Origin of the sequence: Carnobacterium mobile DSM 4848 (assembly GCF_000744825.1) — a bacterium.
Classification (GTDB): Bacteria; Bacillota; Bacilli; order Lactobacillales; family Carnobacteriaceae; genus Carnobacterium_A; species Carnobacterium_A mobile.
In genome coordinates, this window is the sequence record NZ_JQMR01000001.1 from 2,462,574 (window position 1) to 2,520,244 (window position 57,671).

Annotated in this window: 51 protein-coding genes and 1 riboswitch (2 of these 52 cut by a window edge); of the genes, 43 read left to right on the forward strand and 8 right to left on the reverse strand. The window is 37.9% G+C overall.

Going from position 1 to position 57,671, the window contains the following annotated elements; genetic code table 11:
* A protein-coding gene (locus tag BR87_RS11625) for an FtsX-like permease family protein (RefSeq protein WP_035032427.1) crosses the window boundary here: on the forward strand, window positions 1-232 show its end. Its footprint begins 3,347 nt before the window's first position; only the last 232 of its 3,579 coding nucleotides appear in the window; the start codon falls outside the window, past its left edge; the stop codon is at window positions 230-232.
* Window positions 233-1,027: 795 nt separating this feature from the next.
* Here the strand turns inward: BR87_RS11625 and BR87_RS11630 are convergent.
* On the reverse strand, window positions 1,028-1,879 hold the full coding sequence (locus tag BR87_RS11630; RefSeq protein WP_035032430.1) for an AraC family transcriptional regulator: 852 nt from the start codon (window positions 1,877-1,879) through the stop codon (window positions 1,028-1,030).
* A gap of 165 nt (window positions 1,880-2,044) precedes the next feature.
* Between BR87_RS11630 and BR87_RS11635 the strand changes: the two genes are divergently transcribed.
* Entirely contained in the window at window positions 2,045-3,487 is a 1,443-nt protein-coding gene (locus BR87_RS11635) for an amino acid permease (RefSeq protein ID WP_035032433.1), read from the forward strand.
* 12 nt (window positions 3,488-3,499) lie between these two features.
* Entirely contained in the window at window positions 3,500-6,550 is a 3,051-nt protein-coding gene (ebgA, locus tag BR87_RS11640) for a beta-galactosidase subunit alpha (protein ID WP_035032436.1), read from the forward strand.
* A gap of 132 nt (window positions 6,551-6,682) precedes the next feature.
* Here ebgA and BR87_RS11645 read toward each other — a convergent pair whose 3' ends face one another.
* Together BR87_RS11645 and BR87_RS11650 are read right to left on the reverse strand one after the other, a co-directional pair.
* Window positions 6,683-7,216, reverse strand: a complete 534-nt coding sequence (locus tag BR87_RS11645) for a 5' nucleotidase, NT5C type (protein WP_035032439.1) — start codon at window positions 7,214-7,216, stop codon at window positions 6,683-6,685.
* 28 nt (window positions 7,217-7,244) lie between these two features.
* The gene (locus BR87_RS11650; RefSeq protein WP_035032442.1) at window positions 7,245-7,958 is read right to left on the reverse strand and encodes a GntR family transcriptional regulator; all 714 of its coding nucleotides are present in this window, start codon (window positions 7,956-7,958) and stop codon (window positions 7,245-7,247) included.
* Between the two features lie 148 nt (window positions 7,959-8,106).
* Here BR87_RS11650 and BR87_RS11655 point away from each other — a divergent pair, with 148 nt between their 5' ends.
* Genes BR87_RS11655 through lacC form a run of 9 tightly spaced genes read left to right on the forward strand, consistent with a single transcriptional unit; the run spans window position 8,107 to window position 16,867 of the window.
* Entirely contained in the window at window positions 8,107-9,879 is a 1,773-nt protein-coding gene (locus tag BR87_RS11655; RefSeq protein ID WP_035032444.1) for a glycoside hydrolase family 35 protein, read from the forward strand.
* 20 nt (window positions 9,880-9,899) lie between these two features.
* Entirely contained in the window at window positions 9,900-10,385 is a 486-nt protein-coding gene (locus BR87_RS11660; protein ID WP_035032446.1) for a PTS sugar transporter subunit IIB, read from the forward strand.
* Between the two features lie 21 nt (window positions 10,386-10,406).
* Window positions 10,407-11,294, forward strand: coding sequence for a PTS mannose/fructose/sorbose/N-acetylgalactosamine transporter subunit IIC (locus BR87_RS11665; protein WP_035032448.1), 888 nt, complete (start codon window positions 10,407-10,409; stop codon window positions 11,292-11,294).
* Window positions 11,281-12,090 (forward strand): PTS system mannose/fructose/sorbose family transporter subunit IID, encoded by an 810-nt coding sequence (locus tag BR87_RS11670; protein ID WP_035032450.1) that lies wholly within the window; start codon window positions 11,281-11,283, stop codon window positions 12,088-12,090. Before BR87_RS11665 ends, BR87_RS11670 begins: the two co-directional genes overlap by 14 nt.
* Before the next feature lie 24 nt (window positions 12,091-12,114).
* Window positions 12,115-12,522 carry a PTS sugar transporter subunit IIA gene (locus tag BR87_RS11675; RefSeq protein ID WP_035032452.1) on the forward strand — a complete coding sequence of 136 codons (408 nt, stop codon included), beginning with the start codon at window positions 12,115-12,117 and terminating at the stop codon, window positions 12,520-12,522.
* 23 nt (window positions 12,523-12,545) lie between these two features.
* Entirely contained in the window at window positions 12,546-13,721 is a 1,176-nt protein-coding gene (locus tag BR87_RS11680) for an SIS domain-containing protein (RefSeq protein ID WP_035032455.1), read from the forward strand.
* Between the two features lie 22 nt (window positions 13,722-13,743).
* Window positions 13,744-14,913, forward strand: coding sequence for an N-acetylglucosamine-6-phosphate deacetylase (gene nagA, locus BR87_RS11685; protein WP_035032458.1), 1,170 nt, complete (start codon window positions 13,744-13,746; stop codon window positions 14,911-14,913).
* A gap of 12 nt (window positions 14,914-14,925) precedes the next feature.
* Window positions 14,926-15,915, forward strand: coding sequence for a tagatose-bisphosphate aldolase (gene lacD / locus BR87_RS11690; RefSeq protein ID WP_035032461.1), 990 nt, complete (start codon window positions 14,926-14,928; stop codon window positions 15,913-15,915).
* A 13-nt stretch (window positions 15,916-15,928) separates the two neighbouring features.
* Window positions 15,929-16,867 (forward strand): tagatose-6-phosphate kinase, encoded by a 939-nt coding sequence (lacC, locus tag BR87_RS11695; RefSeq protein WP_035032464.1) that lies wholly within the window; start codon window positions 15,929-15,931, stop codon window positions 16,865-16,867.
* Window positions 16,868-16,997: 130 nt separating this feature from the next.
* Here lacC and BR87_RS11700 read toward each other — a convergent pair whose 3' ends face one another.
* Both BR87_RS11700 and BR87_RS11705 read right to left on the reverse strand, forming a co-directional pair.
* On the reverse strand, window positions 16,998-17,552 hold the full coding sequence (locus BR87_RS11700; RefSeq protein ID WP_244877059.1) for an FUSC family protein: 555 nt from the start codon (window positions 17,550-17,552) through the stop codon (window positions 16,998-17,000).
* A 51-nt stretch (window positions 17,553-17,603) separates the two neighbouring features.
* A complete protein-coding gene (locus tag BR87_RS11705; protein ID WP_244877060.1) occupies window positions 17,604-18,110 on the reverse strand; it encodes an FUSC family protein in 507 nt (168 codons plus the stop codon).
* A 162-nt stretch (window positions 18,111-18,272) separates the two neighbouring features.
* Between BR87_RS11705 and BR87_RS11710 the strand changes: the two genes are divergently transcribed.
* Together BR87_RS11710 and BR87_RS11715 are read left to right on the forward strand one after the other, a co-directional pair.
* Entirely contained in the window at window positions 18,273-19,259 is a 987-nt protein-coding gene (locus BR87_RS11710; protein ID WP_035032467.1) for an aromatic acid exporter family protein, read from the forward strand.
* Window positions 19,260-19,567: 308 nt separating this feature from the next.
* On the forward strand, window positions 19,568-20,041 hold the full coding sequence (locus BR87_RS11715; protein ID WP_035032470.1) for a DUF5626 family protein: 474 nt from the start codon (window positions 19,568-19,570) through the stop codon (window positions 20,039-20,041).
* Between the two features lie 2 nt (window positions 20,042-20,043).
* On the opposite strand, the gene BR87_RS11720 is transcribed toward BR87_RS11715, so the two are convergent.
* A complete protein-coding gene (locus tag BR87_RS11720; protein ID WP_035032473.1) occupies window positions 20,044-20,556 on the reverse strand; it encodes a helix-turn-helix domain-containing protein in 513 nt (170 codons plus the stop codon).
* Between the two features lie 308 nt (window positions 20,557-20,864).
* Between BR87_RS11720 and BR87_RS13090 the strand changes: the two genes are divergently transcribed.
* The 11 genes from BR87_RS13090 (at window position 20,865) to BR87_RS11770 (ending at window position 31,868) form a co-directional block, all read left to right on the forward strand.
* Entirely contained in the window at window positions 20,865-21,020 is a 156-nt protein-coding gene (locus BR87_RS13090; RefSeq protein ID WP_156959119.1) for a hypothetical protein, read from the forward strand.
* A 260-nt stretch (window positions 21,021-21,280) separates the two neighbouring features.
* A complete protein-coding gene (locus BR87_RS11725) occupies window positions 21,281-22,444 on the forward strand; it encodes a GerMN domain-containing protein (protein ID WP_035033257.1) in 1,164 nt (387 codons plus the stop codon).
* Between the two features lie 669 nt (window positions 22,445-23,113).
* Entirely contained in the window at window positions 23,114-24,262 is a 1,149-nt protein-coding gene (locus BR87_RS11730; protein WP_035032476.1) for an ABC transporter substrate-binding protein, read from the forward strand.
* A 76-nt stretch (window positions 24,263-24,338) separates the two neighbouring features.
* Window positions 24,339-25,217: a branched-chain amino acid ABC transporter permease gene (locus BR87_RS11735; protein WP_035032477.1), complete on the forward strand. Its 879-nt coding sequence runs from the start codon at window positions 24,339-24,341 to the stop codon at window positions 25,215-25,217.
* 9 nt (window positions 25,218-25,226) lie between these two features.
* Window positions 25,227-26,210, forward strand: a complete 984-nt coding sequence (locus BR87_RS11740; RefSeq protein WP_035033260.1) for a branched-chain amino acid ABC transporter permease — start codon at window positions 25,227-25,229, stop codon at window positions 26,208-26,210.
* Window positions 26,207-26,980 carry an ABC transporter ATP-binding protein gene (locus tag BR87_RS11745; RefSeq protein WP_035032480.1) on the forward strand — a complete coding sequence of 258 codons (774 nt, stop codon included), beginning with the start codon at window positions 26,207-26,209 and terminating at the stop codon, window positions 26,978-26,980. The genes BR87_RS11740 and BR87_RS11745 overlap by 4 nt, the downstream gene beginning before the upstream one ends.
* Before the next feature lie 2 nt (window positions 26,981-26,982).
* Window positions 26,983-27,687, forward strand: a complete 705-nt coding sequence (locus BR87_RS11750) for an ABC transporter ATP-binding protein (RefSeq protein WP_035032485.1) — start codon at window positions 26,983-26,985, stop codon at window positions 27,685-27,687.
* Window positions 27,688-27,692: 5 nt separating this feature from the next.
* Window positions 27,693-28,349, forward strand: coding sequence for a CBS and ACT domain-containing protein (locus BR87_RS11755; protein ID WP_035032488.1), 657 nt, complete (start codon window positions 27,693-27,695; stop codon window positions 28,347-28,349).
* A 421-nt stretch (window positions 28,350-28,770) separates the two neighbouring features.
* Window positions 28,771-29,748, forward strand: coding sequence for a DUF1002 domain-containing protein (locus tag BR87_RS11760; protein WP_051929869.1), 978 nt, complete (start codon window positions 28,771-28,773; stop codon window positions 29,746-29,748).
* 329 nt (window positions 29,749-30,077) lie between these two features.
* Entirely contained in the window at window positions 30,078-31,448 is a 1,371-nt protein-coding gene (locus BR87_RS11765; RefSeq protein WP_035032491.1) for a D-serine ammonia-lyase, read from the forward strand.
* 36 nt (window positions 31,449-31,484) lie between these two features.
* Window positions 31,485-31,868, forward strand: a complete 384-nt coding sequence (locus BR87_RS11770; protein ID WP_035032494.1) for a RidA family protein — start codon at window positions 31,485-31,487, stop codon at window positions 31,866-31,868.
* 164 nt (window positions 31,869-32,032) lie between these two features.
* Here the strand turns inward: BR87_RS11770 and BR87_RS11775 are convergent, their stop codons facing one another.
* Window positions 32,033-33,001 carry a Gfo/Idh/MocA family protein gene (locus tag BR87_RS11775; protein ID WP_035032497.1) on the reverse strand — a complete coding sequence of 323 codons (969 nt, stop codon included), beginning with the start codon at window positions 32,999-33,001 and terminating at the stop codon, window positions 32,033-32,035.
* A 287-nt stretch (window positions 33,002-33,288) separates the two neighbouring features.
* Window positions 33,289-34,563 (reverse strand): transposase, encoded by a 1,275-nt coding sequence (locus BR87_RS11780; RefSeq protein WP_035029917.1) that lies wholly within the window; start codon window positions 34,561-34,563, stop codon window positions 33,289-33,291.
* Window positions 34,564-34,877: 314 nt separating this feature from the next.
* Here BR87_RS11780 and BR87_RS11785 point away from each other — a divergent pair, with 314 nt between their 5' ends.
* The 18 genes from BR87_RS11785 to gatA form a co-directional block, all read left to right on the forward strand.
* Complete coding sequence (locus tag BR87_RS11785; protein ID WP_035032499.1) at window positions 34,878-35,405, forward strand: hypothetical protein; 528 nt, start codon at window positions 34,878-34,880, stop codon at window positions 35,403-35,405.
* Window positions 35,406-35,770: 365 nt separating this feature from the next.
* Window positions 35,771-36,580 (forward strand): M15 family metallopeptidase, encoded by an 810-nt coding sequence (locus tag BR87_RS11790; RefSeq protein ID WP_035032502.1) that lies wholly within the window; start codon window positions 35,771-35,773, stop codon window positions 36,578-36,580.
* A gap of 31 nt (window positions 36,581-36,611) precedes the next feature.
* Window positions 36,612-37,268, forward strand: coding sequence for a glycoside hydrolase family 73 protein (locus tag BR87_RS11795; RefSeq protein ID WP_035032505.1), 657 nt, complete (start codon window positions 36,612-36,614; stop codon window positions 37,266-37,268).
* A 144-nt stretch (window positions 37,269-37,412) separates the two neighbouring features.
* Window positions 37,413-38,123, forward strand: coding sequence for a beta/alpha barrel domain-containing protein (locus tag BR87_RS11800; RefSeq protein ID WP_035032508.1), 711 nt, complete (start codon window positions 37,413-37,415; stop codon window positions 38,121-38,123).
* 104 nt (window positions 38,124-38,227) lie between these two features.
* Window positions 38,228-40,276: a penicillin-binding protein PBP4(5) gene (pbp4, locus tag BR87_RS11805; protein WP_035032511.1), complete on the forward strand. Its 2,049-nt coding sequence runs from the start codon at window positions 38,228-38,230 to the stop codon at window positions 40,274-40,276.
* Window positions 40,277-40,357: 81 nt separating this feature from the next.
* A complete protein-coding gene (locus BR87_RS11810) occupies window positions 40,358-41,689 on the forward strand; it encodes a hemolysin family protein (RefSeq protein WP_035032514.1) in 1,332 nt (443 codons plus the stop codon).
* 152 nt (window positions 41,690-41,841) lie between these two features.
* Window positions 41,842-41,940, forward strand: a riboswitch (purine riboswitch).
* Window positions 41,941-42,072: 132 nt separating this feature from the next.
* Window positions 42,073-42,660: a xanthine phosphoribosyltransferase gene (locus tag BR87_RS11815; protein ID WP_035033266.1), complete on the forward strand. Its 588-nt coding sequence runs from the start codon at window positions 42,073-42,075 to the stop codon at window positions 42,658-42,660.
* A gap of 1 nt (window position 42,661) precedes the next feature.
* Window positions 42,662-43,984 carry a nucleobase:cation symporter-2 family protein gene (locus tag BR87_RS11820; protein ID WP_051929870.1) on the forward strand — a complete coding sequence of 441 codons (1,323 nt, stop codon included), beginning with the start codon at window positions 42,662-42,664 and terminating at the stop codon, window positions 43,982-43,984.
* A 629-nt stretch (window positions 43,985-44,613) separates the two neighbouring features.
* A complete protein-coding gene (locus BR87_RS11825; RefSeq protein WP_035032517.1) occupies window positions 44,614-45,171 on the forward strand; it encodes a DUF2179 domain-containing protein in 558 nt (185 codons plus the stop codon).
* A 117-nt stretch (window positions 45,172-45,288) separates the two neighbouring features.
* Entirely contained in the window at window positions 45,289-46,416 is a 1,128-nt protein-coding gene (gene purK / locus BR87_RS11830; RefSeq protein WP_035032520.1) for a 5-(carboxyamino)imidazole ribonucleotide synthase, read from the forward strand.
* 11 nt (window positions 46,417-46,427) lie between these two features.
* Complete coding sequence (gene purB, locus BR87_RS11835) at window positions 46,428-47,720, forward strand: adenylosuccinate lyase (RefSeq protein ID WP_035032523.1); 1,293 nt, start codon at window positions 46,428-46,430, stop codon at window positions 47,718-47,720.
* Between the two features lie 481 nt (window positions 47,721-48,201).
* A complete protein-coding gene (locus BR87_RS11840) occupies window positions 48,202-49,104 on the forward strand; it encodes a DMT family transporter (RefSeq protein WP_035032526.1) in 903 nt (300 codons plus the stop codon).
* A 181-nt stretch (window positions 49,105-49,285) separates the two neighbouring features.
* Window positions 49,286-49,939, forward strand: coding sequence for a GntR family transcriptional regulator (locus BR87_RS11845; RefSeq protein WP_035032528.1), 654 nt, complete (start codon window positions 49,286-49,288; stop codon window positions 49,937-49,939).
* 493 nt (window positions 49,940-50,432) lie between these two features.
* Window positions 50,433-52,670 (forward strand): DNA helicase PcrA, encoded by a 2,238-nt coding sequence (gene pcrA / locus BR87_RS11850; RefSeq protein WP_156959120.1) that lies wholly within the window; start codon window positions 50,433-50,435, stop codon window positions 52,668-52,670.
* Between the two features lie 460 nt (window positions 52,671-53,130).
* A complete protein-coding gene (gene ligA / locus BR87_RS11855; protein ID WP_035032530.1) occupies window positions 53,131-55,158 on the forward strand; it encodes an NAD-dependent DNA ligase LigA in 2,028 nt (675 codons plus the stop codon).
* Complete coding sequence (locus tag BR87_RS11860; protein ID WP_035032532.1) at window positions 55,155-56,282, forward strand: CamS family sex pheromone protein; 1,128 nt, start codon at window positions 55,155-55,157, stop codon at window positions 56,280-56,282. Before ligA ends, BR87_RS11860 begins: the two co-directional genes overlap by 4 nt.
* A gap of 625 nt (window positions 56,283-56,907) precedes the next feature.
* The gene (gene gatC / locus BR87_RS11865; RefSeq protein ID WP_035032534.1) at window positions 56,908-57,216 is read left to right on the forward strand and encodes an Asp-tRNA(Asn)/Glu-tRNA(Gln) amidotransferase subunit GatC; all 309 of its coding nucleotides are present in this window, start codon (window positions 56,908-56,910) and stop codon (window positions 57,214-57,216) included.
* Window positions 57,217-57,671, forward strand: partial view of an Asp-tRNA(Asn)/Glu-tRNA(Gln) amidotransferase subunit GatA gene (gene gatA / locus BR87_RS11870; protein WP_035032536.1) — the 5' end (the start) only. The gene runs 997 nt beyond the window's last position; 455 of the gene's 1,452 nt are visible here — the first part of the coding sequence; it begins with the start codon at window positions 57,217-57,219; the stop codon falls past the right edge of the window.

Below are 57,671 nucleotides of genomic sequence, written 5' to 3' on the forward strand. Positions count from 1 at the left end.
CATTTTAACTTTAATGGGAATCGTAGTCGGTTCGTTATTAGGAACAGTACTGCACGGTTTTGTTTTGAATACAGCTGAAATGGATATACTGATGTTCAGTCCGAATATCCGTCCATTAAGTTTCCTTTATTCAGGACTTCTAACCTTGCTGTTTTCTGGGATCGTCATGATCGCGATGCACATCAAACTAAAAAATGTCGACATGATCGAAGCCCTAAAATCAGTAGATTAAACAAGGATGCGAAGTGCCGCAAGGGAGTTTCGATTCAAAATTAGGAATCTTGACGGAAATGTTTCATTTCCAGAAAGATTATCTATTTTGACGAGAAACTGCGGCACGCAGCTCAACTAAACAAGGATGCGAAGTGCCGCAAGGGAGTTGCGATTCAAAATTAGGAATCTTGACGGAAATGTTTCATTTCCAGAAAGATTATCTATTTTGACGAGAAACTGCGGCACGCAGCTCAACTAACAGGATGCGGAGTGACCCTGATAGGCACACAGCAATTTTAGGGATTTTCAAAGCAAGAGCATCCTGCGCATTGCTGAAAATCATCTAAATTGCCAAGTGCCTGGGTCACGCAGCTCAACTAACAAGGATGCGGAGAACGCTGAACAGGCATGACAGAAAATTACTTAGTCTCTGTTGAATGTATCATTCGTACAGAGATTTAAGAGAGAGAAATGTAGTGACCTTCTGGGAAATACCACAAGAGGCCAAAAAACCTCGAGGATATTTCATCTTTTTTCCGTATCCTTTTCATGGCTACAAGCAACTCCCTATTCCCCAAAAAATTTCTGAGATGTGTTTCTAAATTAGTTTGAATTAAAAGAAACTCCGTTTTATGACTTACCAACGTCCTAGGTTGTGAAATCGAAAAAAAAGTGTTGAGATTATTTTTATCTCAACACTCTTTTTTTATGATAGTTATTTTCTGTAAAGCGTAAAAAACATTTCTCAGGACAGGATTATTACATATAAAAAAAGCAAATAGGTTTAACCGACTAGTAGTCTGTTCCCCCACTCTTATTTGGAATAGAATTGAGCTCGATAGGCAGAAGGGGACATTCCTCTGTAATGAGCAAATTGCCTTGAGAAATGAGAAGAATGATTAAAGCCGACCAAATAAGCGATGTCTTCGATTGAATGACTGGTTTTTCTAAGTAATTCAGCCGACTTATTTAAGCGGTATTCAATCAAATAAGTTTTTGGACTGATTTGCTGATATTTTTTAAACAATCGAAATAAATAAGTCCGTTCAATTTGAACAACTTCTGCTAACTGTTCAACATTAAAATCTGGTTCAAGATACCGCTGATGAATCAAATTAATGGCTTCTTTGACATACTTTTCAGCTTCGCTTAAATTATGGACTAGTTCCTCGTGATACTGAGAAGATAGCAAATTAACGATATGGTAAGCTTCGCCTAAAGCTGAATAAGGTTTATTTTGTTCTGAAAATTCAAAAACATTTTTAAAGTACTGATTCAGTTGATAGGAATCAATGAACTCGTATGTGTAATTTATTTCACTTCCTTCAAGTGTAGAATGAAGCAAACCGCACTCTTGGAATATCTGTTGACAAGCTGAACCTTTAAATCCAATCCAGCGATAACTCCAAGGATTATCCGGTATAGGGTAATAATTGTTTTTGGTATTCGGCGGTATGATAAATCCTTGATTTTCTTTTAAAGTAAAGTGTTTATCATTGATAAACACTTGACCTTCACCTTTTAAAATAAAGTGGATCAAATAATAATCAATCGGTTCATATTGATAAGGCTCTCTAGGCCTCACATCCTCATACCCGCATTCATAAATATAAAATTCTTCATTTAATTTTTTATCTGTTAAAAACGTTCCTACAGAGTTGAACACATCAATCCTCCTAAAAACAACATAATGTCAAACATAAGCAACATTCATTAATTCCATAATAACAAAAAAACCGTTAATATGAAAGCGTAATCAAACATCAGCGCTGATGTAAAAAAAGAAGTACGATTACCAAAAAATCGGCAACACTTATAAGGAGGCCTTTTCATGCCAGAAACACGTGGAAAAATGAAACCTATTTCTTTTCTGCTTATGACATTCACAGCAGTATTTTCTTTTGGAACCATTATTAATGCAAGTGCTAGTATTGGACTAGCGGCAGTTCCAACATTTCTATTTGCAACAATTTTCTACTTTTTCCCTTTTACTCTAATGATTGGCGAATTTGCTTCAGCGAATACAGACTCAGAATCTGGAGTGTACAGTTGGATCCGTACATCCCTGGGAGAAAAATGGGCATTCTTAGGTTCGTGGTCCTATTTCTTTGTTAATTTATTTTTCTTTACTTCACTATTACCGCAAACTCTGATTTATGCCTCTTATACTTTCTTAGGGTACAACATCTTTGGCGGAAGTAATGCAACCGTTATTATTTCATTTTTATCTATCGCTCTTTTTTGGTTAGCCACTTATGTATCAATTAAAGGAGTATCTTGGATTTCTAAAGTAACCGATTTATCTGGAGTTGCTCGTTTGCTTATGGGAATCGGATTTATTATTTTAGCTTTAGCAGTTGTATTTATCTTAGGTGAGAAACCGGCACAACACTTTACAAATGCTACGGTATCTTCGAATATGAACTGGAATTATTTGACAACTTTAGCGTGGATCCTGCAAGCAGTCGGTGGTGCTGAAGCAGTTGGTGTATACGTTAAAGATATTAAAGGCGGAAATAAATCCTTTATGAAGACCATTGTTGTAGCAGCACTATCCATCGGAGTGATTTACGCTTTAGGCGCGGTAGCAGTTGGGATGATATTACCGAGCGAAACATTGCAAGGAAATTATTCTAATGCGTTATTTGATGCTTTTGCCATTTTGGGAGCTCACTTTGGAATCACTACAGGTGTTACTCGAGTCGTTGGGTTAATTATGCTGCTCAGTTCAGTCGGTTCCTTGGTTCTTTGGACAGCAGCTCCGGTCAAAATTTTATTTTCTGAAATTCCAGAAGGGATTTTCGGCAAATGGGTATCAAAAACAAATAATGAAGGAAACCCGACAAATGCACTTTTACTGCAAGCTATTATTGTCACAGCCCTAATGATCATTCCAGCATTGGGCGTGGGCTCGATTGATACATTCCTTAAAACCTTGATCAATATGACAGCAGCTACATCACTGATTCCAGTTCTCTTTCTACTATGGGCGTACATTATGATGCGTGTAAAAAAAGAAAACTTACCACGTTCATTTAAAATGGGAAACCAAAAAACAGGTATTACAATTGGCATCATGCTGTTAGTCTTCTTTATGTTCGCTTTTGTAGTATCTATTCTTCCTTCTCCAGCTGCATTGATAACCTACTTTAAAACTGGATTTGTAGCAGAAGGAACAGCAAACCCATTGTTCACATTGATTTACAATGCACTTGGGGTCATTATTTTTGTAGGATTTGCTTATATTTGTTATATGAAATACGAAAAAAATTAGGCGGTGGATTGGTTGAGAAAACTAAAAAGATGGGAAAATAATAAGGTAGACAGTATCAATAGAATGGATCCGAGAGCAAACTTTAGAAGTTATGCTAATCGTATGGAAGCTGAAAAAAGTGAACAAACTACATTGTTTTTTGAAAGTTTAAATGGCAAATGGGACTTTTTATTCTTAGAAGCTCCAGAATATAGTCCAGAAAACTTTTACAAAACATCTTGCAGTACAGATAAGTGGGATAAAATCGAAGTGCCGGGAAACTGGCAAAGACAAGGATACGGCGACATGCACTACTCTGATTTGTGGTACAATTTTCCAATTATCCCACCGTTTGTTCCGACTGAAAACCCTACAGGAATCTACAGAAGAACTTTCAATTTGGATACTATTCAAGAAGATCAACAATATATCTTGCGTTTCCAAGGAGTGGATTCTGCTTTTGAGGTCTATCTAAATGATCAATTTGTCGGTTACAGTAAAGGTGCAAGAATCCAAAGTGAATTTGATTTATCAGATCTATTAACAACTGGAATAAATACGTTAACGGTAAGAGTATTTCAATGGTCAGATGGAACGTATTTAGAAGATCAAGATATGTGGTGGTTGAGCGGGATATTCCGCGATGTAGATTTGTTTACTCGGCCAAAGGAAGGGGTATATGATTTCACGGTTCAAACTCTTTTGAACAAAACCTTTACTTCAGCCACGCTGATTGTTAACCCCGTCTTTACAGAACTAACAGATCAGCAAATTGTCTATGAATTATTAGATCAAGATGGAAATAAAATAGTTGAAGAAGAAACAAGTGGCAGAGAAAGCTTGGTTAAAACTATCTCAGAACCGCACAAATGGTCTGCTGAGTCTCCTTATCTTTATCGCCTGTTAATGACCGTTAAAAAAGATGGGAAAGTTGTTGAGGTCATCAATCAAAAAGTCGGGTTCAGACAAATTGAAGTACAAGGAAACTGTTTCCTAGTCAATGGTGTAGCTATTAAATTAAAGGGAGTAAATCGCCATGATTATAGTCCGACAACAGGAAGAGTCACGACTAAAGAAAGTATTGAAAAAGATATTGTTTTGATGAAGCAGCACAACATCAATGCGATTCGGACCGCTCATTACCCTAACTCTCCTTATTTTTATGATTTATGTGACGAATACGGAATGTATGTTATTGATGAAACCGACTTAGAATGCCATGGTTTCGAGTTGACAGAAGATTATAAATGGCTTTCTGATAACCCTGAATGGGAAGAAGCCCATGTCAACCGTATCAAACGAACGATTCAACGAGATAAAAATCATCCTTCTATTATTATGTGGTCACTTGGAAATGAATCATCTTTCGGATACAACTTCAGAAAAATGGCTGAATATGCTAAGAAGACAGATCCAACGAGACTCGTTCATTATGAAGGGGATTTCGAAGTGGAGGTCAGCGATGTATACTCAACTATGTATACGTGGTTAGAAAGAGAAGATGACAAACTGACAATGGATAAAGTCATTACACATACGAAAAAACCGCATATTCTGTGTGAATACGGACATGCTATGGGGAATGGTCCAGGAAACTTAAAAGAATACCAAGATCTTTTTTACCAACACGATCATATTCAAGGAGGGTTTATATGGGAATGGTTCGATCATGGGATTGAAACGGTTTCTGAAGAAGGAGAAGTTTATTACCAGTATGGTGGTGATTTTGGAGATGATCCAAATAACGGCAACTTCTGCATCGATGGAATGTTGATGCCCGATCGGACACCCTCTACTAGTCTGATTGAATACAAAAAAGTAATTGAACCGATTGAAACGAACGTTATTGACAGCGCATCAGGATTTTACCTGCTTACAAATAGACAAGATTTTAATACCTTAGCTGATTACCAATTGATATGTCAGTTTTATGAAGATGATCGCCTGATCGAAGAACAGGATGAAACAATACCTCAAACGTTAGCAAGAAAATCATCTACTATAAGAATCCGCTATCCAGAAGTTGACTTTAAACCAGGTGCTCTCTACACTGTTCGGTTTGTTTATCAATTAAAAAATACAGCAGCTTGGGCACAAAAGGGATTTGAAGTAACGAGAAGTGTGTTTGTTTGGCATAAAGAAAATCGCTTAGCAGAAACAAATAAAACAAATACTAGTGAAATGAAAGTAAGTGAGGAACAAGCCTTTGTGACAGTAGAAGGAGACCATTTCAGTTTCCGTTTCGATAAAGTTAAAGGAAAACTGCTTGAGGCCTACTACAACAAAGAAAAAGTTATTGAAAAAGGTCCGGAAATGAACTTTTGGAGAGCTCCTATTGATAACGATATGTACCTTTTAGAAGATTATAAAAATAAATACTTTATGCACTTGCCTCATGAATCTGTTCGCGACGTTCAATGTGAAACAAAAGAACATACATTTGAAATGCGAGTTAGTGCCTACTACGGAACGACAAACAGCGCATGGTATTATGATCTTGACTATAAGTATGTAGTAGATTCATCTGGCCAAATCAGTTTCTCTATTGATGGAATCGTGTCTGGCCGCAAGTTGCTTGCTCCGCCAATGCTTCCTCGATTAGGGGTTTCCCTTCAAATAGCTAAAGACTTTGATAGCGTTTCTTGGAGAGGACTTGGTCCTTTAGAAAACTACAGCGATTCTCGTCAAGCAGCTTATCAAGGAGTATTCTCAAGTTCAGTAGACGATTTATTTGTGAATTATGTAAAACCTCAAGAAAACGGCAATCATATGGAATGCGATTGGGTCGGTTTAACAAAAGAAACTAATGCATTGTTAGTTAAAACAGAGAACACATTTGATTACAGCGTGTCCAGATATGAAGCGATTGATCTTGAAAAGGCTAAACATACGATTGACTTGAAAAAACGTGATTATGTGATCTTAAATATTGATACTTGTCAAAATGGGTTAGGGAGCAACTCCTGTGGACAAGATCAATTAGACAAATACCGTTGCAAGTTCGAAGATTTTTCATTACAATTTACGATTGCATTAGAAGAAGTTGCACAAAAAAATATTGCTGAAATAGCTCGTGAAAATTAAAAGTAAAACAAGAAGAGCTTTTCTTCAAAGGATATATTCTTTTTCTTATCATATAAATACTGGTAATTCATCGGATTAATAATGAATTACCAGTATTTTATTTTTATTTAGCCATGCTTGTATTGAATCTCTTTACTCAGCCAGTTGATTAAAAAATTCTCTAACATCTTGCCAATTATTCATACGATAAGGAAAATCAATCTGTTTATTGTGATGTGCAGTGAACAATAAACCCGTTCCAGCAAAACCGTCAAAATGGTGGATGTGATCATCTATTAAATAATCAGCTTTGATAATACTTTTATTACCACAAAAAACAATGTTTTTCTTTTCGATAAAAGGAAACTTATCTTGCAGCCAATAAAATTTATCATCAAAACTATTGGGAAAGTCCATTGCTGCTGAAGTGATAAAGACTTCATGAGTTAGCATTAATTCTTTTATCACCTCTTGCGCGTCCTCAATAACAGGAAGGTCTTTAAAGAAGCCTTTTGTATTTCGAATAAATTTCATGATTTTATCTGTTTCGGGATAAATCTCACTAACGTATTGGTCATTTAAGTCACTTAACTGGAGATTCGATTCATAGAGATCATTGTACATCTGCAGATCTTTATAGTAGAAATCTGCTATTACTTCATCCATATCAATGGCAATTCTTACCATAATTTCCCTCCTAAATAATAACATTCAACTATTGTTGATCATTAAAAGTGGATAATTCAATTTTATAGTAATTCCACTTTTTATAGCTGACAACGACTTCAGCCACGGTTCCGTCTTGTAAAATAGTTTTCTTGTCTTGACGTACAATAGGCTCGTTTTTTTTCATTAGCAAAATATCTGCAATATCTTTTTCAGTTGGAAAGAGAATTTCATTGGTTTCTTTTGAGGCTTGATCATACATCCGAATATTAAAATCACTTTTAAAACGGTTATAAATAGAATCATAGTAGGCTAAATTAGGGATGTCTTTTTTAATGAATTGACTGGGAATATAGGAAAAATGCACTAGAAAAGGGTCTTCGTCTACTTTTCGCACACGTGTGATTTTATAGTAGCTCTCATTTTTTAGTAATCTTAACTCTTTCCGCATATCAGGTTCATTTTCTTCTTCCATGCTTAAAACTTCTACAGTTTCTGTTTTACCTGCAAAAACTTCAATATCTGAGAATTCAACTAAAGTTCTTTTGCGCGAGCGAGAGACATACGTTCCTTTTCCCTGATACCGCACTAAGTATCCTTCGTTGGCTAATTCCTGTATGGCTCTGATAACAGTAATAGAACTTACACTGTACAGCTTCACTAATTCCGCTTCGCTATAAAAGCGATCGCCATGTTCAAATTCGCCTACTTCGATTTTTTTGAGTAAATCATTTTTAATTTGTTGGTATTTTGGAATTTTCATTATGGTCTCCTTTCTGAATAGCTCCTGTTAATATATTAACTGATATCGTTTAAATGTGCCAATTTATTTTTCTTTTAAAAAAAGTTTGACAAGCGCAACTTAATATATTAACATACTAACTGTAAACGTTTTAAGAGAGGTGCAAATAATGAAGAGATTTGAAGTACAAGAAGATTTTTTGTTAGACGGGAAACCTTTTAAGATCATGTCAGGAGCTATACATTACTTTAGAGTTTTACCGGAAGATTGGTACCATTCATTGTATAATTTGAAAGCGCTTGGTTTTAATACAGTAGAAACATATATTCCATGGAATGTGCATGAACCCAAAGAAGGCGAGTATGATTTTTCAAGTCGTTATGATATAAAACGATTTGTCGAAACTGCAGCAGAGCTGGATTTGTTAGTTATTCTTCGTCCTTCTCCTTATATATGTGCGGAGTGGGAATTTGGCGGATTGCCAGGTTGGCTGCTGCCTTATAAGGATATGAGAATTCGTTCATCAGATCCTGCTTTTATAGAAAAAGTGTCACGTTATTATGAAAAACTTTTTGAAGTAATTACTCCACTGCAACTGGATCATGGCGGTCCTGTTATTATGATGCAAGTAGAAAATGAATACGGTTCTTATGGTGAGGACAAAGAGTATTTGCATCTGTTACATGACCTGATGCTTAAGTTAGGAGTAACTGTTCCTATATTTACATCAGATGGGGCTTGGAGAGCTACACAAGAAGCAGGAACATTGACAGAAGCAGATATTTTAACAACAGGAAATTTTGGTTCTCGTTCAAAAGAGAATTTTAAAGATTTAAAAGATTTCCATGAGTCAAAAGGGAAAAAGTGGCCGTTGATGTGTATGGAGTTTTGGGATGGCTGGTTTAATCGGTGGAATGATCCAATTATAAAAAGAGATGAACAAGATTTGGCTCACGATGTAAAAGAAGCATTAGAAATTGGAAGCATTAATCTATACATGTTCCATGGCGGTACCAACTTTGGACTGATGAATGGTTGTTCTGCAAGGGGACAAAAAGACCTTCCGCAAGTAACGTCATATGATTATGATGCACCATTAGATGAACAAGGAAATCCAACGAAGAAATATTATGCTTTGCAAAAAATGATGCAGGAACTATTTCCAGGTATTGAACAGCAAGAGCCTTTAGTGAAAAGCAGCATGGAACTCAAAGCTATTCCATTGAACGAAAAGGTCAGCTTATTCTCTGTTATTGATGAAATTACTGAAAAACAGCAATCTAAGTACCCTAAAACAATGGAAGAATTAGGCCAACAATACGGTTACACACTTTATAGAAGCCGTGTAAAAAGAGACAGCTATGAAGAGTTTTACCGTGTAATAGACGGCAGTGACCGCATTCAATTCTTTTTTAATGAAGAAAAACAAGCTACTCAATACCAAGAAGAAATTGGAGAAAAAATTAATATTGTAACAAGCAAAAATCTCAATCAGTTGGACGTTTTAGTAGAAAATATGGGTCGAGTAAATTATGGTCATAAACTTTTAGCGAATACGCAACAAAAAGGGATTAGAACAGGAATTATGTCTGATTTACACTTTATTTTGAATTGGGAACAGTATTGTTTGGAATTCTCTAAACCTTTAGCAATAGATTACAGCAAAAATTGGAAAGAAAACACTCCTTCATTTTATAAATACATTGCTACTATTGATGAACCAGAAGATACATTTGTGAATATGGAGTCGTTTGGAAAAGGAATCGTTCTGATTAATGGATTTAATATTGGACGCTATTGGAATGTAGGGCCGACATTGTCATTATATATTCCAAAATCTCTTTTGCAAAAAGGAGAAAATGAAATCGTTGTTTTTGAGACAGAAGGTATTTGGTCTGAAACAATAAGCTTAGAAAAAGAACCCAAATTTAAAAAACTTTAAAAATTAGGAGGAAGATTAAGATGAGTATCACTGCTGTAAGAATAGATGGAAGATTAATACATGGACAAGTAGCAAATTTATGGACTACAAAGTTAGATATCAGCCGCATCATGGTTGTAGACGATAGTGTTGCCAATAATGCAATTGAAAAGAGTGGATTGAAGTTAGCAACACCAGCGGGAGTGAAACTAAGTATTTTACCAATAGAAAAAGCAGCTGCTAATATTCTAGCTGGAAAATATGACTCACAACGGCTGTTGATCATTGCGAAAAAACCAGATCGCTTATTGAAATTGGTTGAACTAGGCGTACCAATTAAAGAAATCAATGTTGGAAATATGTCGCAAACGGATGAATCAAAGTCTATTACAAGATCTATCAATGTTATCGGCGAAGACATTGAAACCTTCAAGAAACTAGATGAAAAAGGCGTGAAATTGGTATCGCAAATGGTACCAAGTGATCGTGCAGAAAACTTTATGTCTTTATTAAAAGAACATATTTAAAAAATAGAGGAGGAAAAAATAATGGCAGTTGCATGGTGGCAAATTTTATTGTTAACGCTTTACGCAGGGTATCAAATTTTAGATGAACTACAGGTTTACACAGGTCTTGCTCAACCAGTATTTGCTGGTTTAATAGCAGGATTGATCATGGGAGATGTTACAACTGGTCTTATTATTGGTGGAAGTATGCAATTAACTATTTTAGGTGTTGGAACGTTCGGCGGTTCTTCAAGAATCGATGCCAACTCTGGTACTGTATTAGCTACAGCTTTTTCAGTAGGAATCGGTATGAATCCTGAACAAGCAATAGCAGCGATTGCTGTTCCAGTGGCTGGTTTAATGATTCAAATGGATATTTTAGGTCGGTTTGCCAATACATTTTTTGCACATCGTATTGATGCAAAAATTGAGGAAATGGACTACAAAGGGATCGAACGGAATTATTTGATGGGTGCTCTTTCTTGGTCATTATCTAGAGCTATCCCGGTATTATTAGCTTTAAGTTTTGGCGGAAGTTTTGTCAATTCTATCGTTGACGTGTTGAATAACCAATTGCAATGGCTAGGGGATGGATTATCAGTAGCCGGAGCTGTTCTGCCTGCTGTTGGGTTTGCGATTTTACTAAGATATTTGCCGGTGAAAAAACACATGCCTTACTTGATTTTAGGTTTTGTTATTACTGCATTGTTTACAACAGTATTTGGAAATATCCAACTACTTGGCGGATCTGTAGCTGGTGTAGTAGATGATTTTGCGAATAACTTTACAGGTATGCCGATGTTGGCTATTGCTTTAATAGGGTTTGCTCTTGCCTTTAGAGAATATAAACGCACTTCAGAAGCACCAAAAGTTCAACAATTTAATGGCTCAACATCAGAGGAAGGAGAAATAGACGATGACGAAATCTAATTATAAATTAACCAAAAAAGACTTTAACCAAATTAACAGAAGAAGCTTGTTTGGTTTTCAACTAGGTTGGAACTATGAACGGATGCAAGGGTCTGGCTATTTATATACTATTTTGCCTCAGCTAAGAAAAATTTACGGTGATGGCACACCAGAACTAAAAGCAATGATGAAAACACATTCACAATTTTTTAATACGAGTAACTTTTTAAACACGATCATTACAGGGATCGATATGGCGATTGAAGAAGAAGAAGGTGTGGATGCACGAGAAACAGTAGCTGGGATCAAAGTTGGTTTAATGGGTCCTTTTGCTGCAATTGGAGACTCGATTTTCGGCGCTTTATTGCCGACGATTTTTGGTGCATTAGCTGCCAACATGGCCGTAAGCGGGAACCCGATTGGAGCTTTGCTTTGGATGCTGGTCAACTTCGGTGTGATGTTTTTCCGGTGGAAACAACTTGAAATTGCACATAAAGAAGGAGTTTCTCTGGTCACAACGATGCAAAGCCGACTAACTGCTATCACAGACGCAGCTACCCTATTAGGAGTATTCATGGTTGGTGCACTGGTAGCAACCATGATCAACGTCCATTTATCTTGGACACCTGCCATTGGCGACTTAGTGATCGATGTCCAAAATAACGTAGATATGATTATGCCTCGTCTCTTACCAGCAGCAATTGTTGGAGCTGTTTATTGGTTGCTGGGTAAAAAGAACATTACTTCTACTAAAGCAATCTTTATCGTATTAGTTGTATCTGTTGCTTTGTCAGCATTAGGTGTAATTGCAAAATAAGAAACAAGTAAAGGAATGAAGAGAATGAACAATTTGGTACTGGTAAGTCACGGAGACTTCTGTAAAGAATTAAAAAATAGCGCAGAAATGATTTTAGGACCACAAGAAAATATTTACACGGTCTCTTTATTGCCAAATGAAGGTGAAAAAGAATTTTCCGAAAAATTTGAAGCCGTTACTCAATCTTTAGATGGCGACTACACAGTATTCGCCGATTTAATGGGTGGAACGCCTTGCAATATTGCTGCTAAAAAAATCATGAATGGATCTAACTTCGATCTATATGCGGGAATGAATATGCCCATGATTATTAGTTTTGTTAATGCATCATTGGTCGGAAATACCCAAACTCTTGTGACCGAGTCACGAGAGAGTATTGTGAAAGTGAATGATCTATTAACCGTTGATAATTTTGATGAAGAAGACGAATAGAATGGAAATGGAGTCGAATTTACATGCAATTATTTACGAAAACGAAAAATGAACTGAAAAATATGGGAGCGTCTATCACAACAAAAGAAATTGAGCAACAACCTGAACTTTGGTCTGAAGCTTGGGAAAGTTATCAAAAGCAGGAAGAAAAAATCCAAACCTTTCTAGAGAAGATAAAAGAAGAAGCAACAGGGAAAATTCGTGTCGTGTTTACCGGAGCAGGAACATCAGCTTATGTAGGCGATACAATCGTGCCTTATTTAAACCAAGTGGGCGATTCAAGCTCTTTCTTATTTGAAAGTATCGCAACGACAGACATTGTTTCTTCTCCGAGAGACTACTTGCATGAGGACGATTGGACGATCCTAGTGTCATTCGCACGAAGTGGAAACAGTCCAGAAAGTATTGCAACCGTTGATGTTGCGAATACAGTCGTTAAAAACATCCGTCATATCACTATTACGTGTGCTGCAGAAGGTTCTTTAGCCAAAGCTGCTGCTCAAGATGAAGAAAATCTTTTGTTATTGATGCCAGATCGTTCAAATGATCAAGGGTTCGCTATGACCGGCAGTTTTACTTCTATGACATTGACTTCTTTATTGGTTTTTGACCAAACGGCTACAGCAGAAAAAGAACAATTTGTAGCAACGGCGATAAAAATGGGAAAAGAAGTTGTTGAACAAGAAGAAAAGCTTTCAGCTGTTTTGGCAGCTGATTTTAACCGAATCGTTTATTTAGGATCAGGCAGTTTAGCAGGTTTAACACGCGAAGCACAATTGAAAGTGTTGGAACTAACTGCCGGAAAAGTCTCGACCATGTTTGATTCTTCAATGGGCTTTAGACATGGACCTAAGTCGTTTGTTGATGAAAAGACAGTAGTTTTTGTCTTTGTAAACAATGATGCTTATACTCGTCAATACGATTTAGATATTTTAAAAGAAATACACCACGATCAAATAGCAAGCCAAACCGTTGCGATTACTCAATCAATAGAAGAAGGCTTTGAGGGTGAAGTGTTCAGCTTTGACCAGAACCACGCTTTATTGCCCGAAGGTTATCTTGCGTTACCGTTTATTATGGCAGCACAGACAGTATCGTTATTGTCTTCTATTAAAGTTGGAAATACTCCAGATACGCCTTCTGCCTCTGGGACGGTAAACCGTGTTGTAAAAGGAGTAACGATTCATCCATACGAATAACGCAGGGTAAAAAAGAAAAGGGATGAGAGAATTGGAAAATTATTATATTCATGCAAGTCGTTTTTTCCTGCCAGGAGGAATGGAGCGAGAAGGTTACCTATCTGTAGTTGATGGAAAGTTCGGTGCTTATTTTAAAACCATACCTAACAAAACTGCCAAAATACTTGATTATGCTGGAAAATGGATTGCTCCTGGTCTAGTGGACACTCATGTTCATGGATTCAAGGGACACGATGTAATGGACAATGACTTTGAGGGACTCAATACTATGTCTGAAGGCTTATTGAGTTGTGGTGTAACTTCTTTTCTTCCGACCACATTATCTTCAGATGTTGAGACACTTAATCAAGTCAGCCAAATGATCGGCGAACATTACCAAGAAGTAAACGGCGCTAAAATTCAAGGTATTTTCTTTGAAGGTCCTTTCTTTACTGAAGAACACAAAGGCGCGCAAAATCCTAAATATTTTAGTGATCCTAACCTTGATACTTTTTACCACTGGCAAGAACTTTCAGGTGGATTGATCAAAAAAATAGCAATTGCTCCTGAAAGAGACGGCGCAGCTTATTTTACTGAGCAACTTTCTAAAGATGGTGTGGCTGTGGCTCTTGGGCATAGTTCGGCTACTTATGCACAAGCTAAAAACGTGGTTTCTTCAGGTGCTTCTATTTTTGTTCATACCTACAATGGAATGAGCGGATTGAATCACCGAGAACCTGGAATGGTTGGTGCAGCTATGGCAACAAAAGAAACAATAGCTGAACTGATTTGTGATGGGCACCATGTCCATCCAGCTGCTGCAGAAATATTAATAAACAGTAAAAAGCCAGATCACATCGCATTAATCACAGATTGTATGAGAGCCGGCGGTATGCCAGATGGAAATTATACATTGGGTGAATTCCCGGTTGAAGTAAAAGATGGGGCTGCTCGTTTGAAAGAAAGTGGCAGTTTAGCAGGAAGTATTTTAGAACTATTTGATGCCGTTAAAAATGTCTGCGATTGGGATATTGCGACAGTTGACGACGCTATTCGAATGGCTTCTATTGTTCCAGCGAAAAGCTGTCATATCGATGACCGTTGTGGTAGCTTGCAAGCTGGACACGATGCTGATTTTCTAGTCATTGACTCACAGTTGAATTTACTTGAAACCTATTTAAATGGAGTATCTGTATTCAAAAACGAAAATTAAAGGATGAAAAAAATGTTGAAACTATCAAAAGCAAAAAAAGAAGCAATGGACCGTTTATCTACAAAAGAAGGTTATATCGAAGCTTTAGCGATTGATCAGCGTGGTGCTTTGAAAAAAATGATTCAAGCTGAAAACCAAGAACCGAGAGATGAACGCATCATTGAATTTAAAAAAATAGTGTCAGAAGGACTAACACCGTATGCATCTTCTATCTTATTAGATCCTGAGTATGGTTTGGCCGCTGCTGCTGCTCGCCATGCTGAAGCTGGCTTGTTACTGGCTTATGAAAAAACAGGTTATGATGCTGCTGTTCCCGGACGCCTACCTGATTTGTTAGAAAAGTGGTCTGTAAAGCAGTTAAAAGATCAAGGAGCCGATGCCATCAAATTCTTGCTTTATTACGATGTTGATGATAATCCGGAAATCAACCATCAAAAACATGTTTTTGTAGAACGCCTGGGAAGCGAATGCATGGGAGAAGATATTCCTTTCTATTTGGAACTACTGTCTTATGATGCTGCCATTCAAGACAATGCTTCAAGCGAATTTGCTAAAGTGAAACCGCATAAAGTCATTGAGATGATGAAAGAATTTTCTAAACCACAGTATAAAGTAGATGTATTAAAAGTTGAAGTACCTGTAAATATGAATTTCGTTGAAGATTTTGGACAAGAAACAGTCTATACAAAAGCGGAAGCGGCTGCTTACTTTAAAGAACAAAGCGATGCGACTCATCTGCCATTTATTTTTCTTAGTGCAGGAGTTTCAGCCAAATTGTTCCAAGAGACACTTGTTTTTGCAAATGAATCTGGTTCTACCTTTAATGGAGTGCTTTGCGGGAGAGCAACTTGGAAAAATGGTGTCCATTATTTTATAGCAGATGGAGAAGACGCAGCAAACAAATGGCTTCAAACAGAAGGCAAAGAGAATATCGAAAGTTTGAATGAAGTAGTCGAACGGACAGCATCTTCATGGCACGATAAAGTGGAAGTTGTTGAATAAAGGAGAGACTAATTTGATACTAACGGTTACGATGAACCCTTCTATAGATATTTCCTATCCCATTGAATGTTTGAAGCTAGACGACATCAACCGGGTTTCTGAAGTTTCGAAAACAGCAGGAGGCAAAGGCCTCAATGTTACGCGTGTCATCCATGAACTTGGTGGTTCTGTTAATGCTACTGGAGTAGTTGGAGGACACCTCGGTAACCAAATTAAGGAGCAGCTGGACTCAGCTGGCATAACTCATGATTTTTACTCTATTTCACAAGAAACCAGAAACTCTATTGCTTTGTTGCATGATAATGGAAAGCAAACAGAAATTCTAGAGTCTGGCCCAAACGTTACAAGATCAGAGATGGAGGGCTTTATTGCAACCTTTCAATGCTTATTAGAACATGCCGAACTGATAACTATTTCTGGCAGCCTAGCGAAAGGTTTGCCAGATGATTTCTATGCCCAACTTATTCTATCGGCCAAAGAAAAAGGCGTTGATACATTGCTGGATACTTCTGGAAAAGCACTAAAAGAAGCTTTGAGAGGTGAACAAAAGCCCAAATTAATAAAACCGAATTTAACCGAAATCAATGATTTACTAAAGACGGATTTGGACTCTGAACAGCCCGAAAAGTTGAAACAAGCCTTAACCCATCCGCTATTTCAAGGAGTAGAATGGATTGTAGTGACATTAGGAGAAGAAGGAGCAGTTGTGAAACACAATGAATTGTTTTACCATGCCACCTTGCCTAAAATCGATGTAGTTAATCCAGTTGGATCAGGAGATGCTACTATTGCGGGTTTAGCATACGCTGTCAGCCATTTTGAAACGGATGAAAATACTATAAAAACTGGAATGACAACAGGCATGTTAAATGCATTAGAGTCTGTTACAGGTCATATTAATAGAGATAATTTCCAGAAATTGTACAACCAGATTCAAGTAAAAGCTTTTTAAGATATACTGAAATATCCATGGAGCAGGATAAATGATGTTCCTAAATCAAAATACCGGTGAATTATCAGCTGAACTGATAAACCACCGGTATTTTTTTAATTGATAGACTCTTTAGCTCTATGGCTGTTTCTTATGAACGTTCTTTAAAAAAACGGTGAATAAAATAAGATGAAAAAACAATGTTGACTAAAATAGCGATCATACTGCCAATGACAGTATCGAGCACGCGATTAAGCGCATAAAGATGCGTTGCCCCAGCAGGTATCGTAAAATAAGTGATCATATAAGTCGCTGTTCCGCCGATAATGCCTTCATGATAGTTCAAGCGGTCACAAATAATGATGACGAGCATTTGACCAATGGCTACTCCGAATAGTTCAATGACAAAAGAGTAGCCCGTAAATTGCTGAATCAAAACGAGAAGAGTCGCAATCAATGCACCAACAGCATTTCCAAAAATTCGTGTTTTCCCAAAATAAAAACTGGTTCTCCAATTTTCTCTTAAAGAAAAAACAGCTGCTAAAGCTGCTAAAGCAGGTGTTCCACGATTCGTATAATGAAAAAGCAGCATACAAAGAGCTACGGCAATGCCAGTTTTGATTGTGCGCATACCAATTTTATAATTTTTAAACACTTTCTTCACTCTTTCTTCCATTGAGTTGATTCGTTCATCGTTTAGGATCAACTCTGATACTTCTATCATACATGAAAAAAGTGTCACATGGGCAGGAATAGGTTATTTAGCGGATTTTTTAGGAAAAACTGGAATAAGAAGATTGACACTAACTGCAATAAAAGTTCCAATAAAGATATCAAAGACTCGTTGTATAGCGTATTGTACCGCATTATCTACAGGGATGGTGTAATAGATAATCAAAAAAGCAGCCGTAGCCCCTATAATGCCGGAATTATTCTGGACGCGATCACACAAAATAATGATCAAAATAACGGCGATAGGAACGCCAATCAGTTCAAGTAAAAATGATTCTCCCATATACTTTTGTATAAGGACTAATAAGGTAGCTGTCAAAGCTCCAATCGTATTTCCCAAAATTCTCGTTTTGCCGAATGTAAAACTAGATTTCCAGTTTTCTCTTAAGGCATAAATGGCTGATAAGCTAGCAATCATCGGAGTTCCGCGCTCAGTAAAATGAAACAACAGAACACAAATGGCAACAGCGATGGCTGTTTTAATCGTCCGCATACCCAGACGATAATTTTCAAAAATAGACATAAGTTTCATCACTTTCTCTCTAAGTCAATAAGTTGTTTCGAATAGGTAGTGTATCCATAATAATACAAAAACGGCTTAAACAAAACTAGGAACCCAAAAACACCTGTCTTTTCATAGAATTTTTTTGGAAAATAAGCTATTCTTGAATTGACAGAAGGTGAGGATCACATTATGACGCTTAGTTTAAGAACGATTAAAATTGTGTTCGCAACAACAATTGCCATATTTTTTGCAAAGATGTTGCATTTAGACTATACAGTAGCTGCAGGAATCATAGCGATTCTAAGTATTTCAGATACAAAGTTGTCTTCTTTAAAGACAGCTGGTCAAAGAATCGTTTCCACTGTTGTGGCTTTAGCAATTGCTGCTGTATTATTTCAGCTTTTTGGTTTTACAACGTTGATTTTTGGATTGTATCTCTTGGTCTATGTACCGATTGCATACAAATTAAATGTACAGGCGGGAATTGCTCCTTGCTCAGTTTTGGTGAGCCATCTTTTATTAGAACAAAGTACATCTGTTCATTGGCTCTGGAACGAATTTCTCTTGATGATGATCGGAGCAAGTTTAGCTATTTTGTTCAACCTCTATATGCCTTCAAAAGAAACGCAAATTCAAGCAATGCGTGAGGCAGTGGATGAGAAAATCAAAAAAATACTGCTTTATTTTGATCAAACGTTAAAAGAAGGTTTTTCAGGAACGGAAGATTTTCAGTTGATCCAAGAATTAGAAGAGACATTAGATGAAGCTATCCAAGTTGCTTATACAGAATTAGATAATCAATTAGTAAATCCCAGGTTCTATGAGATTCATTATTTTGAAATGCGAAAAGTACAGGCATCGATTCTAAAACAAATGGCGACTAATTTACGGTTTTGCCATTTGCCGACTAAGCAAAATAAAATATTGGCTGGCTTATTCTATTTAACCGCTGAGCAATTACATGAAAGCAACTCAGGGACTGCTTTAATGCAAAATATACAAGAACTGTTAAATGATTTTCGAAACAGTCCATTGCCGCAAACCCGAGAAGAATTTGAAAATCGAGCAGTCTTATTTCAATTGTTAAATGATTTCACGCGCTTTATTGATGTGAAGCAAAAATTTTATGAAAAATATGTTCCAGAAACTAGGGGAACAACCCCTGATAGTCAATAAAACGCAAAAGGATGGCTTAAGAATAAAACGCTGAAACCATACATGAGGGAATATTTTTTTCGGTGCTTCGGTGCTTAAAGGAAAGGGATTTGCGTGCCCTAAGTCAAGAAATTTAAAGCTTTAAGGCACGAAAAAAGAGTTTGCGTGCCCTAAGTCAAAAAAATTAAAGCTTTAAGTCACGCAAAATAGGTTTATACATCGAGGCCATTCAGATAGAGGGTTACACTTTTTACCGCACCTAAAAAGACGAACATAATTCCACTTTTAAGCAAGACAGAGTTTAAAAATTTAATTTGGAGGAATAGAGAATGAAAAAAATTCTTTTGATTTTAGGGCTAATTGCATTCATTTCTTTTGGGGCTCAAGAAGTACAAGCGGAAGCAGCACAACCAACGGGAAACCAGGAAAAGATCATCTATGATTTAGAACAAGGAGGCACACAGTCGTTTACTGTTGTCACATCTGCAGGAGAAGAAATCGTGATCGAAGTGGAAGAAATTCCATCAATGTTAAGAGCCGTGAAAAACGGAAATTATAAAATTTCCGCTGCTACGCTGGGTCAATGGAAAGCCGAATATCAGATCTCAATCAGCGGAAATAAAATCACGAAAGCTTATTCTCCCTCTATTGTGGCTTATACAGGAAGTTTTACAAGCGCTAAATTAACTGTAGACAATACGAAACAAGCGACTTATTATTTGAAAAGAAAAGTCTCGTTGATCACAACATCCATAAACTTACGCGCAAAATTGCTAACAAATAGTATTTCGATTAGTTACTAAAATTAACCAAGGTACTCGACAGTTGTCGTCCCCCATCCAAAAATATCGCTTAGTATACCGTATCCAATAAAAAGATTAAAAAGAATACAGCAAGCACACGAGAGATAAAGCAATTTATACAGTGTGTTTGTTTTTTTGTTCCTTTTTATAATAAAGGGCGCCACGATCAGTCCAAAAGGAGCAATCAAAAAACTAATAAAAGAAAGGATCAGCAATATAAGACCTTCATCTTTTTCTGAGGTTCCTCGTATAAAATCCAGTTTGCGATAAGAATCTTCAATTTTAAGTTCATTCTCTTCAATTCTGTTTTTTAGATCTTGGTTTTCTTTTAATAATTCATCGATCGATATTTCATAATAATTGCTTAATTTTACTAAATTATCTAAATCAGGGTAACTGTTTCCATTTTCCCACTTAGAAATAGACTGACGAGAAATTTGCAAATAATCCGCAACATCTCCTTGCGTAAACCCTTTATTGATTCTACTTTCCTTTAATCGTTCTGCTAATGCCATCTGATTTCCTCCCTTGTATCTTATCTTTTTCTATCATACCGAAAGCTGATCCTTTTTACTATCCGCTAATAACATTATTTTACCTCTTTATTATTTTGTTCCTGAGAATGGCTTTAAACCCGCGATGTAAACCATTGGTTGCTAGGATGTAAACCATTGCGTTCTTACTATTTTAAATAAAGTACCGGATAATCAAGGTGAGCAATGAAGAAAACAACAGAGACAAAGTCAGAAACAAGCGTCTATTTTTTATCGTTGGTTGGAAGCACCAGTAAAAATAAAGGCGTTCATTTTGTGGAGGGAAATAGATGAAAAAGAATAAAGGGTATTTAGTTTTTCATGTTTTATCAATAATTGTTTTTAGTTTAGCAATTCTTGGACTGTTTAATCAAAAGATTGGAATCGGCTACGGCTTGTTAGCTTTAGGATATATTCTGCTTAGAACAGCGGACCGAATCGAATGATGAACCAAACTTAAAAGGAGCACACAGAATATGAGGGAGAAGATGAAAAAAATAACGGTGGCGAGTATTCTTTTCTTAATGAGCCTTTTCACAGGATTTTTTGTGATTGAAGCATTAAGTTGGTTTTTTTACTAAGAAAGGAATAGGCAGTAACAAGAATAGCATAAGAAGTTATTTTAAGGACACATTTCAGGGAAATGGAAAACGTTTTCTGTAAATGGTATAATACACTATATAAAGAAGAAAGAGAGGGATACATGATGAAAAAAATAGGTTTTCTTTTTAGTTTATTCTTTTTAGCCCTTATTCTATCCTCTTGCCGTTTCTTTAATCGGGAAGAACCTAATACTGATTCTTCAAACAGCTCCTCGATGTCTGAAGAAAGCAAGATAAGTTCCAGTTCTGAAGAAAATTCAGCAACGAGTTCAAGCCAAGAAGCTGCGTCCAGTTCTAGTTCAACAGCTGAAGAACCAGACAGCATAGATTTAGCTGCTTATTTTCCAGATACAAACAACCAGCATTACATTTATGCAGGGGAAGGAAATGAATACGCTAGTTATGATGAATACACTGACTATGCTAAAGACAATCGAAAACAAATTAGAAAAAACAATGGCGGAACAGAAGAGGTAAAGGTCATTGAGTTAGAAAAAGACCAAATCAAGACGCGTCTATCACGCGGTGAAGCTTATCCACGAGAAAATTGGCTAGACCAAGAACCAGGAGAAGAGGAAGGAACGGAAATCTTACTCAAAGCACCTTTAAAAGAAGGGACGACTTGGCCAGTGATGGGCGAACGGACACGGACAATCACCGGTATCAATGTTTCTATCGATACACCAATGGGAACGTATGAGACCGTGGAGGTGACTACTGAAGGAAGCGAAGACAAAGTAGTTGATTATTATGCGCCAGACATTGGGTTAGTAAAAACCGTCTTTACATCAGACGATTATAACGTGACCTCCACTTTAAGCAAAATTGAAACAGATGTACCGCTGGTTCAAACCGTTCGTTTTTATTATCCTAATGCTGACGGAGAGACGTTGTCTTATGTGGACAAAGAACTAGCTTTTAAAACCAATGATGTGACGAAAAAGAAAATAGAAACAGCTTATAAAGAATTACCTAATGACGCTGTTGGATCCGTCTTATCAGACAACACGACCATTTTGAGTTTGTATTTGAATACGGATGGAAGGGTATATGTCGACTTTTCTAAAGAATTGATTTCTGAAATGAACGCGGGTTCTGCCTATGAAACGTTAATTTTACAAAGCATTGTCAATACAATAGGCGGATACTACTATATGAATGAAGTCTATCTCACTGTTGATGGACAGCCTTACAGCACAGGACATATCCAAAAAGAAAAAGGCGAATCGTTTACAGTAGATACCGAAAATAGCAGCGAAGTACAGTAAAGAGCAGAAAAAATACAGCAGGAGGTTGAGGCGAAATCCTCATTTTCTTGCTGTATTTCTTTCTGGAATATACTTGAGGCAGTGACCGCAATAGTTAGACACTTTCAGAGTAGAGCTGCCTACTCTTTTTTTGCTTTGTTTCAATTGTTCTTTTAACCTTTTTTGAGCACGGCAAAGTACTTAGATTTCTATTCAAGAAATACATGAGAACAGTGATTGAAGTTGTCCTTTTCGGCTGTGTCCGAAAAGGCCCGTCTTAAGCGGATAAAAGCTGTTAAAGAATATATGAAGGGGAAGATGGCAACCGTATAGGAGGAAAAAACATTTTGCCTCCTATATCAGGCAGGAAAAATATAGGATATGTTAGGCAAACACGTTATACGTAACGTATGACTCAAAAAAATACAAGGACAAGGCAGGCAAATCTCTTTTGCGTACCGTAAAAAGGGCAACTCTCTAACGATAGGGTAGTTAAGAACATTTTGAGTATTTTTATAAGAAAGGTAACGCTACATTTTTTCCTCAGAAAAAAATAAATTTGCTATTGCTTAAATTGTCAGAATATTCTATACTATTAAACATCTAGTTAAATCTTATCTTATTTTAATAAATATATCATCCGTTTCTAAGGTTAAAAATAAAGAAAGCAGCAAATGAGGAGGAAAACAAATGAAAAAATTAGTTGTCGGGTTAGCAGCTCTAGCAGTATTCGCTACGGCGTGCGGAGCTAAAGGAAATGCGGATGATGCAGACACCATTAAAATTGGTGGGAACTTTGAACTGACTGGTCCAGTATCAGCTTATGGGACAGCAGAATCGAATGGAGCAAAGCTGGCAATCAAAGAAATCAATGAAGCTGGCGGAGTTTTGGAGAAACAATTAAAGTATGTCGAATTAGACAATAAATCTGATACAACTGAATCAGCTAGTATCGCAACGAAACTGGCTACACAAGAAAAAGTTTCGGTCATCGTTGGACCAGCTACCAGCGGTACAACAAAATCAGCTACTCCATCAGTAACGAGAGCTAAAGTTGCTATGATCACACCTTCTGGGACAGATGATAGTTTAACGTTAGATGACCAAGGAAAAGTTCAGCCTTACGTTTTCCGAACAGGTTTCCAAGACTCTTTCCAAGGAGTGGCATTGGCAGACTTTGCTACGGATCACTTAGACTCTAAGAAAGCTGTGATTATCGGAGACAGCTCCAGCGACTATGCAATTGGATTAACTAAAGCTTTCAAGGACTCTTATGAAGGTGAAATTGTGGCTGATGAAAACTTTACAGCGGATGATACAGATTTTAATGCTATTTTAACTCGAATCAAAGGCAAAGATTTTGATGTCATCTATATGCCTGCTTACTATGAACAAGCTGGTTTGATTATTAAACAAGCGCGCGAAATGGGAATTGAACAGCCAATCTTAGGAGCAGACGGATTTAGTAACCAGGCCTTGCTTGATTTAGCCGGTGAAGAGAATGTTTCAAATGTTTATTATTCTGCTCATTTCTCTTTGAACAATGAAGAAAAAAATATTCAAGACTTTATTAAAGCTTATAAAGAAGAATACAAAACAGAGCCGGATGCATTTTCAGCATTAGCGTATGATTCTGTTTACTTGGCAAAACAAGGAATCGTAGAAGCAGACAGCAGCGACCCTGAAGAAGTGGCTAAAGCACTCGAAAAAATCACTGATTTCCAAGGAGTTACCGGTAATTTCTCAATTGATGAAAATCACAATCCAGTTAAATCCGTCTTTGTTATTGAATTGCAAAAAGGAGAAGAAGCTGGTGGAACAGAAGTAGCGCCAAAATAATACAAGATCAAAAAAAGAGGTGCGGAGCTGATCGTAGCTTTGTGCCTCTTAACATTTATCAGAAAAGAGGAGCCTTATGGAGAACTTTATTCAACAACTCATTAATGGGCTTTCATTAGGAAGCATTTATGCACTAATTGCTCTAGGGTATACAATGGTTTACGGCATTATTAAATTAATCAACTTTGCCCATGGAGAAATCTATATGGTGGGTGCTTTCATTGGCTACACAACAATTAATGTTTTTCATTTAGGATTGATTCCTTCATTGATTATTTCTATGTTGCTTTGTGCAGCATTAGGAGCCCTTATTGAACGAATTGCTTATAAACCCTTACGGAATGCAACACGAGTCGCAGCTTTGATCACAGCGATCGGCGTTTCCTTTTTATTGCAGAATGGCATGATTTACCTAGTGGGGCCTCAAGTCAGAGCTTTCCCGCAAGTCATTACAAAAAAGGTATACAGTTTGGGCTCGATTCAAGTTAATCAAACACAAATCACTATTTTCGCGACCACGGTTATTCTCATGCTGGCACTTCAATTTATTGTTAAAAAAACAAAGATGGGAAAAGCTATGCGGGCAGTCAGTACAGATGCCGATGCTGCACGTTTAATGGGAATCAACGTTGATAATGTTATTTCCTTTACCTTTATTCTTGGATCCGCATTAGCCGGGGCTGCTGGTGTACTAGTCGGAATGTATTACAACTCGATTGATCCAATGATGGGAGTGGCACCTGGTCTAAAAGCATTTATTGCAGCCGTTTTAGGTGGGATTGGGATTATCCCAGGCGCATTATTTGGCGGATTTACGATTGGAATTGTTGAAACCTTGATCAGCGGATATGGCAGTTCGCTAGTTAAAGATGCGATTGTGTATTTGATTTTGATTGTGATTTTGATCGTGAAACCAACTGGACTATTAGGTAAAAATACGAAAGAGAAAGTGTAGGTGATAGAAATGAAGCAATTTAATAAGACAAATCTTGGCTGGCTCATTTTTATTGCGGTCGCCTTCCTCTTAATCCAATTCGGTGTTTCGTCTGGTTTAATTGATGCTTTTTACGAAATCACGTTAATGACGATTTTAATCAATATTATTTTGGCAACCGGGTTAAATTTAATCATCGGATTTTCAGGGCAATTTTCTTTAGGGCATGCCGGCTTTATGGCGATTGGTGCTTATTGTACCGGGATCATGACAATCAAACTGCCGACCATTGTCGGTTTGCTTGCTGGTCTTTTATTGGGCATCATCGTGGCGAGTGTAGTGGCTCTAATTGTTGGGATACCAACCTTACGTTTAAAAGGCGATTATTTAGCTATAGCTACTTTGGGAGTGGCGGAAATCATTCGAATCGCGATTCTAAATATGGGCAGTTTGACAAATGGCGCTGCTGGTTTAAGCGGGATTCCTTATTTAACCACATGGCAATTGGCGTTTATTTTTGTAGTTGTGTCTTTAATCGTTATTGTAAATTACATTAAAAGCAGCGCAGGTCGTGCAACCGTTGCGATTCGTGAAGACGAGATCGCAGCTGAATCGATGGGGATCAACACAACTAAATTCAAAACCATTGCTTTTGTGATTGGTGCAGCTACAGCAGCAGTCGCCGGAGGACTTCATGCTTCTTATTTTAGTGTCATCCGTCCCGCTGATTTTACCTTTATGAAATCCATCGATATCTTGATTATTGTGGTATTCGGCGGATTGGGCAGTGTGACAGGGAGTGTCGTGGCTGCAATCGTTCTAGGCATCATCAATGTCTTTTTACAGCCTTTTGGACAGTTGCGCATGATTCTTTACTCGGTCGCTTTAATTGCCATTATGATTTTTAAGCCGTCTGGTTTATTTGGTTCCAAAGAATTTACCATTTCAGACTTATTGAACCGCAAAAAGAAAGCAACGTCTAAAACTCCTAAGCAAAAGGAGGAAGTGAAATGAGTTTATTGGAAGTAAAAAAATTAACTAAAAACTTTGGCGGATTAGCAGCTGTTTCAATGGTATCCATGGAACTGGGCGATAATGAGCTAGTCGGATTGATTGGACCTAACGGAGCAGGCAAAACGACTTTGTTTAATTTATTGACCGGTGTTTACGAGCCGACTGAAGGCAGCATTGAGTTAACAGCTAATAGCAAAACAGAATCTTTAGTGGGTAAAAAAACGTATACGATTACCGATATGGGCTTAGGGAGAACGTTTCAAAATATTCGGTTGTTTAAAGATTTGACCGTATTAGATAATGTCTTGATTGCGATGCACGCTAAAAACAAAGTTGGCACAATCGCTGCTCTATTTCGCACGCCTGCTTTTTATGCATCGGAAGAAACCCTGAAAGCAGAAGCTGTTAAACTGTTGCAGATTTTCAATATGGATACAAAAGTATCGGAGCTCGCCAAAAATTTGCCTTACGGGGAGCAAAGACGTCTGGAGATTGTTCGGGCATTGGCCACGAAACCAAAGATTTTATTTTTAGATGAACCGGCTGCGGGCATGAACCCACAAGAAACAGCCGACTTAACAGCTTTGATTCGTCAAATTCAAAAAGATTTCAACATCACTATTTTGTTGATTGAACACGATATGTCTTTAGTGATGAACGTATGCGAACGTATTTATGTTTTAGAGTATGGGCGGATGATCGCACATGGAACACCCAATGAAATCAAAAACAATAAAGCAGTTATCAAAGCTTATTTAGGTGGTGATTAGGTATGTTACACGTAAACCAACTGACGATTCATTATGGCGTTATTCAAGCTACTAAAGAAGTGAGTTTTGAAGTCAATGAAGGAGAGATTGTTTCATTGATCGGAGCCAATGGAGCGGGTAAATCAACGATTCTTAAAGCGATTTCCGGATTGCATCGCCCAACCTCAGGAGAAATTCTGTATAAAGGCCAACCGATCCAAAAAGAAACCACTAAAAAAATCGTTGAATTGGGTATCTCACAAGTTCCAGAAGGTCGACATGTTTTCGGCGGAATGAGTGTTTTAGAAAATTTGGAGATGGGAGCGTATCTGCGCAAAGACAAAAGCGAGATCCAAAAGGATTTGGCAATGGTTTTTGATCGTTTCCCCGTTTTAGGAGAACGCAAAAAGCAGGATACGGCTACTTTATCCGGCGGCGAACAACAGATGGTAGCGATGGGGCGGGCTTTAATGTCACGGCCGAAGTTGCTGCTGCTGGATGAGCCTTCAATGGGATTGGCGCCGATTTTTATCAAAGAAATTTTTAATATCATTAAAATGATCAATGAGCAAGGCACTACCATTTTACTGATTGAACAAAATGCTAAAGTAGCCTTGGAAATAGCAGATCGTGGCTATGTTTTAGAAACCGGAAAAATGGTCCAATCGGGTACAGGACAAGAATTGTTAGCCAGTGATGAAGTTCAAAAAGCTTACTTAGGAGGGTAAAAAGGATGAATGTACAAAATTATATGACTGCAGAAGTCGTAACAGTTCCTGAAGATACGAAAGTTCTTGAAGCACTCGACATTATGAAAGAACGCAATTTTCATCGGTTGCCAGTCGTTAGAAATGGACGGATGGTAGGGTTGATAACGGAAGAGATCATTCAGGAAAACTCACCCTCAACTGCGACAAGTCTAAGTATTCATGAATTGAATTATTTGTTAACTAAAACGACTGTCGGCGATATCATGCATAAAACAGTGGTAACGATCAGTGCAACGGATTTGCTCGAAGAAGCAGCAGTTAGAATGCTGGAAGACGAGGTCGGTGCTTTGCCAGTTGTAGAAGATGAAGATAAAGTAATTGGAATCATCACAGATAAAGACCTTTTTAGAGCTTTTATTGACGTTATGGGGTACAACAACAAAGGCAGTCGGATCGTTATCGACATTCCAGAGGATCATTCGGGAATATTAGAAGACATTACCAATATTTTGGCAGCAGATAATATCAGTATCAATCAAATCGCTGTTTACCGACAAAAAGAAGTCACTCAAGTCGTTATTCAAATGGATAGTCTTCAATTAGAAGAAATCAAAGAAATTTTAACCACAGAAGGGTATACAATCAGTTCAGCAATCTCTAAAGAACCTAAAAACAACTAGAATGGGACATTGCGCCCATTCTTTTTTTGCTGAGTAGTGTATAATAATTTTTTCTGCATTCAATGTCTAGCGGGACAAGTCTGCCTCTCGGAAATTAGATAAATAAAGGGCCTAAAGTCTCGCTACGCGAGCTTTATACTAGTCGACGTAACCAGCTAAAGCTGGAAGTCTCCTAGCAATTGCGCTCTATGATGCTCATTTGCCATGGCTCTTGCCATTTTAATGGCTTAGAGACATGGTACACTTGAGCTTTGCTCACAGTGATACTTTCCTAAATTTCTTTCGAGTCATGGCGGACTTGTCCCGCTTTTCTTGTTTTCTTAAAGAAATCATAATCAGGCTTAAGTAGGAGACAAAGGGAAATGAATTAGTGTAAAATGAAAAGTGAAAACATCAGAAGAAAATGGGGGTTAGCAAAAAAATGAATAAACTAAAAAAAATAGGCATCACGACCATTGCTGCAGCTAGTTTTATTGGAGCTTCAATCAGTATGATTCCTGCTGTTGCTTTTGCTGCATCAGACGGAATCGATACAACGGTGATTGATGAAAAATGGGGTAAACCAACATTTGTATATGGTGGCGGACTATCCGACAGCCAAATCAAAGAAACCGAAAAATTATTAGGTATTGAGGAGCCTGAAAATGTTGCGAGTGTTGCTGTGACTGGCTCTGATTTGGTGAATTACTTAAAAGAAGGTTCAGGAAATACCGCAAATATGATTTCATCGGTTCTGGTGCAAAAAGAAGGTTCCGGCAAAGGGGTAGAGGTTACGATTGAGACTCCTGAGAACATTACACAAATTACGCAAGATCAGTATGCGAATGCAGCTATTACGGCTGGAGTAAATGACGCAAAAATAATGGTTGCCAGTGTCAGTAAAGTAACAGGAGAAAGTGCCTTAACCGGTATTTACAAAGCTTTTGATGTTAACGGTGAAGACTTGGATCAAGATCGAATGGAAATTGCTCAAAAAGAACTGGAAACAACTAATGATATTGCACAAGAAAATGCTGAAAAGTCTGATTTTGATTCTGCCAAATTCGATCAAGCGATCATTGAAATCAAACAAGCTTTGGCAGATTTAAAAGAACAACAAGGCAAACTGGCAACGAAAGAAGATATTGAACAAATCATCAACGATGCATTAAAGAACAACCAATTAGAAAATGTGGTCACACAAGACCAAATTGATCAATTAATGGCTTTATTTGAAAAATACCAACAAACTAGTGCGATTGACTCAGCAGAAGTGAAAGAACAGCTGAAACAGTTATCAGATACTGTCCAATCAAAATTTGGTGACGCACTTCAACAAGCAAAAGACAGCGGTGTACTAGACAAAGTCGGAGATTTCTTCCGTCAAATCTGGGAAGCCATTGTAGGCCTATTTAATTAAGTAAAAAATAAAGTAATAGCTTAGAAAACGTGCAAGAAAATTTGAAGCGGATAATCAATTTCAAATTTTCTTGCTTTTTTTTCATAAATACAGCTTATTTAACAAAAACTAGTGCCGTTATGAACTAACCTTTACGAATATGGAATTAAGTTTTGATAAACTTGCCTTTCCATAGTAAACTGTAGGGGCAGGCTATATTCTCGTCGTTAAGTACTTTCAAAGCAGTAAAAAGCACGGTAGAGATAAGGCAAGCTAGTTGGGCTTTTCCTTTCAAACAAAGAGACAGCTGATTTTATGCTTAGTTTTAAATTAGAAAAGGAGATTTAATGATGAGTAGGAACATAGTAAGGGGCAAAACGATTGCTGATTGGCAAGAACAAGTGCCTTTATTAAAAGACATTCAAGCAACAAAAGAAGTTTTTTGGATCAATCCGAATAAAGAAAATTTTCAAACAGCTTCGGAAAAAGCGATGTTTTCAAAAAAAGATGTAGATGAAGCAGAGGCGCGTTTAGCCCGTTTTGCAGCATACTTAGCAGTTGAATTTCCAGAAACACGCCCAACTAATGGGATAATCGAATCGCCGATTACTGAAATTTCCAATATGAAAACATACCTTGAAGAAACATACCATGAAACGATAAAAGGAAATCTATGGTTAAAACGCGATGATTTATTGCCGATAGCCGGAACGATCAAAGCTCGAGGCGCTATTTATGAAGTACTAAAACATGCGGAAGACTTAGCTTTAGAACATGGGCTTCTTACATCTATTGAAGAAAACTATGCTGTATTTGCAAGTGAAAAGTTCCGAGCGTTCTTTTCTAATTATAAAATTACAGTAGGTACAACCGGTAATTTGGGGATTAGTGTAGGTGTCGTAGGTGCAAAGCTTGGTTTTGAAGTCATTGTTCATATGTCCGTAGAAGCCAAACAATGGAAAAAGGATTATTTGCGCAGCCAAGGAGTTGTTGTGATTGAGCATGCCTCTGATTTTACAAAAGCTGTCACTAAAGGCCGCCAAGAATCTGACTTAGATCCAATGAGTTATTTTGTGGATGATGAGCATTCTGAAGATCTTTTTCTAGGTTATACAGTAGCTGCTAATCGCTTAAAAGGTCAATTAAAAGAAAAAAATATCTTAGTGGATGCAGACCATCCTTTATTTGTTTATTTACCATGTGGCATCGGTGGTTCGCCAGGCGGGATCACATTTGGCTTAAAGCAAATTTATGGCGACAATGTTCATTGCTTCTTTGCAGAACCAACGCATGTTCCTTCTATGCTGGTCGGTCTGTTGACAGGCGAGTACGATGGCGTGACGGTCAAAGACTTTGGTTTAGATGGGTTAACAGTGGCAGATGGGTTAGCGGTACCGCGTACTTCAGGCTTTGTAGCTAAAGTATTAGAAGATTTCTTTAGCGGCTCCTATACAATAGACGATCATCAAACCTATGAACTACTAAGTACTTTGATCGATCAAGAAGAAATCTATTTAGAGCCGGCAGCATTAGCAGGTGTACCTGGTTCTGTCCGTCTTTTTCAATCTGCTGCAGGGAAGAAGTACCTTCAAGACCATCACTTGGCTGACAAAATGGACCAAGCCACTCATATTGCTTGGGCAACTGGCGGAAGTATGGTTCCTAAAGAAGACATGGATCTTTTTTATCAACAAGGTCAAAAAACTGAAAAAGTAGTTTAATAATAAAATACAAAAATCGTTATAGGGGGAATAGGAATGTTAGAAACCATTTATACTGAACATGCACCAAAACCAATCGGACCATATGCGCAAGGCATTAAAGTTGGAGAATTTGTTTATCCCGCTGGACAACTTGGGGTAGATCCTCTATCTGGAAAACTAGTAGCTGATACGATTAAGGAACAAACGGAACAAGCTATCAAAAACCTATCAGCAGTATTAGAAGAAGCGGGTTCTTCTTTGGAACAGGTGGTTAAAACAACTTGTTATTTGTCCACAATGGAAAACTTTCAAGGATTTAACGAAGTGTACGAGGAGCAATTTAACGGGCATAAACCAGCACGTACTTGTTTTGCAGTACAAGAGTTGCCGTTAAAAGCACTCTGCGAAATCGAAGTTGTCGCTGTTTTAAAGAAATAAGAAAAGAAAAACGTAGAAAGCTGCCAAAATAACTTTTGGTACTTTCTACGTTTTTTCATTTATTGATGATTTTTGTTCCAGCTCGTTTATTTTTGGGTAAACGAGTCCTAAAAAGAGATGAGTTTGTTCCAAAAGAGATGTGTTCTCTGAAAGTCAGAGCAGTTTTATTCAAAATCGAAATGTAAACCCCATTTTTCTCTTAAGGTATCCATTATTTCAGTCACATCATAAGTCAAATCAAGGGAACTATGGTCTTCTTTTGAACGAATCATTTCATTTACATGAGCAATTTCATAATTCATTGCTTGTAGAGTATCACCGGCTTGAATCCTATCAACTGTCCCATCAGAATGAGTCAATGTAGCTTCATCGGCTCTTGGAAAGTCTGTTACAGTCAAATAACCATTTTCAAACGCTACGATTCCTTGTTTTGGCATTTTAGCTCGGAAAGTGAAAGAAACAGTAGCTATTTCATCATCAGCGTTTTTTAATAACACACCTGCTTGCTCATCAACACCTGTTTCATAAAAATTCATCGTAGTCAAAATTTCATTCGGTTGGCTTGATAAAAAAAAGCGGGCAAATGAAAGTGCATAAGTTCCAATATCTAACAATGCACCGCCAGCGATCTCTTTATTAAAGAAACGATTAGTCGGATCAGTTTCTTTCAAACTGCCAAATGAAACTTGGATCATTTTCAACTTACCTAAAGAACCGTCGGCCATAACCTTTTTAAGTTCTTGGTAAAGCGGCATGTGGTAAATAGTCATAGCTTCTGCCAACACCAATTCTTTTTCTTTTGCTACTTTCATCGCAGCTTCTAATTGTTGGTTATTCATTACCATCGCTTTTTCACAAAGGACGTGCTTTCCGTTTTTTAAGCTTTTTAAAATTAGATCAGCATGGTGGCTGTGCGGTGTTGCAATGTAAACAACATCGACATTTGGATCTGACAGCAACTCATCGTAACTGCCATAAGCTTTTTCAATACCGTGTTTTTCAGCAAATTCACTAGCTTTTTCAATCGTTCTGGATCCAGCAGCATAAATTTTTGCGTCTTCAGCTGCAAAAGTAGCAGCAAAACTTGAAGCAATTGAGCCTAATCCTAAAATACCCCAATTTAATTCTTTCATTTATTTTCCTCCTCAATGTACCGATGCAAATACTATAAATATTTTTCCTTTCTATTGTAACAACGCAATGAAATGAAAGCAATGGAAAGCCTTACAGAATAAATTACGTTGTACCATTTTTTGTGAAAATAACTAGCATAGAAATAAGCCGTAGGCTTCATTATTTGTAAAATAGCGAAAAGTAGTCAGTTCATTCCATGGTTTGTGTAAAAAAAGCGTCTGTTTTTTAACTCCGCTTTTATTTTTGCGCACGCCAAATAAACTATCCCTTCTAATTTTTTAAAAAATTAAGCTACCCAAGCAGTTAGATGAGCTAGATGGTTTTTACTGATCTTATCTTTCGCAAAGGCTAACATAATGAGAAAAGTCATTGTCACAAAAAGATTCAGTTTCTTTTTTCCTCGTATCGTATGATTCTCAAATAGGTAATCTCGATCGATTCGTCCATTTACTCGCTCAATAGAGGTTCGCTTTTTGTAGATTCGTTTGAACTTAAAACTATCCCTAGCGACTTTGTTAAATATACGTCTGTCTTCTTCACGTTTTATTCTGAAAAGCCGGTTATCCTGATATTGAGGTTTAAATCCATAACGTAAAGAATCTGTTTTCTTATCATATCCCTTATACGCTAGCTTTATCTCATTTCCTTTTCCATCGACATAGGAAACGGCTCCATTATACGTATAAATCAAATCTGAATCTCGATATTGTTTGGTTAGCGTATCTTTATCCCACTGGTTTTTAATATCAATAATGGGAATTATTTCTTTAGATTCAATGAGACTTAATAATGGAGCTCCATCATATCCTCTGTCAGCTAGAAGATAGTCACACTGTTTTGCTTGTGAGGTAGAAAAATGTTTGATCAGTCTTTTTGCGACCGTCGGTTCGCCTTCAGATGCTTTAGTCACTTCGTAGGCTACAGGCAATTCATAATTTGCATCAACGATTAAATGAAGTCGATAACCAAACCATGTTTTCTTCTTTGTTATCTTCTCGCCATTGGCTGTCGTAGTGGTATATTGTTTTAGTGTGAAATCTGCTTCAGTATCTCTTCTGCCATCATGTTCTACTTTTTTATTTGGTTTTGTAGCATAAGAAGGGATGATTTTTCCATCTAAAGCTAACGTTTGCCCAAATCCATCCAGTGTTTCATATAAAGTAGTGACCAATTCAGTAAACATCTCATCTAATAGGTGTTGATGGAGCAGTAACTTTTTTAAAAATCGAGAAAAAGCAGCTTCTGTGGGAGCTAGTTGAACCCTATACCTTCCTTTTTGTGAGCGCGAAAAATGAGGTTGAAAGCCGCATAGTTCTCTGAGTTGGCTATTCCGCTTCAACTCTCGAATCAAAGAAGCGACAGAGCGATGTTGAAAGACAAAACTAGCTACGAAAGCACGCCACATGGTATGAACTGGATAATCATTTCTGCCCTTTCCACGTTCTTCTTCTAATGCAGTTAACAGGTTTTCATCCGGTAATGCAGTTAATAGATCATTCAACTTTTCTAAATCGCCTAATTCATGGTTTTCAAATAATGATAATTGTGTTATTCTATTCATGGGAAAAGTGACCTCCTTATATGAGTCTGATAACCATATTTTACTACTGTTTCAGTAGTTTGAGGCACTTTTTCTCTTATTTTTTTAATTAGTCGCAAAATACCAAAAATGATAAATCGCCAATAAGAAAATGCTGATACAGCAGTCTTTCTTATTGGCGATTTTTATTTTAACCACATTTACAGCCTTAGAGCTCCATGGGCTCGCCAACAACGTGATTTATTCTTACACTTTAGTTTTTTTAGCTTTAAGTGTAAAATGGAATTAGCACTTATAAAGTAATTTATCCAGCTAGAAAGAAAGGGGACTGTATTATGCAAGAAGCACTTATTCAGATTGTTTTACACACGATCAAAGAAAAATATATGAGTGAAAAAGCCTTTTATTCAACCCAATTAGATATCACTCCGCAAAACTGGGACCGTTGGAAAAATGGCGAACTCAATTTAAGACCGAATAATATGCAGGCAATCATTAATTTATTTACTGATTATGAATGGATGCTTGTCCAAAAAGTTATTCGAAATGCTACTTTTTTCCCAGAAGTAGAAGCCAAACCCATTGGAGAATACGCAGCTATTAAATTTCATGTGGCTAAAAAATGGGTCAATAGCGGCAACGCTGAACTAGAGTTCCAAACAGAAAATGAAGAAGAGTCAGATGAACAACACCGTAAATTAAATGGGACAGTATTGAGAATTGAAATGAACTACGATTTTTGGAGTTATAAAGATCGAATTGAGCTGCGATTGCCGGGTGTGATTCAGCAGCAAATTGAAACAGAAAAACAAGACCTTCTTGAATGGTTCAAAGAAAATGTGGAAGAACATTACCCTATCTAAACGAGTCTTATATGGAAGAAAAAAACTGTATTCGGAATTCCTCCGTGCAGTTTTTTTGTATTTTCTCTCCATTAGCGCAACTTTTTTATGACGATTTTAGCGATTAATGTTATTATAGAAGATGAAACAAAAAGGACACGCTTTTGAATGAAATCATTGTGTTTATGAGCAGCATCAGTGAGAGAAAGCGAGTTGGAGGAAAATGCATCAATGGTGAATTTGCCAAGAAATAAAGAAACGTAAACAGAGGATGGGTATTTTCTGCCAAACTTAAAATGGTTGGTAAAGCAAATGCAGTAGTTCATTTTTTATTTCTGGTCTAAAAATGATTTTTGGTAAACTTGAATAGAATGGGGCTTTAAAATATGTACAAGAAATTTGCAGTACTTTTTGTGTCGATTGGACTCTTAAGCGGATGTAGTGCAGTAGAAAATACTGTATCAGATATGACTCAAAAAATTACAAAGACAGAGACGGCTACTTCAGCTGCATCTTCTGAGAAGAGCTTGACTCCCGCAGAAGAACAACAGTTGAAAAAAGAACAAGAACACCAGGCTATGCTAGATGAACTGCCTGATGTGTCTACAGCTGATTGGAATTTACTCTTGGTAAATAATGAAAAACCGATTGACCCAGATTTAGAGATACCGTTAACAACCTTGCCAAGCGGTTATATGATCGATGAACGGATGAAAGAAGACTATGATCACTGGCTGGAGGCAGCATCAAAAGCCGGCTTTAATATTGTATTGGCTTCTAGTTATCGTTCAGTGGACTTACAACAAACAAATTATGACAGCAGTATTCAACGTTACATTGACCAAGATTATTCAGAAGAAGAAGCAAAGAAAAAAACAGAAGATTACATTGCTCTTCCTGGTGGCAGCGAACACCATACAGGACTTGCAGTTGATATCGTAGATGATGAATGGTTAGATACTGGTAAAGGATTGATTCCAGAATACGATACGCAAGACTCGCAACATTGGCTGGTTGACCACATGACTGATTATGGATTTATTTTGCGCTATCCGCAAGGAAAAGAAAAAGAAACCGGTATAGAGTATGAATCATGGCATTTCCGTTATGTCGGAGTTGAAAATGCAAAATACATCGAGAAATATGACCTTTCGCTTGAAGAATACATTGATTTGTTAACAGAAGCAGGAAAATAATGGCTAAGCAACTATAGAAAGGAGGAGTGAATTGTCTCAAAAAAAGACTCCCAAAAAATATAAGCCAAAGAAAAAGTATCAAAAAGCTTCACGAAAGTTTTTTCGACTATCGCCTAGCTATGTGTTGTTCAGTATATTTTTAATTGTGTTTATTTTTTTTGGTGCATTGGTTTTGTTAACTTCAACCATCGCTCCTACTATAACCGAGCCTTTTTCAGATGAAACTAGCAACAAACAAGAGTTTATCGAACGAACAGCAGACTATGCCCAGATCTTAGAAGAAAAATACGCAATTTTACCAAGCGTCAGCATAGCTCAAGCTATTTTAGAATCAGATTGGGGCAGAAGCGAACTCTCCCTTAAAAACAATAATTTTTTTGGTATCAAAGGCAGCGACCCAGAGCAAACAGTTGTCATGAATACAAAAGAGTTTGTAGATGGACAATGGATTGAGGTTGAAGCCCCTTTTAGAAAATACACCAGTTGGCAAGAATCGATGGATGATCATGCCAAATTATTTGTTGAGGGAACTACTTGGAATCCCGATCAATATGCTGCAGTTTTAGCAGCAAAAGATTACAAAGAAGCTGCTCATGCATTAGAAGCAAGCGGCTATGCTACCGATCCTGACTATCCCGAAAAGTTGATCAGCTTAATCGAAGAATTTAATTTAAATCAGTATGATTGAAAAATCATGCTGATTTTCTCTAACTACCAATCAACTATATTCATAAATTTAGGAATAGATGGCTAAATAATAAGTCTAGCTATGTGGAAAATAATTCGTTAAAATAACGATAGAAACAAAAAGGCTTTAAGGAGGGAATTAGTAGTGGAAGAACACATTAAAAAAGCAGCCCCAAAAATTACAACAGATTTAAGAAGAGATTATGTTGCGGTACCGGAAGTCATTCGGAAGGCAAGCGGAATCGTAATCAATGGTAAGCGGTTCCGTTCTTTGATTTTTACAACGGATATAGCCATTATCATGAACAATGATGCAGATGCCGTGATTGCTGTTTATCCTTTTACGCCTCATCCAGCTATTATCAATGGCATCACAACTGTGGCAAGTATGCCAGTTTTAGCAGGAGTCGGTGGTGGTCTAACGCATGGACATCGTTCATCTAACATTGCCTTATTTGCAGAAGCACATGGTTGTATAGGCGTTGTATTAAACGCACCGACTCCATTGGATACCATTAAAGAAGTGAACGAAGTAGTTGATGTTCCCATTATTTGGACAGTTGTTTCGGAATTTACAGATATTCAAGAAAAATTAGATGCGGGCGTCGACATTTTAAATATCAGCGGAGCAGCAAATACTGCTCATATTGTCCGTGAAGTTCGTAAACATTATCCTGAGTTGCCAATTATAGCAACAGGCGGACCGACAGTAGAAAGCATTATTGAAACGATTGAAGCCGGAGCCAATGCCATTACGTATACACCGCCAAGCAACGGACAGCTATTCAGTAAAAAAATGAAAAAATACCGCCACCAAGAAGAAGACGCCTACGAAGAAGAACAGGATGCGAAGTGACCCTGATAGACACACAGCAATTTTAGGAAAAGCATAGAAAAAAACTTAGCAACTAAACCTTCATTTTAGTTGGTTTCAGGATATTACTCTAAGGAGGAGAATTTGTGAAATCTACTTCACGGAATCAAAAGAAAAAAAGCCCATTCGGCGGTAAAGTACTTATCGTGTTACTGACCATCTTAGTTGTGATCGGTGGAGGGGTCGGTTATTATTATTGGTCTACAGCACGTGATGAAAAAGCGGCTCAAACGACCATAGACACTTATATAACGGCTTTGAAAAAACAAGACTATTCAGCAATGAGCAAAGTCGTTTCAGAAAAATCCTTAAAAGATATTGGTTATACCAAAGATAAAATGACAAAACGGTATGAAACCGTCTATGGCGGAGTAGGAGCAGGAAAGTTAAAAGTCAGCAATGTACAAGTTGACTCTACTAAAGAAAAACAACAATACGCTATCTCCTATGATGTAGAAATGGAAACTTCATTAGGAAAATTGGACAAACAATCCTATTCCACCACAATGAACAAAGTCGATGGCGATTATCAAATCGATTGGACGACACAATTGATCTTTCCTGATTTAGAACCAAACGATAAAATTAGTTTGACCTCTACAGTCGGTGAAAGAGGCAATATCTTAGCAGCTGATGGTTCGCCTTTGGCTACTGAAGGTAAAGGCTGGGACGCTGGAATACATCCTGCCGCTTTAGGTGAAGGAAACGAAAAAGAAAACAACTTAAAAAAAATCAGTGACACTTTCGATGTGTCTGTTGAACAATTAGAAAAAGTACTTGCAGCAGACTGGGTGACGGAAGATAGTTTTGTACCGTTTAAAGTGGTGAATGACGGTGAAACTCCAGAGGTGCCCGGAGTTCTTTACCAAGAGAAAACGATGCGGACTTATCCCTTAAATGAAGCAGCAGCTCACTTGATTGGATATGTTGGCGAAGCAACAGCAGAAGATATAGAAAAAAATCCAACACTGCAAACAGGCGATGTGATTGGGAAATCTGGCTTAGAAGCAACATTCAATGACCGGTTGAGCGGCCAAAAAGGCGGACGAATCGTTATCAATGATGAAACAGATACATTGAAAAAAGTGCTGCAAGAAACAGAAGTTGAAAATGGAGAAGACATTACGTTGACCATCAATGCGGACCTGCAAAAAGCGGCTTATGACCAATTGAAGGGAGAAAAAGGCTCAGCAGTGTTGATGGATCCTACAGATGGCAGCTTATTGGCCTTAGTCAGCACACCTTCCTATGATGCGAACTTAATGACAGCGGGTATCAGTTCAAAAGAATATCAAAAATATGCGGATGACAAAAACAGTCCGTTCTTAGCACGATACGCAGCCGGCTATGCTCCAGGCTCAACGTTTAAAACGATCACTGGAGCTATTGGATTGGATTCCGGTGTTACGACACCAGAGAAGACCCATAAAATCAGTGGGTTAAAATGGCAAAAAGATAGTTCTTGGGGCGATCATTTTATCGTACGTGTAGCGGATACTCCAGAAGTAAATCTGGAATCAGCTTATGTCCATTCAGACAATATTTATTTTGCTCAAGAAGCTTTAGAAATAGGTCAAAATAAATATGAAGAAGGGCTATCCAAATTTATCTTTGGCGAAGATTTAAAATTACCCATTGTGATGAATGAAGCTCAAATCTCAAATGACGGCAAGTTAGATAGTGAATCCTTATTGGCCGACACGGCTTACGGACAAGGACAGCTATTATTGAATCCTATTCAACAAGCTGTTTCGTATACACCTTTTGTAAATGAAGGAAAATTGATTTACCCTAAATTAACATCAGATCAAAAAGTCGCAGAACCTAAAATGCCTGTCACAGCAGAATCTGCAACGATTATTAAAAATGATTTGATTCAAGTAGTAGAAAATCCAGCAGGATCAGCACACAGCTTAGCTTCGATTGACCAAAAATTAGCTGCTAAAACAGGTACCGCGGAAACACAAGAAGCTGAAAATGCGGATGAAGAAGCAGAAACAAATGGATTCTTGCTAGCCTTTGATGCTGAAAATAATAGCTATTTAATGGTAGCACTGATTGAAGGGAAATCGAGCGGAGATGTAGTCACTACGTTGAAGCCCGTCTTGGAGCAAATGGAAAGCTTATTAAAATAAAGAAGTTGTTGCCATGGATTAAAAATTATGGTATGTTTTTCCTAATCGAAAAATGTAAAATTTAGAAGGAGATCACGCTTTATGAATTCAGACCCCGACAGTCAGTCGATGGTAGGACAGATTATACTCATTATTGTGTTAACCGGAGTCAATGCTTTCTTTGCATCCGCAGAAATGGCATTTGTATCTCTAAATCAAGGAAAAGTAAGAGAAAAAGCAGCATCAGGAGATAAAAAGGCTGTTAATGTTTTAAACTTATTGGCAAATCCAGATAACTTTTTAGCTACTATTCAAGTAGCTATTACCTTAGCAGGATTTATTTCAAGTGCTTCAGCCGCTACTAGTTTTGCTTCATTGCTGGAACCGTTCTTGGTCAGCATACCAGGAGGCAAACAATTGGCAATCGTCATAGTAACTGTTGTCTTGTCTTATATTACTCTTGTATTTGGTGAATTGTACCCTAAGCAAATCGCTTTGCAAAAAGCCGAAGAAGTGGCTCGATTTACTGCTGGACCGATTAGAATTGTTCAAACGTTAGCTATACCATTTGTTAAATTGCTTTCTTTTTCTACAAGTACCTTGAAGAAACTAACGCCAATTGATTTTTCTAAAAAAGAAGAAAAAATGACGCGTGATGAATTTCGTTCCTACCTGGAAAGCAGTCAGAAAAATGGAGCTATTGATGTTGAACAATTTACAATGTTAAAAGGTGTCCTGTCAATGGATACAAAGATGGCCAGAGAAATCATGGTGCCCCGGACTGATACCTACATGATTGATTATGAAGATGGGACTGAAGAGAACATTCCTTTATTGTTGGACTGTACTTATTCTCGTGTACCTGTTTATGTAGGGGACAAGGATAATATTATCGGGATAGTCCATGTAAAAAATTTGTTGAAAGCTTCTAGAACGACAAGTCTGGATGATATTGACATCAAAGACGTCTTGAATCCGCCTTTATATGTGCCGGAAACCATTTTTATGGATGATTTACTTTATGAATTAAAACGCACACGTAACCAGATGGCGATTTTAAATGATGAATACGGAGGAGTGGTTGGAGTAGCTACCCTTGAAGATTTATTAGAAGAAATCGTTGGAGATATTGATGACGAATACGATGAAACGTATAAAATGATCGAACAGCTCTCTGAAGTACGGTATTTAGTTGATGGTTCTACACCCTTATCTAAGTTCAATGAATTCTTTAAAACAAAAATAGAATCAAACGATGTAGACTCTATTGCTGGATTTTTTATTATGCAATATGGCAGCATCCCAAACGCAGAAGAACAAGCTGTTGTTCACTATGCGGACTATGTATTTACGGCAAATGCAATTGAAGGCTCGAGACTGGTGAATCTATTTGTAGATCGAGTTGAAGAAGCAGAAGAGGGAATTCTTGTATAACCAATTGAACTTGATGAGTGATGGAAACTTCATTACTCGTCAAGTTTTTTGTTAAAAGCGAACATTGCGATTTTATTTCGACTTAAAGTTCATAATCAGTAATAATTAGATGAGAAATAAAGAAAACTATTGACGTTAAGAACTAAAAAGCGTATATTCAACGTACATTAACTTATATAATGCCAAAATATGGATGGCAAGTCTCTACCCAGTACCGTAAATACTGGACTATAAGTAAAGAAAATAAAACAAGTTGAATCCAATCAGATTCAGTGGCCTTTTTTTCTTTGCTTAAGAACCTTTAAGCAGAGAAAAAGAGGCTTTTTCTTTTACTTTTCATGTTGGGATTTTTATAGTTGTTAAAAAAAGAAAGGTTGGATGAAATGAAATTATTAGAAGAACGTATTTTGAAAGACGGCGTTGTCCTAGGAGCAGATGTTTTAAAAGTAGACAACTTTTTGAACCATCAAATAGACCCTGTTTTAATGGAAGCAATGGGAAATGAATTTGCCGCTTATTTCGCTGATAAAGGAATTACCAAAATTCTAACCGTTGAAACATCAGGAATTGCTCCTGCAGTTTTTGCCGGATTAGCATTAGGTGTGCCAGTTGTTTTTGCCCGTAAACATAAAAGTTTAACTTTGACTGATCATTTATATTCTTCCACTGTGCATTCTTATACGAAAAACACAACAAATACTATCTCCATTTCTAAAAACTATTTGGATGAAACAGATACCGTCCTTTTAATCGATGACTTTTTAGCTAACGGACAAGCTGCTAAAGGGCTGATTGATATCTGCCAACAAGCGAGTGCAACCATTTCAGGCATCGGAATCGTGATTGAGAAATCTTTTCAAAGAGGCCGACAAGAATTGGAAGAACAAGGTTTTGACATTTATTCTTTAGCACGTATTCGCGCTTTTGAAGATGGAATCGTTAAATTCGTTGAAGAAAAGGGGAATAACTAAGATGTTAACAAATGGAAAAGCAGCAGCTTTAGGATTGCAGCACGTATTAGCCATGTATGCCGGCGCGGTGTTAGTTCCCTTATTGATCGGGGGAGCAATCGGCTTCAACTCAGAACAAATGACTTATCTGGTATCCATTGATATATTTATGTGCGGAGTAGCTACATTACTGCAACTATTTGTTAACCGTTATTTTGGTATTGGACTGCCTGTTGTATTGGGCTGTGCCATGCAAGCTGTGTCGCCCTTGATTTTGATTGGTTCATCTGATGGAATCGGAGTCATGTATGGCGCTATTATTGCTTCAGGAATTTTTATGCTATTGATTGCCGGTTTGTTTTCTAAGATCAAACGTTTTTTCCCTCCTGTTGTAACTGGAACAGTGATCACTGTAATTGGACTGACATTGATCCCAGTAGGAATTGAAAAAATGGGCGGCGGTTCAAAAACGGCTGCTGGTTTTGGATCAGGCAAAGCTTTGTTTTTAGCTTTCCTGACTGTAGCGATTATCTTATGTATTCAATTGTTTGCTAAAGGGTTTATCCGTTCACTGGCTATTATTATTGGCTTGATTGCAGGAACAGCCGTTGCAGCAGTTATGGGAATGGTGAGTTTGGCTCCTGTTGCTGAAGCTTCATGGTTCCACATACCACGTCCTTTCTACTTTGGAACGCCGGTTTTCGAATGGTCTTCGATTTTGACCATGATTCTAATTTCAATTGTCAGTATGGTTGAATCAACTGGCGTCTACTTCGCATTGGGTGATGTGACTAAACAAAAAATTGAAGAGCAAGATTTAAAAAGAGGGTATCGCGCAGAAGGGTTAGCGATTATTCTAGGCGGAATTTTTAATACTTTCCCTTATACGGCTTTCTCACAAAACGTGGGACTAGTACAAATGTCCGGTATCCGCACACGCAAGCCGATTTATTTTGCAGCAGGATTTCTTATGTTATTAGGTTTGATGCCAAAGATCGGTGCTTTCGCAACCATTATTCCTGAACCTGTTTTAGGCGGAGCTATGGTGATCTTATTCGGAATGGTAGCCACTCAAGGAATCAAAATGTTGGGTCGTGTCGATCTAAACAAAGAAGGCAACTTGATGATCGTAGCTTTATCGCTTGGACTAGGATTAGGCGTAACCGTTGTGCCAGAATTATTTGCTCACTTACCAGCTACCGTCCAAACGTTTACTGGAAATGGGATAGTCGTCACAAGTATCACAGCTATTCTATTGAATAGTATCGTCCACCATGGACGTGAGGAAATAACAGCAGCACCTCAAGTAGAAAAAACACCTACAGAATTACAAAAAGTGATGTAATCAATAGACACATAACTACGGCCAATGCACCAGCTGGTCGTAGTATTTTTTTAATAGTTGAAAATCAGTAGTGTTTTTTTCTTTCTATAGTAATTGGTACAACATTAGCTCAATAGACCAAGTTGTGCTTTTCGGCTGTGAGCGAAAAGATTCGAATTGAGAAATTAAAAATTGTTAAGGACCATATGAAGGAGAAAAAGGTAGGCGTATGGTAGGAAAAGCCATTATAGGACCATATAGAGTAATAAAACCTAGGATATGGTAGGCAAATACGTAATAGGGACCATATCAGTCAAATAAATATAAGGATATGGTAGGCAAATCCCTTTTAAGTAACATAAGACCTCTTGCTCTCCATCCATATATTAGGCAAGAACATATTGAATACTTTATGAAGAAATTTGATTCCACATTTTCACTAATGAAATGTGAAATAGAATTCTTTGAACGGGAGATAAAATGGAATGATGATAAAAAATAAGTTTCAACAGTTTTTTGTGACTGGGTATCAAAGTCCCAAATTAAAAAAGAACAAGCAAGCAGGCATTTTTTCTTGCTATTTAAAAATAATTTGTTAGTCTTAAATGGCAGTAAAATAAAGATAGTATCGTTAGGGGCGTTTTTAGAAAATGGATGTAGATGTAAAATTCTTGGCACTTATTTTTCTTATTAATTTAGCTTATGTTGCACTGAATACGATTCGTTTTATGCTGACCATGAAAGGCTATCGGTTGATTGCTCCTTTTGTATCCATGGTTGAGATTACGATTTACGTCGTGGGGCTAGGCTTGGTTCTTGACCGACTCGATAACTTTTGGAATATTGCCGCTTATGCACTAGGCTATGGAGTCGGGATAGCTGTGGGAATCCAAATTGAAGAATACTTAGCGTTAGGACACATAATGGTTACAACGATTGTACCCGATACTAAAAGCGATATTTCGGAGCGATTACGGGAATTGGGTTACGGTGTAACGACTAGTCTTGCACTCGGAAGAGAAGGCGATCGTTTGGTGTTAGAAGTTTTAACTACGCGAAAATCAGAACGGAAATTATACAAACAAATCAGTGAAATAGAACCGAAAGCTTTTGTTATTTCTTATGAACCGAAATTCATTAGCGGTGGTTTTTGGACCAAAAAAGTGAAAACAAGAAGAATGGCGCTGAAGAAACGCGGAAAAATATAAGGTCATTGGTTCAACTCAGTGAATTTCAGCAAGGTTGTCCATGACAGATAACAGGATAACTGATAAACTAAGATTACAGAAATAACCTGTTAAACCAAATTGTAGTAGAAAGTAGTGATGAGTTTGCCTAATTTAATCGTTCCTGGAGAAACTATTGGTATTATTGGTGGCGGTCAATTAGGACGCATGTTGGCCTTAGCAGCTAAACAAATGGGGTATCATGTCGGAGTGTTAGATCCCGAAAAAAATTGCCCAACTGCTCAAATAGCCGACTGGCACATTGTAGCTAAATACGATAACCAAGAAGCATTGATGGATTTAGCCATGAAAAGTGATGTACTGACTTATGAGTTCGAAAATGTAGACGCAGATAGAGTGGACCGATTGAAAAAAACGGTCTCTGTTCCTCAAGGAAGCGAACTCTTATCGATTACGCAAGATCGTTTATTAGAAAAAGCGTACTTAGAAATGAACAATATCAATTCATCTCCTTATGCCACTATTATCAGTCTGGAAGATATCAAAGAATCAGTTAGTTCAATTGGCTTTCCTTGTATTTTGAAAACGATCAGGGGGACAGACGATGATAAAGGACAACGTGTTCTTTATGATGAAGAAGACATAGCAGGATGTGCCGAATTATTGCAGTTCGGTACATGTGTACTTGAAGCTTGGATCCCATTTGAACGAGAATTATCGATTGTGATCGTTCGAGATGAAGCAGGAAAAATTGCTACTTTTCCAGTAGCTGAAACCATTCACCGTCAAAACAAGCTTCACGAAACGATTGTTCCAGCTCGGGTTCCAATAGAGGTAACCGAGGAAGTAGAAAGAATCAGTAAGTCAATCGCTGATCAGTTGAATTTAGTAGGAACATTAGGTATCGACATGTTTTTAACACCATCCGGCGCTTTATATGTTAATAAGTTGGCTCCACGGCCTCATAGTTCTGGAAACTATAGTTTGGAAGCTTGTTCTATGTCACAATTTGAAGCACATATCCGAGCGATTTGCGGCTGGCCTTTGCCTGAAGTGAACTTGCTTTCGCCAGCTGTGACCGTCTCCATTTTTGGCGAACATATGAGAGGATCTGAAATGCAGATCCAATTGAAGCCTGACTGGCATTTTCATTATTATGGCAAAGAAGAACCTGTTAATGGAAGTCAAATGGGACACATTACGATTTTGACAGAAAATATTGAAAAAACTTTGACCAATATCAATGATACAGGTATTTGGGGATAGGAGCAGAGCAAATGATTGAACGGTATACAAGACCAGAAATGGGAAAAATTTGGACGGATGAAAATCGCTACAATACTTGGTTGGAAGTAGAAATATTAGCTGTTGAAGCATGGGCAGAATTGGGTGATATTCCTAAATCAGACGCAAAAAAAATACGCGAACAGGCTAGTTTTAATGTCCAACGTATTTTGGAAATTGAAGAAGAAACGCGTCATGACGTAGTGGCGTTTACTCGAGCAGTTTCTGAAACACTTGGCGAAGAACGGAAATGGATCCATTATGGGTTAACGAGTACGGATGTGGTAGATACAGCTTACGGGTACCAACTAAAACAAGTGAATGCTGTATTGCGACAAGACTTGACAAACTTTTTAGAAATTTTGGGAGAAAAAGCAAAAGAGTATAAATATACCGTGATGATGGGTCGGACACATGGAGTTCATGCTGAACCGACAACGTTTGGATTGAAGTTGGCGCTTTGGTATTCTGAGATGAAACGCAACATCGAACGGTTTGAACATGCGGCAGCAGGCGTAGAAGCCGGCAAAATCAGCGGAGCAGTAGGCACGTTCGCTAATATTCCAACTGCTGTTGAAAAGTATGTCTGTGAAAAACTTGGCACTCGTCCGCAAGAGATCTCTACGCAAGTCTTACCTCGTGATTTGCATGCAGAATATATGGCGACATTGGCATTGATTGCTACCAGCATTGAAAAATTCGCCACAGAAATCCGCGGGTTGCAAAAGTCAGAAACGCGTGAGGTAGAAGAATACTTTGCCAAAGGCCAAAAAGGTTCTTCCGCTATGCCGCACAAGCGTAACCCGATCGGTTCCGAAAACGTTACTGGATTAGCGCGTGTGATCAGAGGACACATGCTCACGGCATACGATAACGTTGTTTTATGGCATGAACGCGATATTTCTCATTCTTCAGCAGAACGGATTATTTTTCCAGATACAACGATTTTACTAGATTATATCTTAAATCGTTTTGGAAACATTATGAAGAATTTGACTGTTTTTCCGGAAAATATGAAACACAATATGGATGCCACTTACGGGTTGATTTATAGTCAACGCGTACTGCTAAAATTGATTGATAAAGGATTGAGCCGCGAAAAATCTTATGATTTAGTCCAACCAAAAACAGCTATTTCATGGGAAAGCCATATTCCATTCCGTGATTTAATAGAAGGAGACAGCGAGATTATGTCTCATTTGACACTAGAAGAACTGGATGATGCATTTGACTACAACTACCATTTGAAAAACGTCGACGAAATCTTCAACCGAGTCGGACTATAAATCAGGATGCGGAGCGCCCTCGACCAGCTCTGACCTGATCTATGGTCTTTATGGACAAACTAAGTTCTAATCAACAGAAGTTTGTCCCGCGAAGGACTGTTATGGACAAACTAAGCCTAGATTAGCAGAAGTTTGTCCTGCGAATGGCCTTTATGGACAAACTAAGCCCTAATCAGCAGAAGTTTGTCCCGCGAATGGCCTTTATGGACAAACTAAGTCCTAATTAGCAGAAGTTTGTCCTGCGAATGGCCTTTATGGACAAACTAAGCCCAGATCAGCAGAAGTTTGTCCCGCGAATGGCCTTTATGGACAAACTAAGCACAGATCAACAGAAGTTTGTCCAAATTATTAATGTTCTTTTTGAAATTTCCTTCTTGTAATTAAAAAAGCACTTTTATAAGAGATAGCATAGGAAACCTGCATGGTAGACTTGTCATCTCTCTTTTCATTAGAAGTCATTGCCAAACGAGGAGATAGATAAATGAGAAAAGCAAAAGTGAAAGTGATCTTAGCGATGCTGATATTTGGAACAGTTGGCTTGTTCGTCAAACAAATTCCTTTAGCCTCAAGCGGAATCGCTTTTTACCGTGGCTTGTTAGGCAGCCTGTTTTTACTGATCGTGTTGATCAGCAAAAAAGATAAGATTTCATGGAACAGCCTCAAACAGAATGCCAAGATTCTCTTTTTTTCTGGAGCTGCGATTGGTTTGAATTGGATTTTGTTATTTGAATCCTATCGCTATACAACGCTGTCAAATGCAACATTAAGCTACTATTTTGCTCCGCTTTTTGTGCTGCTTGTTTCTCCTGTTGTATTGAAAGAAAAGTTAACCGCAGTGAAAGTAGGCTGTATCTTGCTGGCTTTAATCGGCATGTATTTGATTGTGGGAAAAAGCCCAGTCATTAGCGGGGAATACAATCATCCACTAGGTATTTTATATGGCATTGGTGCAGCAGCTTTTTATGCTAGTTTGATCCTGTTGAACAAATTCTTAAAGGGCCTATCAGGATTAGAAAGCACAATGATCCAATTAGCTGTTGCATCAGCCGTTTTGCTGCCGTATGTAATGTTGACTGAAGGCAGCGAATTGTTTCATATTCCAACCCATTCACTCCCGTATCTTTTGATTTTAGGGATAGTGCATACAGGGATAGGCTATACTTTTTATTTCTCTGCTATGCAGGACTTAAAAGGGCAGACGGTTGCGATTTTAAGCTATATTGATCCGATTTCAGCTGTTTTCATTTCTGCTTTGTTTTTAAATGAAAAAATGTCGTTTATGCAATTAGTTGGCGGTATCTTTATTTTAGGGGCTGCATTTGTCAGCGAATGGCCTTTGCCAGAAAGAAAAACACTGTGGATAAAAGCTAAAGAAAGACGGTAACCGAATACTGAAGAAAAAAGAGAGCTGACTGATTTAGCGCCATAGGTTCTGACTAATAGAAAAAATAGTTGGAAAAAAGGAAAGAAAGGTTCTATAATCAATGGGGCTGAAGGATGAGTAGGCTATCTTTCTAGTCAGACAGCAGAGAGCAAAATTAATTTACAGCAGGTGGAAAAAAGATATGCCAAAACCGAAAAACTTAGAAAAGACAGCTTATTACTACATAAAAGAACAAATCGATGCTAGACAATGGCTGCCACAAACTCATATTACAGAACAACACTTGTCGAAAGAATTAAAAATCAGCCGAACCCCAATTCGTCAAGCTTTCCAACGCCTGCAGGAAGAAGGGTACTTGGAAATTGAACCTTATAAAGGTGCAAAAATTAAAGAACAGGCTATCGATTCACGTGGAGTACAAGAACGGTTGGAATTTATTGAATTGATTCTGGTTCATTACCTGCATTGCTTACAAATCAAAGAAATCACCATCAATGAACAAAGGATGGAAAAAACTGTAGCCGAATTAAAAAAAAGCAGTAACAAAACAGAAAAAGAATTTCTTCAATTAGAAACACAGTTTATTTATGAGCTGTTGTCTTTTAGCAAAAATCACTATTCTGTTTCAGCTGTGATGGATACGGTGCGTGAATTGCAAATTCAAAGTAATCCAATGTACCGCGCAATCATGCGTAAAAACCGCGATATTCGGTCACACCATTATGGAAAAATAACAGAATACGTAAAAGCAGGCGAATATGCTTTAGCTCGTAAGGAGATCCGCATTTTAATCAATCAGTTGTCGCTCAGTATTATTCACAACTATAGCGATTAAAGGAAACAAACCGGCAACCGAAAAAAATTACTTTTTGAGACAAGAACCGTTGCGGCGTTCTTGTCTCAGTTTTTTGTTTAAAAAAGGGAAGAGCTTAAATTTTTCTTAGAGTAAGGTATTATAGTTTTTTGCATTCGATGTCTAACGGAATAAGCCTGCCTCTCGGAAATTAGATAAATAAGGGCCTAAAGTCTCGCTGTGCGAGCTTTATACTATTCAACGTAACCAGCTAAAGCTGGAAGGCTCCTAGCAATTGCGCTCTGCGATGCTCATTCAGGGCACGATTTCCTAAATTTCTTTCGAGTCAGAGCGGGCTTGTCCCACTTTTCATATTTGAATCTTTTCATAAGCTTCTCGTTTTGAGCAAATCTATGGTAAAATGGCACATGAAAACTTATGCAAAAGTTTAAACCTATTTGATAGAATGGGGAAGAGCAAAAAGCAGAAAGAATAGTTAATATATGGTTTGATATAAAGAGAGGATGGACAAGCTTTGGCAGTACAAAACAAGTTATTAGACGGAATGAATCCAGATCAAAAAGAAGCCGTTGCCTATACGGAGGGTCCTCTTTTAATTATGGCAGGAGCAGGCAGTGGAAAGACGCGTGTTTTAACGCACCGCATTGCTTATTTAATTAAAGAAAAAGGGGTAAACCCTTGGAATATTTTAGCAATCACATTTACGAATAAAGCCGCTAAAGAAATGAAAGAACGGGTTGGACGCTTAATGGAAGCTGGCGGAGATGATGTATGGGTTTCTACTTTTCACTCCATGTGTGTGCGAATGCTGCGCCGCGATATTGACCGGATTGGATACAATCGGGCTTTTACGATCAGCGATCCAGGAGACCAGCAAACATTGATGAAACGAATTTTAAAAGAACGAAATATTGATCCTAAAAAATACAATCCTCGGGCGATTCTGTCTGAGATCAGCAATGCCAAAAATGAACTGATGACCGCAGAAGACTATCGGAAAACAGCTAATAGTTTTTTTGAAAAAATCGTAGCCGATTGTTACGACGATTATCAACGTGAATTGCGTCGCAATCAGTCTGTTGATTTTGATGATTTGATCATGCTGACGATCCGGTTATTTGAAGAAAGCGAAGAAACTTTGCATTATTATCAAAATAAATTCCACTATATTCATGTAGATGAGTACCAAGATACCAATACGGCCCAATACACATTGGTCAATATGATGGCTAAACGGTTTAAAAACTTGTGTGTTGTGGGAGATGCCGATCAAAGTATTTACGGTTGGCGTGGAGCAAATATGAACAACATCTTAGATTTTGAAAATGATTATCCAGATGCCAAAGTGGTTATGTTAGAACAAAATTACCGTTCGACAAAATTTATTTTAAAAGCTGCGAATGATGTCATTGCCAACAATACCAAACGGAAAGTCAAAAAATTATGGACCGACAATGATGACGGCGAAAAAATAACGTACTACCGCGGTCAATCAGAAGGCGATGAATCCCGCTATGTCGTTTCTAAAATGTTAGAAGAAATGAAAACAAACAACTACAATTATGGTGATTTTGCTGTATTGTACCGAACCAATGCTCAATCCCGTGTCATAGAAGAAAGCTTATTGAAATCAAATATTCCTTATAAAATGGTCGGCGGGCACAAGTTCTATGACCGAAAAGAAATACGCGATGTATTAGCTTACTTGCGGTTGATTGCCAATCCTGAAGACAATATGAGTTTTGAACGGGTAGTCAACACTCCTAAACGCGGCATTGGACCGGGAACAATTGAAAAATTAAGAGTATTTGCTAATCAGTATGAATGGTCTTTATTAGAAACCGCGTTAAACGTATCGATCACGAATATCACTGGCAAAGCAGCTAAAGAACTGGAAGCTTTTGCTTTTATGCTACGTGATTTACAAAAAATGCAAGAATTTTTACCAGTGACAAAATTAGTTGAAGAAACGTTGGAGCGCAGCGGATATTTGGAAAGCTTAGAAGCTGAACGAACCCTCGAAGCAGAAACACGTGTAGAGAATATCAAAGAGTTCTTGTCCGTTACGCAACAATTTGAAAAAGACAACAGTGAGGATAAAAGCTTGTTGACCTTCTTGACCGATCTGGCGTTGATTTCTGATTTGGATAATATTGAAGAAGAACCGCAAAGCGAAGTGACTTTAATGACGTTGCATGCGGCTAAGGGATTAGAATTTCCAGTGGTCTTTTTAATCGGCTTAGAAGAAGGAATCTTCCCTTTATCCCGTTCAATGATGGAAGAGGACGATTTAGAAGAAGAGCGTCGTTTGGCCTATGTTGGCATCACTCGTGCGGAGCAAAAGTTATATGTGACCAATGCTTACTCACGGGTCTTATATGGACGCACTCAAAGCAACCAAGCTTCTCGTTTCATTAGAGAAATTACAGAAGAAATCATGGAATTGGGCAACGAACAAACTGGAAACAACCTGCCTTTTGGCCGTTCAGCGAGCCCAACCAGTACTTACCGCAACAGACAAACAGAAAAAGCAGTCAGCACGCCTTATCAAGCACCTGCTAGCAATAAAGTTGAAAGCGGAGCAGATAAGTTAGAATGGACAGTCGGCGATAAAGCCATGCACAAAAAATGGGGTCTTGGTACAGTTGTCAGAGTAACCGGAGATGCAACGAACCTCCAACTCGACATAGCCTTCAAAGAACAAGGCGTCAAACGACTACTAGCCGCATTCGCCCCAATCGAAAAAGTATAGGATGCGTAAACCAGGATGCGGAGTGGTCTCGCCCAGCTCTGACAGAAAATTAGGGGAATTCCCGCAAAAGGCTAACAGCCTTGAGGACAATTCCGTCTATTTTCCGAAGAGCTAGAGCACGCAGCTCAACACCAGGATGCGGAGTGGTCTCGCCCAGCTCTGACAGAAAATTAGGGGAATTCCCGCAAAAGGCTAACAGCCTTGAGGACAATTCCGTCTATTTTCCGAAGAGCTAGAGCACGCAGCTCAACTAACAGGATGCGGAGTGACCCCGTTAGGCACACAGCAATTTTAGGAATTTTTCAAGCAAGAGCATCCTGCGCATTGCTGAAAGTTATCTAAATTGACGAGAAACTGGGTCACGCAGCTCAACTAACAGGATGCAAAGCACTCTTGCTAATATTAAAATCGTAAGACTAAACTGAATTACATTAGTTTTAAAAAAGAAAGGGGTTTTCAAATGACAGTTCAACATACTTTTGAAGAAGCTAAAATACGTGTCAGTGAATTAAGAGATTTACTTGACACCTATAGTTACCAATATTATGTTCAAGATAATCCCACAATTTCCGATTCTGACTATGATAAGCTCTATCATGAATTAGTCGAATGGGAAGAAGAATTCCCAGCTTTGGTTTCAAACGATTCTCCCACACAACGAGTCGGGGGAACCATATTACCTGGATTTGAGAAAGTAATCCATGAAATCCCAATGCTGAGTTTAGGCAATGCTTTCAATGAAGGAGATTTATTGGAATTCGATAAACGAATCAGAAAACTGACTGACAAAAAGATTCATTACATTTGCGAATTAAAAATTGACGGTTTAGCTATTTCACTGAAATACGAAGCTGGCAAATTAGTATTGGCAGCTACACGCGGAGACGGAACAGTTGGAGAAAACGTCACACAAAATATTCGCACCGTCAAATCGGTTCCACTGCGGTTGAAAAAGCCATATAACATTGAAGTCCGCGGAGAATGTTACATGCCGAAAGCTTCTTTTTTAGCCTTAAACAAAGAACGAGAGGAAAATGGTGAAGCCGTCTTTGCTAATCCAAGAAACGCCGCAGCCGGTGGTTTGCGGAATTTAGATGCTAAAGAAACGGCCAAACGAAATTTAAATACTTTTTTATATACAGTAGCTGATTTTGGAGAAATGACGGCAGATAGTCAAGAAACGGCTTTGAATCAACTGGACGAATTAGGATTGCGGACCAACCACGAACGTAAAGTATTTGATACGATTGAAGAAGTATGGGCTTACGTTCAAGCTTTCCATGATAAAAGAGCTCAGTTGCCTTATGAAATTGACGGTATCGTGATTAAAGTCAATGAATTTGATACACAAGCAGATATTGGTTTTACGGTAAAAGCGCCGCGCTGGGCCATTGCTTATAAGTTTCCAGCAGAAGAAGGCCATACTGTTGTACGTGATATCGAATGGACCATTGGAAGAACGGGTGTAGTTACTCCGACAGCAATCATGGATCCTGTCCAATTAGCTGGAACAACCGTACAGCGAGCTAGTTTGCATAATGTCGATCTCATTCAAGAACGGGATATTCGATTGCTCGATACTGTTGTGGTGCATAAAGCTGGCGATATTATTCCTGAAGTAACACGAGTCATCTTGGAAGAAAGACCAGCTGACAGCCAGCCTTACAACATCCCGACTCATTGCCCAGTATGTGACAGCGAATTAGTCCATTTAGAAGAAGAAGTGGCCTTGCGCTGCATCAACCCAAAATGCCCAGCTCAAATTACTGAAGGATTGACTCATTTTGCTTCAAGAAATGCCATGAATATTGATGGTATGGGGCCTAAAGTCATCATTCAATTATTCGAAAAACACTTAGTACAAGATGTAGCTGATTTGTATAAACTAACGTACGATCAACTCATTACATTGGATAAAATCAAAGACAAGTCTGCGAATAATTTGTTGGCAGCTATTGATGCCAGCCGAGAAAATTCTTTGGAACGCTTGATTTTTGGTTTAGGTATCCGACATGTCGGATCGAAAGCAGCCAGATTGATTGCAGAACAATTTGAAACTATTGAAAAAATACAACAGGCTCAACAAGAAGAGATTACGGCAATTGAAGGCATTGGAGAAATTATTGCTGAAAGTGTGGTTACTTATTTTGCTTTGCCTGAAGTGGCTGAATTGGTGAATGAGTTACGCGATCGACAAGTTAACCTTACTTATCTAGGACCTAAAAAAGCCGAAGTAGCTTCCATTGATTCGTATTTCAATACTAAAACTATCGTGCTGACCGGTAAATTGACACAGTTTACACGTGAAGAGGCAAAAGAACGTATTGAAAATCTAGGCGGGAAAGTCACAGGCAGTGTTTCTAAAAAAACAGATTTAGTCGTTGCTGGTGAAGAAGCGGGCAGTAAGTTAATTAAAGCCCAAGATTTGGGCATCACCGTTTGGAATGAAGACCAATTATTAGCAGCGTTAGAAGGAGAAGAAGCATGAACAAAAAAATCATTGCACTAATGGCAGCGGGTATTTTTTTGCTGAGTGCCTGTAGTGATCCTACTGGTGGAAGCACAACAGATACTCCTGCAGATACAACTGCAAAAGACAGTAAAACTACTGCAACTAAACATCAATTATCTGAAGAGTATTATAAAGCTGTGGTAACCGATGGCAGTTACTTAACAAGTAAATCAAGAGGAGCGACATTAGGACTGAACTCAAATTTCAACTTAAAAGCCTTTGAAGTTGGGCTGATGAATCTGTCCCAAAAACACTTTTCTACTGATAAATATTATTTTCAAGAAGGACAGTACATTGATTCTAAAACAATTAATAACTGGTTGAAACGAGTCAGTAAAGACAATCCAGATGGGTTAAACCCTGAAGATAATGGCAAAAAAGAACCAGATGAACGCAATCCTTACTATTTGAATTCAGTTTTAGAACAGGATTATATGGTAAAAACAGATAATAACTTTAAATTAGGCGGTATTAGCATCGGTTTAGCTATGAATACGATCGATTATTATCAAAAAGTTGAATTTGGTGCAGACTTTGAAACAAAAATCAGTCATGAAGAATTACTGAAACAAGGAAAAGCCATGGCAGATAAAATTGTGCAGCATTTAAGAGAGACTGAAGGAGTGGGAGATGTTCCCATTACAGTTGGTATTTTCGAACAATCTCCTAAAGATAGTTTAGCTGGCGGAACTTTTATTGCAGAAGCCATTAGTGAAAATGGCAATACCAAAGTTGGCGACTGGAATACAATCAAAGAGAAAAAAGTGATCTTTCCACTAGCAGAAGAAACAAGTAATGAATTGACCAACTTTGAGAATTTTAAAGCAGAAGTGGAAAACTTCTTCCCTAATCTAAGCGGAGTGACGGCAGAAGCTTACTATACCGATGACCAGCTGATTAAAATGAAAGTAAATATCATTACTCAATTTTATGGTGAAAGTGAAATCATTAGCTTTACTCAACATGTTGCGGATAAAGCGACTACTTTCTTGCCGCCTAATATCCCAATCGAAATTACGATTGGATCGATTAACGGAACCGAATCGTTCCTAGCAAGAAAAGCAGGCGAAACCAGCTTCTACACCCACGTATTTAATTAAAATAGGATGCAGAGTGACCCTGATAGACACACAGCAATTTTAGGAACTTTTCAAGCAAGAGCATTCCGCGCATTGCTGAAAGTTATCTAAATTGCCAAGTGTCTGAGTCACGTAGCTCAACTAAAAACAGGATGCGGAGTACTCTCGTTCAGCTCTGACAGAAAATTAGAAAAATTCCCGCAAAAGGCTAAAAGCCTTGAGGACAATTTTGTCTATTTTCCGAAGAGCTAGAGTACGCAGCTCAACTAAAAACAGGATGCGAAGAACAACGTTTAGCTTCGATAAGAAAATAGAAAAAGTTGAAGAAATCTTTGATTTCAAATACTTTTATCTTTTTCTCGAGAAGCTGTTGTTCGTAGCTTAACTAACAGGATGCGGAGTACTCTCGTTCGGCTCAAAAAGGTCCCATGGCTTTCCACAAGCAACCCCGTAGTCCGGAGAAAATTTTCTTACCAATGCTAGAAAATGAAGAACCGAAATTAGACAATACCTACAAAAGTCAGCTAAGCCTTTTTCTATTTATAAACGGAGGTCTTCCGTTTCATATAGAGGCGGAGCTGACTTTATGGTAGAATAGAAAAAGAGCTTGCAATAGAATGATAGACAGAAAGAGAGTGAAACCTATATGGCTAATATTAGCGAAGAAGAAATCAAACACGTAGCTTTGTTATCTAAGTTAGAATTTCAAGAAGAAGAAATTACTGGCTTTACTAAACAATTAGACGCTATTATAAAAATGGTTGAACAATTAGAGGAGCTAGATACGAAAGATGTGCCGGTAACTACTCATGGGCTGAAAATATCCAGCGTTATGCGCGAAGATAAAGCCATTCCTGGTATGGACCGCAAAGAACTCTTCAAAAACGTTAAAATGGAAAAAGACGGCTTGATTCAAGTTCCGGCAATGATAGACAACGGGGAGGCTGGCGCATAAATGAATTTATTAGACCATACATTAGAAGAATTACATGATTTACTAGTGAATAAAGAAACAACTGCTGAAGCAATCATGGAAGCCGTTTATGCACGTATTGCGGAGACAGAAGATAAAGTCGGCGCATTTATCACATTAACGCGCGACGAAGCGTTAGAAAAAGCTCGTCAAATGGATGCAGCCGGTATTGACCCTGATAATGTGTTATCTGGACTGCCGATCGGTATCAAAGACAATATTGTTACAGAAGGAACAATCACTACAGCAGCCAGCAAAATGTTGGAAGACTTTCTTCCTGTTTACGATGCAACTGTAATGGAAAAAGTGAAAGATTCAGGAATGATTTCAGTTGGTAAATTGAACATGGATGAATTTGCAATGGGCGGAAGTACTGAACGGTCTCATTTCAAAGTTACTCGTAATCCTTGGAATCTCGCTAAAGTCCCAGGCGGTTC

Bases quoted from the DNA above. Each gene is read 5' to 3' on its own strand.
- BR87_RS11635 (WP_035032433.1), top strand. From the start codon at position 2,045: ATGCCAGAAACACGTGGAAAAATGAAACCTATTTCTTTTCTGCTTATG.
- BR87_RS11645 (WP_035032439.1), bottom strand. From the start codon at position 7,216: ATGGTAAGAATTGCCATTGATATGGATGAAGTAATAGCAGATTTCTAC.
- BR87_RS11650 (WP_035032442.1), bottom strand. From the start codon at position 7,958: ATGAAAATTCCAAAATACCAACAAATTAAAAATGATTTACTCAAAAAA.
- BR87_RS11655 (WP_035032444.1), top strand. From the start codon at position 8,107: ATGAAGAGATTTGAAGTACAAGAAGATTTTTTGTTAGACGGGAAACCT.
- BR87_RS11660 (WP_035032446.1), top strand. From the start codon at position 9,900: ATGAGTATCACTGCTGTAAGAATAGATGGAAGATTAATACATGGACAA.
- BR87_RS11665 (WP_035032448.1), top strand. From the start codon at position 10,407: ATGGCAGTTGCATGGTGGCAAATTTTATTGTTAACGCTTTACGCAGGG.
- BR87_RS11670 (WP_035032450.1), top strand. From the start codon at position 11,281: ATGACGAAATCTAATTATAAATTAACCAAAAAAGACTTTAACCAAATT.
- BR87_RS11675 (WP_035032452.1), top strand. From the start codon at position 12,115: ATGAACAATTTGGTACTGGTAAGTCACGGAGACTTCTGTAAAGAATTA.
- BR87_RS11680 (WP_035032455.1), top strand. From the start codon at position 12,546: ATGCAATTATTTACGAAAACGAAAAATGAACTGAAAAATATGGGAGCG.
- nagA (WP_035032458.1), top strand. From the start codon at position 13,744: ATGAGAGAATTGGAAAATTATTATATTCATGCAAGTCGTTTTTTCCTG.
- lacD (WP_035032461.1), top strand. From the start codon at position 14,926: ATGTTGAAACTATCAAAAGCAAAAAAAGAAGCAATGGACCGTTTATCT.
- BR87_RS11705 (WP_244877060.1), bottom strand. From the start codon at position 18,110: ATGAAACTTATGTCTATTTTTGAAAATTATCGTCTGGGTATGCGGACG.
- BR87_RS11710 (WP_035032467.1), top strand. From the start codon at position 18,273: ATGACGCTTAGTTTAAGAACGATTAAAATTGTGTTCGCAACAACAATT.
- BR87_RS11715 (WP_035032470.1), top strand. From the start codon at position 19,568: ATGAAAAAAATTCTTTTGATTTTAGGGCTAATTGCATTCATTTCTTTT.
- BR87_RS11720 (WP_035032473.1), bottom strand. From the start codon at position 20,556: ATGGCATTAGCAGAACGATTAAAGGAAAGTAGAATCAATAAAGGGTTT.
- BR87_RS13090 (WP_156959119.1), top strand. From the start codon at position 20,865: ATGAAAAAGAATAAAGGGTATTTAGTTTTTCATGTTTTATCAATAATT.
- BR87_RS11725 (WP_035033257.1), top strand. From the start codon at position 21,281: ATGAAAAAAATAGGTTTTCTTTTTAGTTTATTCTTTTTAGCCCTTATT.
- BR87_RS11730 (WP_035032476.1), top strand. From the start codon at position 23,114: ATGAAAAAATTAGTTGTCGGGTTAGCAGCTCTAGCAGTATTCGCTACG.
- BR87_RS11735 (WP_035032477.1), top strand. From the start codon at position 24,339: ATGGAGAACTTTATTCAACAACTCATTAATGGGCTTTCATTAGGAAGC.
- BR87_RS11740 (WP_035033260.1), top strand. From the start codon at position 25,227: ATGAAGCAATTTAATAAGACAAATCTTGGCTGGCTCATTTTTATTGCG.
- BR87_RS11745 (WP_035032480.1), top strand. From the start codon at position 26,207: ATGAGTTTATTGGAAGTAAAAAAATTAACTAAAAACTTTGGCGGATTA.
- BR87_RS11750 (WP_035032485.1), top strand. From the start codon at position 26,983: ATGTTACACGTAAACCAACTGACGATTCATTATGGCGTTATTCAAGCT.
- BR87_RS11755 (WP_035032488.1), top strand. From the start codon at position 27,693: ATGAATGTACAAAATTATATGACTGCAGAAGTCGTAACAGTTCCTGAA.
- BR87_RS11760 (WP_051929869.1), top strand. From the start codon at position 28,771: ATGAATAAACTAAAAAAAATAGGCATCACGACCATTGCTGCAGCTAGT.
- BR87_RS11765 (WP_035032491.1), top strand. From the start codon at position 30,078: ATGAGTAGGAACATAGTAAGGGGCAAAACGATTGCTGATTGGCAAGAA.
- BR87_RS11770 (WP_035032494.1), top strand. From the start codon at position 31,485: ATGTTAGAAACCATTTATACTGAACATGCACCAAAACCAATCGGACCA.
- BR87_RS11775 (WP_035032497.1), bottom strand. From the start codon at position 33,001: ATGAAAGAATTAAATTGGGGTATTTTAGGATTAGGCTCAATTGCTTCA.
- BR87_RS11780 (WP_035029917.1), bottom strand. From the start codon at position 34,563: ATGAATAGAATAACACAATTATCATTATTTGAAAACCATGAATTAGGC.
- BR87_RS11785 (WP_035032499.1), top strand. From the start codon at position 34,878: ATGCAAGAAGCACTTATTCAGATTGTTTTACACACGATCAAAGAAAAA.
- BR87_RS11790 (WP_035032502.1), top strand. From the start codon at position 35,771: ATGTACAAGAAATTTGCAGTACTTTTTGTGTCGATTGGACTCTTAAGC.
- BR87_RS11810 (WP_035032514.1), top strand. From the start codon at position 40,358: ATGAATTCAGACCCCGACAGTCAGTCGATGGTAGGACAGATTATACTC.
- BR87_RS11815 (WP_035033266.1), top strand. From the start codon at position 42,073: ATGAAATTATTAGAAGAACGTATTTTGAAAGACGGCGTTGTCCTAGGA.
- BR87_RS11820 (WP_051929870.1), top strand. From the start codon at position 42,662: ATGTTAACAAATGGAAAAGCAGCAGCTTTAGGATTGCAGCACGTATTA.
- BR87_RS11825 (WP_035032517.1), top strand. From the start codon at position 44,614: ATGGATGTAGATGTAAAATTCTTGGCACTTATTTTTCTTATTAATTTA.
- purK (WP_035032520.1), top strand. From the start codon at position 45,289: ATGAGTTTGCCTAATTTAATCGTTCCTGGAGAAACTATTGGTATTATT.
- purB (WP_035032523.1), top strand. From the start codon at position 46,428: ATGATTGAACGGTATACAAGACCAGAAATGGGAAAAATTTGGACGGAT.
- BR87_RS11840 (WP_035032526.1), top strand. From the start codon at position 48,202: ATGAGAAAAGCAAAAGTGAAAGTGATCTTAGCGATGCTGATATTTGGA.
- BR87_RS11845 (WP_035032528.1), top strand. From the start codon at position 49,286: ATGCCAAAACCGAAAAACTTAGAAAAGACAGCTTATTACTACATAAAA.
- ligA (WP_035032530.1), top strand. From the start codon at position 53,131: ATGACAGTTCAACATACTTTTGAAGAAGCTAAAATACGTGTCAGTGAA.
- BR87_RS11860 (WP_035032532.1), top strand. From the start codon at position 55,155: ATGAACAAAAAAATCATTGCACTAATGGCAGCGGGTATTTTTTTGCTG.
- gatC (WP_035032534.1), top strand. From the start codon at position 56,908: ATGGCTAATATTAGCGAAGAAGAAATCAAACACGTAGCTTTGTTATCT.